Source organism: Sphingomonas sp. Ant20 (genome assembly GCF_000783375.1).
GTDB lineage: Bacteria > Pseudomonadota > Alphaproteobacteria > Sphingomonadales > Sphingomonadaceae > Sphingomonas > Sphingomonas aerolata.
This window is the reverse complement of record NZ_JRVI01000008.1, coordinates 57,672-115,342: the sequence shown is the minus strand read 5'-3', so window position 1 is coordinate 115,342 and position 57,671 is coordinate 57,672. Positions and strand designations below refer to the sequence as shown.

The following is a 57,671-nucleotide window of genomic DNA, read 5'->3' as shown; positions in this document are numbered from 1 at the left end:
TGTGACGAAGTCGTAGATCAGCCGGTCGATCTCGGCGGTGGTCACGCCCGGCACCATGTGCGGGACGATCATGTCGAGCGTCTCGGCGGCGAGCCGCCCGGCCTTCATCATGCCTTCGAAGGCGGCGGGGCCGTGGAGCTTGATGGCGCCGGTGCGCGCGCCGGCGCGTCGGACGTGACGGTTACATATTCGGTCATGGCAAGCGATATAGCGTGGCGGCGCAACTTTTGCGAGGCTATGCGAAGGGCCATGACACAGGAACGCATCTGGACGGCCGCACTGACGATCATCGGCGACGAGATCCTGTCGGGCCGCACGCAGGACAAGAACGTCGCGCAGATCGCGGCCTGGCTCAATGTGCAGGGCATCCGGCTGGCCGAAGTGCGCGTCGTCGCCGACCGGACCGAGGCGATCGTCGAGGCGGTGAACACCCTGCGCGCGCGCAACGACTATCTGTTCACCACGGGCGGGATCGGCCCGACGCATGACGACATTACCGTCGATTCGATCGCCGAGGCGCTGGGCGTCGCGGTCGAGCATCATCCGCGCGCGATGGCGGTGCTTGAGGCCTATTATGCGACCCGCGGCGGGCTGACCGAAGCGCGTGCGCGGATGGCGCGCGTGCCGGTCGGTGCGGACCTGATCGACAACAAGGTGTCGGGCGCGCCGGGGATCCGGATCGGCAACATCTTCATCATGGCGGGGGTGCCGCACATTACCGCCGGCATGCTCGACGCGCTCACCGGCACGCTCGAGGGCGGACGCCCGGTCGTGTCGAAGACGATCGGCTGCTGGGTGGCGGAGAGCGAAGTCGCCGATTTGCTGCGCGATGCCGAGAAGGCGCATGACGGCGTCGCGGTCGGCAGCTACCCGTTTTTCCGCGACGGCCGGACGGGCGCGAATTTCGTCGTGCGCAGTGCGGATGCCGCGCTGGTCGATCGCTGCATCGCCGATCTGGTCAGCGCGCTCGAGGCGACCGGGCGCGTGGTGACACCCGAAGGCATCTGACGCCGCGGGCGTACTCCAGGTTGGTGCACGGCCCGCTGGGCCAAGCCGCTTGCAAAGCACGGCAATACCCGTCAGCCTTCGTAAAAATACGAAGGAGAGGCTGGATGACTGCAAGCAATCTGATGCTGATGATCGTGGGCTGTATGGCGGTGTTGCCACTCGTGGCGCTCGCTTCGTGATGTGGCGGCCGGTGACCAAGCCCCTCGACTGAGGGGCTTTGCGCCGCGTGCACGTCGGTCGTGCGCGCGGCTCGCTCCGTCTGCTGGGTCCGGTGCCGAGGCCAAGCGCGATTGACAGGCGCGGTCGGAAAGCTACCCCGGTGGCATGGTTACCCGACAGACCCGCAACCCGGTGCTCGCGTCCGAACTCGACCGCTTCATCGATGCCCAGGTAAGTGCCGGCACCGGCGCGAGCGCCGATGCGGTTGCCGCTGAGACCCTGACGCTGCTGCGCGACCGGCTGGGGCGATCCGTCGCCGCCACCCCGGTGGCCTGGCCGATCGCCGGCGGGGCATGTGGCGCAGCGATACGAGCGCACGACTGGAGCGCGACGCCGCTCGGCGCGATCGACACCTGGTCCCCGCAGCTTCGCTCGACCGTCAATACGGTGGTCAACTCGCCCGTCGCCAAGGTGCTGATGTGGGGCGCCGACGGCCTTATGCTGTATAATGACGGCTATGCCAGGATCGCGGGCGGCAAGCATCCGGCCGCGATCGGTGCGCGCGCCGTCGACGTCTGGCCCGAGCAGGCGGACTTCAACCGCCACGTGCTGGGCGAGGTGATGCGCGGCGAGGTCATGCTGTTTCGCGACCAGCCGATGACGCTCCATCATGACGGCGCGGCGCACGCGGTGACGCTCGACCTCTTCTACACCCCGGTGCATGATTTCGACGGCAGCGTCGGCGGCGTGCTGGGTACGGTGATCGACAATAGCGAGCGGGTGGAAGCGGAACGGCAGCTGGCGCGGAGCGAATCGGAGCTGCGGATCGTCACCGACGCGCTGCCCGTGCTGATTTCGTATATCGATCGTGATTATATCTATCGGTTCGCCAACAGCTTTTACGAGGAATGGGTCGGGCTGACACCCGCGCAGGTCGTCGGACGGCATGTCCGCGACGTCATCGGTCAGCCCGCCTTTGCCGTACGCCAACCGATGATGAACCGGGCTCTCGCCGGCGAGACGGTGACCGCCGATGCGCGGCTGCCGCACCGCGACGGCGGCGACCGCGCGTCCGAGCTGCGCTATATCCCGCGGATCGAACCCGATGGGGCGATCAACGGCTTCTACGTGCTGGTCTTCGACGTCGAGGAGCGCGTCAATCGTACCCTGCAGCTCGAACGACAGATCAGCCACCGCGAACGCGCCGAACGCCAGCTGCGCGTTCTCAACGAGACGCTCGAGGCGCGCGTCATCCGCGAGATCGAGGAGCGTCGGCTTGCCGAAGCGGGGCTCGCCCAGGCGCAGAAGATGGAGACGATCGGCAAGCTGACCGGCGGTGTCGCGCACGACTTCAACAACCTCCTCCAGGTCGTCTCGGGCAATCTGCAGTTGCTCGGCAAGGACATTGCCGGGAATGCGCGTGCCGAGCGCCGGGTCAGCAACGCGATGGCGGGGATCGAACGCGGCGCCAAGCTCGCCGCGCAGCTGCTCGCCTTCGGCCGACGTCAGGCGCTTGAACCCAAGGTGGTCAACGTCACGCGGTTCGTGCGCGGGATGGACGACATGCTGCGGCGTGCGATCGGCGAGGCGATCGAGGTGGAGACGGTCGTCGGCGGTGGGCTGTGGAACACGTTCATCGACCCGACGCAGATCGAGAACGCGCTGCTCAACCTCGCGATCACGCGCGCGACGCGATGGAGGGGCGCGGCAAGCTGACGATCGAGCTCGGCAATGCCAGCCTCGACGACGCCTATGCACGCGGCCATTTGGAGGTCGCGGCGGGGCAATATGTCATGCTGGCGGTCACCGACACGGGCAGCGGCATGGCGCCCGACATCATCGACAAGGTGTTCGAGCCGTTCTTCTCGACCAAGAGCGAGGGCAAGGGATCCGGGCTCGGGCTGTCGATGGTCTATGGCTTCGTCAAGCAATCGGGCGGCCATGTGAAGATCTACAGCGAGGTCGGCGAAGGCACGACGATCAAGCTCTATCTGCCGCGCGCGATGGGCCCCGAAGACGTCGAGGTCGCGACCAGCGGTGGGCCGATCATCGGCGGGACCGAGACCGTGCTGGTGGTCGAGGATGATGACGAGGTCCGTGCGACCGTCGTCGAGATGCTCGGCGACCTTGGCTATGGCGTGCTGAAAGCGGTCGACGCGGGCAGTGCGCTGAACGTCATCGAAAGCGGCGTGCCGATCGACATGCTGTTCACCGACGTGGTGATGCCGGGGACGCTGAAGAGCCCCGAACTTGCCCGTCGTGCGCGCGAGCGGATCCCCGATCTCGCGGTGCTGTTCACGTCGGGCTATACGGAGAACTCGATCGTGCATGGCGGCCGGCTCGACGTCGGCGTCGAGCTGTTGTCCAAGCCCTATACACGCGAGGCGCTCGCGCGGAAGTTCGAACAGGTTCTCGCCGGCCAGCGCGCGCGGCGGCGTGCGGCGGAGGGTCACGAGGATGCGCCGCGGTCGGACGGAGACGTCCCGATCCGCGTCCTGCTCGTCGAGGATGACGCGGCGATCCGTGCGGGCGCGGCCGAGATGCTGCGCGATCTGGGCATGGCGGTGATCGAGGCGGCCAGCGCCGAAGCGGCGCTGGCGGCGCTGCAGGCGAGCCCGGTCGATGTGCTGGTCAGCGACGTCAACCTGCCGGGGCTGTCGGGCCCGGAGCTTGCCGAAGCGGTCCGCATGCGTCGGCCGGGCATCGGGGTCGTGTTCGCAACCGGCGACAGCGAGGTCGCGCTCGTGCCGTGGGATCCCGAGGCGATCCTGCTGCCGAAGCCCTATGGCGTCGAGGCACTGCGCTCGGCTGTCGTCAGGGCGGCGTCGAGGGCGGCGATCGACAGGCCAGCGCCGGCTGATACTGCGGCCGAAGGACCTGTGCTGATGCAGATCGCGTCAGACGGACGTAACAGAGGGTAATCCTGACCGGCAGCGACCGTGCCGGGGGGGAGGGGAGCGCGCGATCGAGGCGTGCGTGCCCCGGCGCCTAGCGCGTCGGCCAGACCATCATGCAGGTGTCGACGAGCTGATTGAGCTCGCCACAGGTGGCGCCCGATCCGCCCTGGATCGCCAGCCCCTGCATGACCGCGAACAGATAGCGCGCGAGAGCGGGCGACTCGAGACCGTCGGGGAACTCGCCCGCAGCCTTGGCTTCGTCGAACCGGCGGATCAGCGCAGCCTGCGACGACTCGCGGCGTTTGGCGACCTCGGCCTTGATCGGTTCGGCCTCGACACCGCAGGCGACGCTGCTGATGATGCTCAGGCATCCTTTGGGATCGCAGGTGCTCGTCTGCATCTGGAGCGCCCCGCGCAGCAGCCGCTCGGCCACGGCCTTGGCGGTCGGCGCATCCAGCGCGGAGGTCATATAAGCGAGCTTTTCGCGCTCATAGAGGTCGAGCGCCTTGTGAAACAACGCTTCCTTGTTGCCGAACGCGGCATAGAGGCTCGGCTTGGTAATCTTCATCTCGGCCGTGAGTTCGGCCATCGACGCCGCCTCATACCCGTTTCGCCAGAAAACGCGCAGCGCGGCCGCAAGCGCCTCCTCGAGATCGAACTCGCGGGGGCGGCCCTTAGGGGCGGTGAGCGTGCACAAGCTATTCATACCAGTCGGTATATAGGCACAAGTGGAAAAACGTCCAGTATCCCGGACGTTCCGGGATCCAGCGACCGGATCGCGCACGTCGAACATCCGCGCCGCCCGCGCGTTGGGCGGGGCAGCACCGGCGGGTAATCCTGCTGCGGTCGGACAAGGGATTATAATCATGAGAATCGGGTTTATCGGTCTGGGCCAGATGGGGCATGCGATGGCCACCGATCTGGTCGAGGCGGGTCATGAGGTGACGGTGTGGAACCGCTCGCCGGACAAGGCCGATGCGCTGGTCGAACGTGGCGCGACCCGGGCCGCGACGCCCGCCGAGGCGGCGCAGGGCGACGTGGTGATGACGATGCTGGCGGACGATGCCGCGCTGGAGGCGGTGGTCTACGGCAATGACGGGATCCTCGGTGCGCCGGCGGTCCATGTATCGCACAGCACGATCAGCGTCGCGCTGGCGGAGCGGCTGACCGCGGATCAGGACGGGGCGGGCGGCTATGTCGCGGCCCCCGTCTTCGGTCGTCCGCCCGCGGCGGCGGCGGCGATGCTGTTCGTCGTTGCGGCGGGACGCGACGATCTGATCGCCCGGTGCGAGCCCGCACTGGACGCGATCAGCCAGCGTGTGTTCCGTGTCGGCGAGACGCCGTCCGCCGCCAATCTGGTGAAGCTCAGCGGCAATTTTATGATCATGGCGGCGGTCGAGGCGATGGCGGAGGCGATGACGCTGGCGGAAAAGGGCGGGGTCGAACCGGCGCTGCTGCTCGAGGTGCTGACGGGTACGCTATTCAATGCGCCGGTCTACAAGACGTACGGCGAGATGCTGGTCGAACAGCGGTTTACACCCGCCGGTTTTGCCGCACCGCTGGGGCTGAAGGACATGAACCTCGTCGACACCGTAGCGGGACGACTGCGTACGCCGATGCCGCTGCTCGGCGTGGTGCGCGATCATCTGCGCGCCGCGATCGCGCAGGAGGGTGAAGACGTCGACTGGTCGGCGGTGGGCGCCGCCGTCCGGCGCAGCGCCGGGCTTTAACGCCGCCGTTCGCCCGCCTGTCGGCCGCGCAGTGCGGCCTGCAGGCGGGGTCGCACTACGAGGAAGCCGAGATAGGCACGCTCGAGCAGGCGGAGCGCCGTGCCGTTACGCGCGAGCAGGCCGAGTGGCCGCAGGACCGGGATTGCGCGCCACATCGCGGCGAACGCCGCCGCGCCCGACAGCATCGTCCCGTCTTCACGCGCATGAAACCGCGCGAGCAGGTCCCGGCGGTCGATCGGGCAACTCGATCGGGATCCGTGGCATCGACAAACGTGATCGCACCGCGCCGGTCGAGCCGCCGCATGAGCGCGATCTCGCGCCGGCATAACGGGCAGTCGCCGTCATGCCAGACGACCAGATCGGTCACCGGGCGTCCGCCGCGTCGGAGTCGGGATTGCGCGCGCTGATGCGCGTGGCGAGCAATGTCGCAAAGCCGAGCCAGCCCACGAACGGCACGCCCAGCAGTGCCGCGGGACGATCGACCTTCGCCGCCGCCGCGACATACGCACCGCCGGTTGCGACCATCGTGCCTGCGACGACCGCGCCGGATCGCAGCGCCCGCTTGTGAAAGAAGATTTCGGTCCAGCCGCCGACCATCGCAGTGTTGAGCAGCCACAGCCCGACCGCACTCGTGCGACGTGGCCCTGAGGGTTGGCGGAGCAGACGATATCCACCGACGGCAAGCCCGGTCTCGAGCACCGGCCACACCGCGCCGAACACGGCATCGGGCGGGGTATAGCTGGGCTTGTCGAGCCGCTTGTACCAGCGGCGGGTCCGCGGATGGGAGGGGTCGGGCGCATTGCGGCGACCGATTGCGGCGCTGACGCCGAGGACCGACACGACGATCAGCGCGGCAGCGGTCCGCGACAGTGCTGGCGGTGGCGGTGGCGGTGGCACAAGCGGCGGAACGGGCGACGCGACCGGATGGTGATCAGGATGGGCCATCGGTCAACGCTCCGCCAGATAGCGTTCGAGGTCGTCGCAGCCACCGATCGTCTCGCCATCGATGACGATCAACGGAGTCGTTGCAATGCCGTGCTCGGTCTTGAACGCCTCGACCGTGTCCCGATCGCGCAGAATCTGGTCGTCGACGTCATAGCCTTCGGCCTGAAGCAGCTGCTCGGCGCGGACGCCGAACGGGCAGGTGTGATCGGGCAGCACCATCCGGTGCAGCGTCGCGGTACGGGTCTGGGTCATCATCGTCCTCGGATCTGCGGCCTCTCGATACGCCGATCGATGCCAGATCCTATAGCGCGGGATGGCCCCAGACGTTCCCTCCGGACGTCGCGGGCTAGCGGCGCACGGCGCGACGCACGGCCGTCCAGCTGACGAACTTGAAGTTCTGCGTGTCGGGTGCGTTGTCGCCGTCCTGCGCGACGAACAGGCCGCCCGGATAGGCCGGGCCGAAATCGCCGAGCATCAGGTCGATGCCGTCGGTATCGCTGGTCCCGTCGATCGCCCCGCCGCCGATCCGGAACCGCCCCGCATAGGTGACGCCGGGCAGGCGGTAGAGCGTATAGGCGTTGTCGCCCTGGCTCGAGACAACCAGATAGCCGCCGCGGCGGCCCGAGGGCGCGAGCGCGAGACCTTCCGCATCGGCGACGAGCGTTCTGCCGTCGACCCGCGCGATCGGCGTTGCGGTCGCCGGTGCCGCCGGATCCGCGTCGAACCGCCAGAGCCCGACATCTTCTTCCGCGACGTAGAGCAGCCCGGTCCGGTCGTCGACGACGCAGCCCTCGGCCTGGCTCGCCAGCTTCATCGAGCGGACGGTCGTGACCTTGGGGACGCCGCCCGATACGTCGATCGCGACCTGATCGATCCGCCCGTCCTTCAGCACGACGAAGCCGAACAGCGCGTGATCGCGCGCGCGTGTCCACAGGCACATGCCGTAAGCCTCGCCCGGGCCGACCGGGAACCGGCCGAGCGGCACGAGCCTCGCCGCCGCGGTGTCGAGCGTGAACAGCGAGACGTGTGCGGCGTCGACATCGGCGCGGTCGCTCGCCGCCGCGATCACGCGCGTGCCGACGGTGCGAAGGTCGACATTGTTCAGCCGGTCGGCGGGCGTGAAGCTCAGCCGCTTGCCGGCCAGGCTGTAGACGTGGATGCCCGCCTTCTTGTCCGTCCCGATGACCAGGCTCTTCGCCGGGTCGGCGGGGTTGCGCCAGATCGTGGGATCGTCCGCCGCATCCGCCGCGGTATCGACCGGATCGGTTTCCGCGGTCGCCGCGACCAGCGGCGCGGTGGCCGTCTGGGGCACGCTTGTGGTCGCGCACCCGGCGAGGATCAGCGCGACGAGCGGCAGTCCGCGCATCAGAAGGTCACCCGCACGCCGCCGGTATAGCGCCGCCCGAACGTCTCATGCTCGATCGTATAGGCGGACGAGCCGGCATAGCGGCGGCCCGGGCCGTTCAGCAGATTGGCAAAGTCGCCGTAGATCTCGACATTGTTGTTGATCGCGTACCGCACACTGGCGTCGAGCTCATTGTCCTTCGCCCAGTAGAAGTCGCCGCCGTCGATCCCGCGGACGACGCCGCCGATCGTGTCGGTGCCGCCGATCGCATCGAGCCATGCCGAGCGGTTTTGATAGGACACCCGCGCCGAAAAGCCGTATTTCTCGTAATAGGCGATCAGATTGTAGATCGCGTCCGACGCACCGGGCAGCGGCACCTTGCGCGAGGGCAGGGCCGCGGTCCCCGGCGTCTCGGCGCGGCTCTTATTGATCGTCGCGTTGAGCTGGACGCCGAAGCCACCCATCCATTCGGGCAGCCCGAGATCGGCGGTGAAGGGCTCGAGCTGCTGCTGGATCGCACCCTCGATGCCCATGATATAGCCGCTGCCGCCGTTGACGATCGTCGAATAGAGATAGCCCGATCGGTCGACGCCGCCGGTGTTCAGCGTCGTCCGCCCGAACGTCTGCGTCGAATCGAACAGGACGTCGGTGACGTCCTTGTAATAGGCGCCGATCGACAGGAAGCCGCGCGGCATCGTGTAATATTCGACGTAGAGATCGACGCCCTTCGCCTTTTCGGGCTTCGCATCGGGATTGCCGCCGGAGATGGTGGCGTTCGCGTCGTTATAGCTGAGATTGGGGCGCAGCTGATCATAATCGGGACGCGCGGCGCCGGTGTTGAACGACAGCCGTGCCTTCATCCGGTCGTCGACGTCCCAGTTGAGGTGGAGGCTGGGATAGACCAGCGTCTGGCTCGCCTTCACGTCGATCAACCCGACCGAGGAGAAGGCCTGCGCGTCGTTGCGGATATGCTCGACGCGGGCGCCGCCGATGATGCTGCCCCAGTGGGTCGTCGCAGTTGCCATCGCATAGGCCGAATAGACCTTCTCGCCGACATCGTAGAAATTGGCGTCGCTGCGCACATAGCTGCCGACCGCCTTGGCTTGGTCGACCAGCCCGAGAACCTTGTCGCGGTCGAAATACTGGAAGGTGTAGCCGAGCGGGATCTCGCCCTGGAACCCGCCGGGCTTGGCGATCGCCGAATAGTTCGTCGCGATACCCGCCGCGGCGAACTGCGCGGGCGTCGACAGGTCGAGCAGATATTCGTTCGACGTCTTGGTGCGGTCGTCATAGCGCACGCCGGCGGCGAGGATCGTCGAGGCGCCGAACACCGACGCCTCGCGGCTGATGTCGAGCTTGGCGGTATAGGCCTCGGTCACGTCCTGCGCCTTGAGCGAGCGCAGCGCGACAGGGTGCGCGGAAAATCCTCGATCGCCGTGACCCGGTCGCCGCGTGAGAAGCTGCCATCGGCGTTGCGGATCGTCCGGTACAGCTGCACCTTGGCGAGCTGCGGATCGGTCAGGTCATAGCCGACGGTCAGGCGGTTGGCGGCATTCGCACCGTTGGTGCCGAACGAGGGGCTGTCATAGTTGAGCTGCGCAGGCTGCGACCGGTCGTCGATCGACCGGGTGTAGTTGCCGCGCCACGCGACCTTCCAGTCGCCGAGTTCGTGATCGCCGCCCAGCGTGTTGGTGAACACCGACTGCTTGTACTTGCGCACCGTGAAGTTCGAATTGAGATCGATCCCGTACACCGTGCCGAGCAGGGGGGTGTTGCCCGTGCAGACATCCGCATAGCCCGTGGTGCCCGAGGCCGGGCGCGCATTGACCGCGCAAGCTGCGGTGCCGTTCGGGGTGCGCGACGGCTTTGTTGCACAAAGGGCGTTGGGATTCCCTGTGAGGGTCAGGAAGCGTAGGTGGGATGGATGCCAAAACCGACCATGCCGAAGTACCGCACGACGAACTGGAGCGAGTATAACGCAGCGCTGAAGCGCCGCGGGTCGCTGGAGGTCTGGTTTGACCCGGGCATGGATTGGCTGGCAGCCCCGATTGGTCGTCGAGGTCGGCCGATGCGGTTTTCGGACAGCGCGATCAGGGTTTGCCTGACGCTGAAGATAGTGTTCGGACTGCCGCTACGGCAGGTGACGGGACTGGTTGCCAGCCTGCTGAAGCTGGCAAAGCTGGATTGGCCGGTGCCGGATTACACGACGCTATGCCGTCGGCAGAAGACATTGGCGGTGTCACTTGATGGTCGCGCCAGTACGGGTGGTCTGCATTTGCTGGTCGACAGTACCGGGATCAAGATGATGGGCGAAGGCGAATGGAAGACGCGCAAGCACGGCGCTTCCTACCGTCGCCAGTGGCGTAAGGTTCACCTTGGGATCGACGCCGAAACCCTGGAGATCCGGGCCATCGAGGTCACAACCAATGCGATTGGCGACGCCGCGACACTGCCGGATCTGCTGGCGCAAATCCCGACGGACGAACGGATTACGATCGTCGGGGGTGATGGCGCCTACGACACCAGAAAGTGTCGGGCCGCGATCGCAGCCCGGGGCGCAGACGCGGTCATTCCCGTACGCCGGGGCGGCCAGCCATGGAAGAAGCCGGCGGCCGGCGCCGATGCTCGCAACGAAACGCTACGCGCGATGAAAAGGCTCGGTCGAACAATCTGGAAGAAGTGGAGCGGCTACCATCGCCGCAGCCTGGTCGAGACGAAGATGCACTGCTTCAAGCTGCTCGGCGAGCGCGTCGCATCGCGCACCTTTGATCGTCAGATTACCGAGCTCAAACTCCGTGCCGCAGTTCTCAATCGATTTTCACAAATAGGAACACCGACCACCATCCGCGTTGCATAGATCTCGTCAGTAAAACCATATTTGTGCTTAATTATCTTTGTGCAACAAAGCCACCGGGACACCTTTGGTGCTGCGCCGCCCGCAGATGTTTGGCCCGATCCCTGCGAACGATTCTCGGGAAATTTCCAGCGGATCGACCGGACCAGAAAGATGCTTCTGGGCGCGGAAGAGGCGACGTTGGTCGGGTTCATTTGCGCCGGCCTGGTCGTCCTGATCGTTCAAGATATGGTGGCGCTGGTTGCCGTTTTCCTCCTTGCCGTCGCGATCGTCACATGGATCCAGGGTGCGCGACTAAAGGCCGGCAGAACTGGTCGTCGTTTCGATCTGAACTTCGACGGTGGCGCTTGCGGGTTGGACGGATGCGGTAGCGGCGATGGCGGGTGCGGCGGGGGGTGCTCATGACCCACCCCGTCTTGCAACGGGCGACGAGGAGGGGCGCACCGCCGCCAAGCGAGACATGCGCGTCGACGGCGGTGCACGCCAGCACCAACCCGAATACTGTAAAGCTGTTCGCACTACCTTTGCTCCGGAGTGGGGCCCGCGGGATTTGCCGCCACGCGCACTGCGTCCTGATATTCGCTCACGAGCGGCAGAGGTGAACGGACGTCCGCTTTCGGCCTGCTCAAAGACACTGCTGCACGAGTGGTTCTGGGTCTTTGCCATCCCGTCTTTCGAGCGGCCGTGAGCCGCAAGTTTTAAGCTGTGCAAGCGCTGAGGGGGTGCTCGGATGTGCGCAGGTGAGGCGACTGGCCTCCTTCCGAAATGGGATCTCTAGCTTTGGGTGTCGGCTAAGCTACGCTGACCGTCATGGATCTGGTCTTTGGCTGGCGCACGGCTGTCCTCACGGTGGCAGCGGCAATTCTGCTTCCGCTGGCGGTCGGCTTGTCGGCGTCGTTCCACAACCGGCTGGCGGCGCGCGCGCTCGCCGCGCTGCTGATCGTCATGACCGGCGTCTTCGTGCCCTGGCTGATCGGGTTTGCCGGCTTTTACGATCGCTGGTGGTGGCTGACCTTCGCGCCTTTCTCGAACGCGCTGCTGGTCCCGCCGCTCCTCTATCTTCACGCTTATGCTCTCGTCACCGGCCGCTGGTCGCCCGCGGCATGGCGACACCTGCTGCCGGGCGCGATCCAGTTCGCCTATCAGGCTGCCGCCTTCCTCCTGCCGACGCCGCTGAAGCATTACTGGGCGGATCTTGCTTTCACGACCGGCAATGCGATCGTCGCATCGCTGCTCGCGATCAGCTTCGTCGTCTATGGCGCGTGGACGATCCGGCTGTTGCACGGCTACCGCGACGCTCTGTCGCAAAAGCGCAGCGACGACGCGCGGTTCGCGACGGCGTGGCTCAGCCGCACCGCCGTCGCCTATCCGTTGCTGGCGATCGTCTGGGCGGGCTGGCTGCTGGTCGATGCGGTGAAGCCGCTCGGCTATAGGGGGCTGATGCCGCTCTACGCCGCGATCGCGGGGTTCGCATTGTATCTCGGGATCGCAGGATGGCGGTATCTCGCGTTGCCGTTTCCGGCGCTCGACACACTGGAGCATCCGGAGGTGCGATCACCCGCCGTTCGAAACTGGCAGGCGCAAGGGGAGGAATGGGCGACGCGGATCCGCGATAACGGGTGGTATCGCGACGACGCGCCGACGCTGCGGCGGCTGGCGAGCCTGCTCGCGACCAACGAGACCTATGTGTCGCGCGCACTCAATGAGGGGCTGGGCGTCGGCTTTTCGGACTTCGTCAACGGTCTTCGCTGCGAGGACGTGGCCGCGGCACTGGCGGCGGATGATTCCCGGCCAGTCTTGGCGATCGCGCTCGACGCCGGGTTCTCGTCGAAGGCAAGCTTCAACCGCGCCTTCCAGCGGCGCTATGGTCGCTCACCGAGTGCGTATCGGGCGTCTCACAAACGATAAATCGCATGGCATGGGCGATGATGAGGCGACGCGTACGCGCTCGGCCATGCTTGAAGGGGGTATCCATAACGTCGGAGCCGACATGACCGCATCGCCACCGTCCCGCCGCACCGTGCTCGGCGGCCTCGGCGCCACCTTTGCAGCCTCGCCGCTGCTCGCCCGGACCTCATCCAGTCCGACGCTCCTCCGCGCCGCGGCGATGCGCGAGGACGTCGCGTTACTGCGCAGGGCATATGCCGAGCTCCACCCCGGCATCCACCGTTACAATACGCCCCGGGAGATCGATGCCCGCTTCACAGCGCTGGACCAGGCGGCGGCCATCCCCATGACGCTACGGGCGTTCTACCTCACGCTGTCGCGCTTTCTCGCGACCGTGCGCTGCGGCCATAGCTATGCCAATTTCTACAACCAGCGACGCGAGATCGCCGTCGCGTTGTTCGGAGCAGCGGATCGGTTGCCGTTCGACTTCCTCTGGATCGGCGACGCGATGGTCGTCACGGCCGATCCATTCGCCACGGGGATCTCGCCGGGAAGCCGCATCCTGGCGGTCAACGGCCGATCCGCGAGCGCCATTCTCGCCGCGCTCATGCCGCTCGCGCGTGCGGATGGGCACAACGATGCCAAGCGTCGCCGCCTTCTCTCGGTCCAAGGAGACGACCGCTACGAAACCTTCGACATCTTCTTCTCGATGCTGTTCGGGCAGGACCGCTATCAGCTGACGGTGGAAGACCCCTCCGGACGGCGACGTACCGCGACCGTTGCCGGCGTCTCGCTGGCGCAGCGCCGTACCACCGCGCACGCCGGCGTCGATGCGAGCGGCGACACGCCGGTCTGGACGATCGAGCGGCGCGGCGACGCCGCGCTTCTGTCGATGCCGAGCTGGGGTCTCTACGACAGCAAGTGGGATTGGCGCGGCTGGCTCGATCAGGCGGTCGACCGGCTGGTCGCCGAGCGGGTGCCGCGATTGGTCGTCGATCTGCGCGCGAACGAGGGGGGGCTCGACTGCGGTAACGCGCTTGCCGAACGGCTGGTGAACCGCGAGACGCCGTTCGAGGAGGTCCAGAGGCTCGTCCGCTACCGCACCGTGCCCGAGGACCTGCGGCCTGTGCTCGACACGTGGGACCGCAGTTTCGACCATCTGGGAGAGAATGCGACCAGGATCAGCGACCGGTTCCTCCGGTTCGATGCGCAAGGCGACCGGGTGGACCCGATCAGACCGCGCGGTACACGCTATGAGGGCGACGTGCGCGTTCTGATCGGCCCGCAAAACAGTTCGGCGACGTTCCAGTTCGCCGATTTCGTCCGCCGTAATCGCCTTGCAACGCTGATCGGTGAGACGACCGGCGGCAACCGGCGCGGGATCAACGGTGGCTGCTTCTACTTCGTGCGACTGCCTGCGACCGGGCTGGAAGCCGACCTGCCGCTGATCGGCCGGTTTCCGACGACCCCGCAACCCGACCGGGGTGTGAAGCCGGACATAGCAATCCCGATCACGCGGGCAGACATCGCGAAGGGCACGGATGGCCAGTTGATCCGCGCACTTGCGTGACGAATGGCCGCGGCTCCGAGCGCTTGCGTTCGGGATGAACGAACGACCGGAGCTGGTAAGCGGGAACCACTGCGAATGTCCGGGTCTGGCGCACCGCTGCCGTAGTCGTCGGGAGGTCGACCAAGATAGAGGTCTTAACTACCTTCATCAGCATGATTGCGAGATCCGATCAGACCCCCCGATCTCTGCCTCGACGAGGACGGGGCCGAACTCATCGCCTAGGCGCTGGATGACGCCGCGCTTACCTACCTTGAGGGTGCCTTGGCTGCGCTTCTGACGGACGGGCCAGGCGTTCCGATCGGGAGAGACGCAAGCTTAAGCCGTTTCTAGAAGTCGCAGGACCGATCGGTGGGAGAGCCGCCACCGCGTTCGGACCCGACGCGCGTCCTAACCATGACGCTGAGAACTCGCTCAAGGCTGAAATGGTCAGCCGGGTCGACCTGATCTTCGTTATGAGGAAGGCGCATCGGAGCAAGCTCCAGCTTCAAAGCTGGGTGGCTCTGGCAGACAAGCGCGCGATTTGTTTGACGTAATGAACAGTTTTGCATTTATGCAGCCGGAACTGGTCCGGCTGCTCGCGACGACGGTGAGCAGGCACCTACCAGCATGCGCCATGAAAACCGAGAAGCGGTCAAACTTGGAACATGAATTAGCAGCGATTGTGGGAAGCGGGTAGGCTGATCTGAGTGTCATCTATTGGAGGTGGGTTCAACGGGTCGCCGCAACACGCTCGGCGAACATTTCAGCCGGTGTCTGATACATCAAGGTCTTTCTGGGGCGCTCGTTGAGCTGGCGAGCGATGGCGCTGAGTTTGGCCTGGCTGTGGAGCGACAGATCCGTTCCCTTGGGCAGATATTGGCGCAGCAGGCGATTGGTGTTCTCGTTGGTACCGCGCTGCCACGGGCTTTGCGGATCGCAAAAATAGACGTCGACCTCGGTCGCCAGGGTGAAGCGCTTGTGATCGGCAAGTTCCTTGCCGCGATCCCAGGTCAGCGACTGATAGAGCTCGCGAGGCAGTTTGCGCGCCTGCTTGATCAGGGCCGAGACGACGCTGGCGGTCTCCTTGTTCGCCACCTTGGCCAGGATCACATAGCGTGACTGGCGTTCGACCAGCGTCACGATATGGCTGTTTCGCGTGCCCGAGATGAGATCGCCCTCCCAATGTCCGGGCACGGCGCGGTCCTCGACTGACGCCGGCCGTTCGCTGATCGATATCGCATCTTTGATCTGGCCAAGCCCGTCACGCTTCAGGCTGGCGTGGCGCGAGCGGCGGATCGTGCGCTTCGCCCGGAGATGCTCGAGCAGCTCCTTCTTCAGGACGCCACGCGCTGGATGAACAGGCTTTTGTAGATCGTCTCGTGTGACACGCGGTGCTGCTCTTCGTCCGGAAAGCTGCGCTTGAGCCAGCCAGCGATCTGCTCGGGCGACCAGCTGCGGCGCAGCTTGCGTGATACTGTTCGGCGTAAGTCGGGATGGCAAGCCAGCTTGCACGGCTTGGGGCGCAGCGCGCGATCCCACGCTGCCTGATCCGAGACGGTCCCGCGATACCGATCCCGACCGCCACCCCGGCCGACCTCGCGGCTGATCGTCGAAGGCGCCCGACCAAGCTGGGCTGCGATCGCTCTGAGCGAGCGGCCGACGATAAGACCTCTCGATATCTCCTCGCGCTCGCTCAGGCTGAGGGATCGGCCCGACCGCCTGCGCTCCGCCGGACGAATGCCGCCAGACGGCGACAGCACCGAGAAAATCGACGACGACTGCCGATCAAACCGCCGGCCGATCGAACTCATCGACTCCCCGCGCTGCCACCGGTCCCAAATCTCGGATCGCTGTGCCGCCGAGTAATAAATCCGCTGACGCTGCTTCATCCCCACACTCCTTCTCCTCAAAGAATGAAGTGTTGCGACCACCCGTTGAACCCACCCCTCTTTCCCGACAGGGCGGCTCCGGATCGCTACAAGCTTTATGCGGGGGTAGTGACGCCAGCTTGGACGGATCGTCTATTGGCTCTTCGCTGACTTGCGTCTGGTGGCTGGGGGGGCAGTCCCGCAACTTAGGTACGACTGCGTAGTTTCCGAGGCTGATCCGAACGGCGGCAAACGTCTAACTTAACGTCTCCTTGCAGCATGCGCCCAGCGTTCGGCAGAATGCTCTGCTCGGACATTCCGCGCAGCGCCGCTGCGCAGAAGATCGGGTCTTACGATGAGCATACAGGAACAGGTCGTCGCCCGCGATGGGAGGCACGCGGTGATTGTCTGCCATCCCGACCCTGACAGCTTCAACCATGCGATCGCTGCCCGCTACTGCGACGAAGTACGCGCGGCCGGGCAGACCGTTGTCGTGCGCGACCTCTATGCCATGCACTTCGATCCCATCCTGAAGGCGGACGAGCGACCGACGCTCGCCGATCCGGTCCGATCACACGATGTGATGACCGAGCACGAGATCCTGTTGGGGTGCGACGTATTCGTCCTGATCTATCCGATCTGGTTCGGGTCAGCGCCTGCCATGATGAAGGGTTATGTCGAACGGGTGTTCGGCGCCGGCGTATCGCCTGACGACGTTCGTCATCAGGCACGTGGCGACCTGCTCGGCAACAAGCGGCTATTGAGTTTCACCACCTCGGCGATGTCGGAACCCTGGCTTGCCCAGGAAGGGCAGGAGATGGGTCTGGGCGCGGTCTTCGACGACTATATCGTCCACGCCTTCGGCATGCACTCGCGCGAGCACAAACGGTTCGCGCTGATTACCGACAAGACGGGTCAGCAATCCGCCGCCAGCTATCTCTGGGAGGTGGCACAGCAGGCACATCGGACCTGCGCACAGGTCGCTTTCGGCGACGAAGCGCTAATGCACGATTCCCAGCTTGCGCGGCGATTTTCACGATGACGGCCCCCACGACTGCCGCATCGCCCATCATATCAAAGGAAGTCTCTATGCCGCACATGATGCAGGCTGCCGTCGTCGAGGCCTTCGGCGAACCGCTGACCCTTCGAGAGTTTCCAATCCCAACCGCCGGACCAGGGCAGATCTTGGTCAAAACCGAGGCGTGCGGGGTGTGTCACACCGATCTGCACGCCGCGCGCGGCGACTGGCCGGTCAAGCCGACCCCACCCTTCATCCCGGGCCATGAAGGCATCGGCATCGTCGTCGAGGTCGGTGCCGGCGTCGAGGTTGTGAAGCTCGGCGACCGGGTCGGCGTGCCGTGGATGTACTCGGCGTGCGGACACTGCGAATATTGCCTGTCGGCCTGGGAGACCGTTTGTCCCGACATCCAGTTCAGCGGCTACACCCGCAATGGCGGATTCGCCGAATACATCCTCGCCGACCCGAACTATGTCGCGCGCATCCCGGATGGATTGTCTGCGGTCGAGGCCGCGCCGATCATCTGCGCCGGCATCACGACCTATAAGGGCCTGAAGGAAACCGGCGCAAAGCCCGGCGAATGGGTCGCAATCTCGGGCGTCGGCGGGCTTGGCCATCTTGCCGTCCAATATGCCATCGCAATGGGGCTGCGGGTCTGCGCAATCGACGTCGATGATGGCAAGCTGGCGCACGCCAAAGCGCTTGGTGCGGAAGTGCTGGTCAATGCGCGTAGCACCGACCCGATCGGCGAGCTGAAGGCCGCGACCGGCGGGGGCGCGCACGGCGTGCTCATCACCGCGCCGTCGCTCGCCGCCTTTAACCAGGGCGTGGCGATGACGCGCCGGCACGGCACCTGCGTGCTCGTCGGCCTGCCACCCGGCGAGTTTCCACTGCCACTGTTCGATGTGGTGGCGAACTGCATCACTGTCCGCGGCTCATTCGTCGGTACCCGAAAGGACATGGCCGAGGCGCTGGCGTTCGCCGCGACCGGCAAGGTGAAGGCGGATATCGAGCTGCAACCGCTATCGGCGATCAACGCCGTCTTCGACCGCCTCGAACATGGCCAGGTGCCCTCGCGCGTCGTCCTCGATTTCGGAAACCAGTCATGAACGCGATCGAGACTCTACCGCACAGCCGTCGCGCCGAGCGGCATGCTCATACGCATCCGCTGACGCCGGACATGCTGCGGCGAATGGACGCTTATTGGCGTGCCGCCAACTATCTGTCGGTCGGCCAGATCTACCTGCGCAATAACGCGATGCTTGAGCGGCCGCTTACGATCACCGACGTGAAGCCGCGGTTGCTCGGCCATTGGGGCACGACGCCGGGGCTAAACTTCCTCTACGTCCACCTCAACCGGCTCATCGTCGAGCATGATCTGGACATGATAAACATTATCGGTCCGGGGCATGGCGGCCCCGGGTTGGTCGCGCACACCTATCTAGAAGGCTCGTACACCGAGCGGTATCCGGCGATCGAGCGTAGTCGTTCGGGCATGCACCGACTGTTCCGCCAGTTCTCCTGGCCGGGCGGTATCCCCAGCCACGTCGCCCCAGAGACGCCGGGGTCGATCCATGAGGGTGGCGAGCTGGGCTATTCGCTGGCGCATGCCTACGGCGCAGCGTTCGACAATCCCGATCTGCTCGTCGCGTGCGTGATTGGCGACGGTGAGGCGGAAACCGGCGCGCTGGCGGCAAGCTGGCATTCCAACAAGTTCGTGAACCCCGCACGGGACGGGGCGGTGCTGCCGATCCTGCATCTCAACGGGTTCAAGATCGCCAACCCGACAATCCTCGCACGCATCGACGCCCACGAGCTCGATGCGTTGCTGCGGGGCTATGGGCATGAGCCGATCTTCGTCGAAGGCAGCGATCCTGAGGTGGTTCACCAGCAGCTGGCGGTCGCGCTCGATCACGCGCTGGCGCGGATCAAGGCGATCCAGGCCGCGGCCCGCGTCGAAGGCACAATCCCGGAGCGCCCGCGCTGGCCGATGATCGTGTTCCGCACGCCCAAGGGCTGGACGGGGCCGAAGGTTGTCGATGGTAAGCCGGTCGAGGGAACGTGGCGCTCGCACCAAGTGCCGATCGCCGACTTCAAGGATCCCGAGCACCTGCGGCAGCTCGAGGCGTGGATGCGCAGCTATCGGCCGGAAGAGCTGTTCGACGCAAACGGCAAGTTTCTCAACGAGTACGCATCGTTGGCGCCGACCGGACATCGGCGGATGGGATCGAACCCGCATGCCAATGGCGGCGAGCTGCTAGCGCCGCTGTCGCTGCCGGACTTCCGCAGCTACGCAGTGCCGGTCACAGCGCCCGGGCAGGTCGATGCACCCGCCACGCGCGTGCTTGGCAAGTACCTGCGCGACGTGATGAAGCTCAACATGGCCACGGTGAACTTCCGCCTGTTCGGCCCCGACGAGACCGCCTCCAACCGGCTCGCCGATGTATACGACGTGTCGGGCAAGGTCTGGATGGCTGATATCGAACCCGTCGACGAGAACCTGACGACCGATGGCCGGGTAATGGAGGTGCTTAGCGAGCATCTCTGCCAGGGCTGGCTCGAGGGCTATCTGCTGACCGGCCGCCACGGGCTGTTCTCGTGCTACGAGGCGTTTGTCCATATTGTCGATTCGATGGTCAACCAGCACGCCAAATGGCTGAAGGTCACCAAGGGCATCCCGTGGCGCCGACCGATCGCCTCGCTCAACTACCTGCTGACCTCGCATGTCTGGCGCCAGGACCATAACGGCCTGTCGCACCAGGATCCCGGCTTCCTCGATCACGTCGCCAACAAGACCGCGGATGTGGCGCGGCTCTACCTGCCGCCCGATGCGAACACCCTGCTGTCGGTCGCCGACCATTGCCTGCGTAGCCGCGGCTATGTGAACGTCATCGTCGCGGGCAAGCAACCTGAAGCGCAATGGCTCAGCATGGACGCGGCGGTCCGGCACTGTACGGCCGGCGCCGGCATTTGGGACTGGGCAGGGGACGACGCTGATCCCGAGGTCGTCATGGCCTGCGCCGGCGACGTGCCGACGCTCGAGGCGCTAGCCGCAGTAACGCTGCTGCGCGAGTATGTGCCCGACATTCGCATCCGGGTGGTGAACGTCGTCGACCTGATGGTCCTGCAACCCCGCACGCGGCATCCGCACGGCCTCGACGAGCGCGAGTTCGACGCAATGTTCACGCGCGACAAGCCGGTGATCTTCGCGTTCCACGGTTATCCCGCGCTGATCCACAAGCTGACTTATGCCCGCGCGAACCACGCCAACATTCACGTGCGCGGCTATCAGGAGCGGGGGACAACAACGACACCGTTCGACATGGTCGTATTGAACGATCTCGATCGCTATCGCCTGGCGCTCGACGCGATCGAGCACATCCCGCGCTTGCGTGACCGCGTGCCGGCGGAAACGGCGCGCTACTGGACGACGATGGAGCGTCACAAGCTCTACATCGCCGAGAACGGCGACGACATGCCGGAGGTGCGTGACTGGCGCTGGCCGGCATGATCCAGCGCAGGATTGCGCTGGTGCTTAACAGCGGATCGTCGTCGCTGAAGTTCGCGGCGTTCGACTTGGCCGCGCCCGACCTGCCGGCGATCGTGACGGGACAGGTCGATCCGGCCGATGGCGACGCCGCATTCGCGGCGATCGACGCGGCGCTGGCGAAGGCCGGTGCGCCTTCGCCGATCGCGGTCGGGCATCGCATCGTGCATGGCGGACCGCAGCTGCTGCGGCATTGCCAGATCGATGCTGAGGTGATCGCCAAGCTGGAACAGGCTGAGCCGTTCGCACCGCTCCACGTGCCCGCGGCGCTGGCACTGTTGGCGACCGCGACCGCGCGCTACCCGGGACGTGCGCAGATCGCCTGTTTCGATACCGTGTTCCACGCCGGCATGCCCGACATCGCGCGGACGCTCCCGATCCCGCGGTCGCAGCGCGCAGCGGGGCTGCACCGGTATGGCTTCCACGGCCTGTCATGCGAGTCCGTCGTGCATCAGCTCGGGCCGAACCTGCCGACGCGGCTGGTAATCGCGCATCTCGGCAACGGCGCCAGCATCACTGCGGTGCGTGAAGGTCGGTCGATCGATACGAGCATGGGCCTGACGCCATCGGGCGGCGTCATCATGGGTACGCGGACCGGCGACATCGATCCTGGCGTGTTGATCCACCTGATGCGCGCGGGCAGCTATGGTCCGGCCGAGATGGAGCAGCTGATCGACAAGGAGGCCGGGATGCTCGGCATCTCCGGCCGGTCGGGCGATATGCGCGTCCTGCATGATGCCTCGCCCGATGCCGACGCAGATCTGGCCGTCGCCATGTTCTGCCGGTCGGTCGGCAAGCAGATCGCGGCGATGATGACTGCGCTGGGGGGCGCCGACATGATCGTGTTCACGGGCGGGATCGGCGAGCATGACGCGCCCGTGCGGGAGATGATCTGCGCAGATCTCGCTTGGGCGGGCGTAACGCTGGCAACGTCGGACGGGTTGACGCCCAAAGGGGTTTGCATTGCTCTCGCGCGCCCCTCACGCGAAGAAGCCGTCATTGTGCGCCATATGCGGGCGATAATCCCCGAGGCTGAGGTGGGCGAGTACCGTTTCCGGTCCCGCGACGCCCAGACTGCGCCTCTATGTATATTCCGATCGTCGAAGGTCGGGCAGCGAGGGGCTACTAGATTGGACAGCCATTCGAGGAACGATCATCGCGATCGCATGGCGCACCGATCAGGAGATCGTCGATGTACACGAACCCGGACGAAGCCGCATATTGCATCAACCGGATCGCGCGCTCTGAGGCCTTGGCTGCGGCATCGACCGACAGCTGCGCGCGTGCATCGCATGTCGGCATCGCCGAGGCCTATGGCGATCGGCTTACGTCGCTAACTAGGTCACGTGGACAAAGGTTGACGCGCGTCTGATCGCTTGATTCAAGGCTGCCTTTTGGAGGCGACGTTGGGCGAGCGGATTGGGGTTTCGGATGAGGAGTGGGCTCTGATCGGGCCCCTGCTGCCGTCGGAGCGAGGGCGTGGCTGCGACCCGCTGGCGACAACCGGCCCTATTTCGAAGGCATGGTGTGGATGGCGCGGACAGGCGCGCAATGGCGTCATTTGCCGGATGAATACGGCAAGTGGAACAGCGTGTTCCGGCGGTATCGTCGCTGGGTCGTGACGGGCGTGTTCGAAGCCATGCTGGAGACCCTCGCCGCTGCCGTCGAGCGGGATACCAGTGCCGACATGATCGACAGCACCGTAGTCCGGGCGCACCACTGCGCCGTCGGGCTAAAAAAAGGGATCAGGAATTCGAAGGGCTCGGCCGTTCGCGAGGAGGCTTCACGACCAAGCTGCACGCACGCTGCGATGGCCAGGGAAGGCCGCTATGTTTCGTCCTGACACCGGGGCAGGCCCACGACGTAAAGGGGTTCGGGCCCTTGTTCGGGATGCTGGCTGACCGGATCGAGGCGCTGCTTGCCGATAAGGGCTATGACGCCGATGCTATCCGACAGGAACTGGCCAAGGCGGATGTCGAGGCGGTCATTCCAACCAAGAGCAACCGTCGTATACCGATCTCGCACGATCGCGAGAAATACCGTTGGCGTAATCTCGTCGAGCGCCTGTTCAGCAAACTCAAGAACTGGCGCCGTGTCGCAACGCGTTATGACAAGACCGCAGAGTCATATCTCGGCTTCGTGGCGCTAGCTTCAGTTACGCTGTGGCTGCCCTTTGTCCACGTGGCCTAGGTCGCTGATACATCCTCGCCGCGCCGGAGCGACATTGGTCGAAACCACGGTCGATGCTTGAGGCCGCATCGCAGCCCCCCCGTCGCCGTCTTTCGGGCGAGCGCGCTCGCGCGCTGGGATAACGAAGGTGGGGCATTGTCGCATCCAGCGCCGGTCAAGCCGCCCCCGGTGGATATTGATAATCACCTATCTGATCAGAACATGGTCTGCCTGCGCAGCCGCGTTATCGCGCTGGAGAACATTGTTGTTGCAATGCTCGCTGGCGGATCACACGATCAGCGCGCCATCGTCCACGACATGGCAATGTTCGTCCGCCCACCGCTTGATGCAGTTCAGGACCGGCTGACGATGCATGCGGCCGACCTGATGGATCATCTCACCGATCGGGCGACGCGCTTCGCGCGTGTTCTGGCCTGAGCTTGAACACATCGCCCGACACTACCCCTGATGCAAACGTCGGGGCGGTGCGTTGGCAAATTTCAAAGGCGGTTTTTAAGATTGGCGAGACTGACGGCAGGCGACAGCTTGCCGTCAGTCTCGCTGCATTCGCGTTCCAAATCTGAGCGCACCTTTTCGATCTCGCGATCGGTGAGGTGCTCGATACCGATGAATTGCGATCGCGCTGCATCGACCGCCCGGATCAGCTCATCGAGCTTGGCCTGCATGGCGGCTGCGTCTCGGTTCTGCGAGTTCTGGATCAGAAAGACCATCAGGAACGTGACGATCGTGGTCGCCGTATTCACGACCAGTTGCCACGTATCCGAATAGCCGAACAGCGGCCCTGTTACCGACTAGAGGACGATGATGCCGACCGCAGTCACGAAGGCACCGGGTTGGCCGGCAAAGCCGGCTATGCGGGTCGCCGTGGCAGTGAACATGCGATCGAGCATGTTCAGCATGCCACGGCAGGCAGCGGTGATCCCGCGCCAGGCTTCGTCAATCGATCAGACTGCATCGAGCACCCGTTCGGGCGGCCGATCGCCAAGGTCATGCAAGGCGACAAACGCTTGGAACAGTACCCGCGGGTCGTAGGCACCCTTGTAGACGGGCGGCGGGGTGCGCTGAAGCCCGAGCAGCTCCGCCACTGCTGCCTGCGCTGATCGAATGGAGTATTCGACCGTAAAGACGACATCATCGGCCAGCTCACAGAACTGTCCGATGAAGCCGAAATTGACCGACTGTGTCGGCACTACCTGGGGACGGTCGCCATGCTTGCGCGGCAGGAATTGGCTTGTGATGAAGGGCATCATACACGGGATGCAATTCGAGGCTGTGAGGATAGCGTCAGCCTCCTCGACAATGCCGAGATGCCCCAGGATCTCGACCATGATCTCACGCCCAGTACAAGCGGACATCGGCTTCTTCACGAAGTCGCCGATCGCATCGACGGACAGGCCGTACCCCCAGAAAACGGTCACGTCCTCGGGCTGGCCGATGAAATGCGGCTGATGAGGTATAACGATCGACGCCAGCCAGCTCGACTGTGGGAAGGTGACGAGCCCGCCCTCGCCGGGCACGTTGCCGGTTGCATCACGGACCAGATCGAGGAATGTCGGATCGCTTAGCGTCGTCGTGAACGACACCCATTTGGACTGGTCGATGTGATCGGCGAACACCGACGGCCGGCCAAAATCCCCGCGGCCTGCCGCGATTTTTTCCCACAGCAACCAAGCCCCGCCGTCGGTCTTGCCCTTCAGTGCCGGCACCGTGTCCATGCCGCCAAGGGTCGATGCCTCGGTCATCGACCCCAGCGTGACGAGAACATAATCATCAATGCCGACCTCGATGCTATCCTCCACGCCGGCCTTGTCGATGATAATCGCCTCGACGCGTCGCCGCCTCCCCGATGGGTGAACTCAAGGTTGACGACGCGCGTGCCCGTCTCGAACCGCACACCGCGATCGTCGAGCCATTTGCGGAATGGCAGCACCATCGAGTCATACTGATTGTAGACGGTCCGCATGATGCCGGTCAGTCGGTTGAATCCGCCGACCATGTGCGCGAAACGGACGAGATAGCGCTTGAACTCGATCGCACTGTGCCACGGCTGAAATGCGAACGTCGTGCACCACATGTACCAAAAATTGGTCTCGAAGAACGCAGGGTCGAACTGATCCGCGATCGTCGACCGGCCCAGCATCGCCTCTGGTTCAAGGCCGAGGCGCTCGATCGTCAGAATATGGCCCTCGGTGAGACCGAACGCTGGCGCCGTTCGCCGCTCGCCATCTATGAAAAGCCGCGACTTCGACGACGTCTGCATCGTCTTGTTCCAGTCAAGGATCTCCTGGGTGACCGTGCCGGTGCCGTCGAGCGTCGGGATCGATGCGAACAGATCGAACGTGCAAAGATACTTGCTCTCGATCATCCGTCCGCCACGCAGGACGTAGCCTGTCTCGGGGGTGCCTGATCCGTCAAGGCTACCGCCGATGATGTCGGATTCCTCGATGATTGTGATGTCCGACCCCAGCATGTCGCCATCTCGGATCATGAACGCCGCTGCGGACAGCGAGGCGATGCCGCCCCCGACTAGCCACGCCTTGGCACCTGCCTGGGGGGCGGGGCGCTTGAATAGCAACAGCTCGGCGCCTTCTTGGCTGACGATCATGGCGAAATCTCCGTGCCGCTGCTGCTGGACCTGGGATAGGTCGTTGGGTCGGGCTGGGTGAGCCTTGTCAGTACCGCCCACGACGTGGTTCGGCCCAGCGTCGGGAACTACATACGCTCAGCCCTCGGCGTTCCAGCCGGCCCAACCGTGATCGATCGATGCCTCAATCGCGGTCAGCAGCGTCCGATCGCCGATATTGCGTGAAAGCACCGTGTCGCCGTGGCGCTTGGCCTCGATCAACATCGGACTGCCGGGATCGAGACCATCGAGGAGAATCGCCTTGCCGCGCCAGCCACTGGCCCGCATTTCGCGCAGGAGGGCGGGGCCGTCGATGTCCTCCATCTCGAGGTCGAGGATGATGCACGGATAATCGCGCGACCTCGGATCGGCGAGCAGGGCTGCACAGGTCGCATAGGACCGGACGCATAGTCTTCCGAGCGCAGCATCAGCTGTCGCGCGTGCCGAATAGCGGAATCGCCATCGACGAGGGAAACGCCGATCATCTGCCGTGACGATGGCCTGGTAGCGTTTTGCATGCGGATATCCTTGGGTTTCTCCAAGGATCGCATGGCAGAAGGCCCCACGTCTGTACGTAGAAGGCGAGGGGGAGGGGGCCGGCAGTTAGCCGGGATGTGCTTCGCCAAGCCCTGCCGCGAACGCGATCCGCAGGACATCGGACAGACTGCGCGCGGCCAGCTTCTCCATCAGGTTGGCACGGTGAACCTCAACCGTCCGCGTCGCGATACTGAGGTCGAAGGCAATCAGCTTGTTGGGCCGTCCCAAGACCATGCCGTCGAGTACGTCACGCTCGCGCATCGTTAGCGCCGCGAGGCGGACCGAGGCTTCCGCTGCCGCGAGCTGGCCGCGATCGTTTCGACCGGCTTGGCTTAACGCTTCGTCGATCGCCGCCAGCAACGCGGTCCGCTCGAACGGCTTCTCTAGGAACTCGATCGCCCCGGCCTTTACCGCGCGCACCGCGAGCGTCACGTCGCCGTGGCCGGTCAGCATGATGACCGGGAGCATGATACCCTGTTCGGCAAGCCGCGCCTGCACCTCCAGCCCGTCGATCTCGGGCATCCGGACGTCGAGCAGCACGCAACCGTGCATCTCGCGCGTGGCGGTTTTCAGGAACTGCACGCCTGACGCATAGGTTTCGACGCTATGGCCGGCCTTGCGGAGCATGAAGCCTACCGATTGCCGGATCGCCTCGTCATCGTCGACGATGTGGACGGTGCGTGTGGATTCAGACATCTTCGGCTCCTGCCAAGGGCACGCAGAAATGGAAGGCCGTCCCCGATGTGGCGCCGGCCTCTGCCCAAATCCGGCCGCCATGCGCCTCGACGATCGTGCGGCAGATCGAAAGGCCAAGGCCCATGCCGTCCTCCTTTGTAGTTGCGAACGCTTCGAACAGGCGATCGCGAATGTCCGGGGACAGGCCTGTGCCGGTATCGGCGACGGTGACGCGCACCCAGCCATCGCGATCGGGCGCGGTCACGATCGTCAGCTCCTTGCAAGGCGAAGACGCCATCGACTGGATCGCGTTGCGGATGAGATTGACCAGCACCTGCTGGATCTGGACGCGGTCGACCAGCACCGTCTCGAGCCCCGCGGCGATGGTCATCGTTACGCTGACCCCCGCCTCATGCGCGCCGAGTAGGCCAAGGCTGGTGGCTTCCTCGACAATCGTGTCGAGCCGTTCGGCCTTGAAACCGGTGTCGCCACCATCGACGAACGCGCGCAGCCGTCGCACGATCGTGCCAGCGCGGAGCGATTGGGCAGCCGCAAGCTCCAGAGCCTCTGCAATCTCGCCAAGCAGACCGTCCTCGGTCTCTCCGATCATAGCGCGGGTAGTCTCGAGATAGGCAGCGATCGCGGTCAAGGGCTGGTTGATCTCGTGCGCGAGCGTGGAGGCCATCGTTCCCATTGCGCTGACGCGGGAAACATGAACCAGCTCGGATTGGAGCTCCTTCATCCGACGCGCCGTTTGATGCCGGTTAGTCAAATCGCGCACGAAGCCGGTGAAAATCCTTTCCCCACCGATCGAAGCCTCGCCGACGGCCAGCTCGATCGGGAAGGTTTCGCCGTTGGCCCGCTGCGCGGTCGCAACGCGGACATTGCCGATATTGTTGGGAACGCCGGTCTGCAGATAGGCCCGTAAGTTGCCATCATGCCCGTCCCGGTCGGCGGGCGGCATTAGCATGCTGACATTCTGGCCGATGACATCTGCCTTCGCGTAGCCGAACAATTGCTCGGCAGTGGTGCTGAACGACGATACGATACCGCATTCGTCCATCACGATCATCGCGTCGGGTACAGTCGCGAGAATTGACCGCAGGTGATGCTCACGCCGGACAAGTGCGGCTTCTGACGCCTTCTGGTCGGTGACGTCACGGATGACCTTGCCGAAGCCGCGCAGTTCGCCGGCGTCATCGCGCAGGGCGGTAAGCGTTACGCCAGCGAGAAACTCCGAGCCGTCTTTGCGCAGACGCCAGCTATCTTCCTCGATGCGGCCGAGAGCGGCCGCGCGTGCGAGATCATCGGCCGGTTTGCCGGCCGCAACGTCGTCCGGTGTGTAGAAGATAGCGAGATCGGCACCGATGACTTCCGCCTCGGTCCAACCTTTCATCCGTTCGGCACCGCGGTTCCAGATGGTCACGCGACCCTCGGCGTCCAGCATATAGATCGCGTAGCCCGTCGCCCCGTCGATCAGCAGACTAAGCTCTTCGGCCACGACCGCATTCCTGCGCGCGACGGCATCAGCGTCCGACCGATCGCCACGGAATAGCCCCTCGTTCACGAAGGCGGTGCAGATTGTCTGTGGGTAAGAAAATCGATCATCTGACAGTTTGCCTCCGGCCGGGTAAAATCCCGAACAGTCGGCAACCCATGCCGGGTCAACGCTTCGCAAGCCAGTATGACGCAAGATCAGGTCAATGGCCTGAGAAGCGTCATTGCAATCTCGCCGGCGACCAGCAGTGAAAGAACACCGCCTCCGATTGAAACACGCGGATTCATAGTGATGATCGGCTTGAAGAACGTCTGGATTGCCGTGTGCATGATCGTCATCCCTAGTTGTTCAAGGGAGTGTTGGGCGATTGCTCGGCATGGCGATATTGTGGTTTCACACATCGCCGGTCGACCGGCGCTATACCCGTCAGGCCTATCCGGCCAGCTGATAGGTGGCATGCCCGACCGCCTCAAACGACGATAGATTGGCCATCGTCGTCTCGGCGATCGCGGACAGCGCTTCGTGCGTGAAGAAGCCTTGGTGACCGGTGACGAGCACGTTCGAGAACATCAGCAACCGCTCGAAGGCATCGTCCTGAATGACCTCGCTCGACAAATCCTCGAAGAACAGCTCTTCTTCTTCCTCATAAACGTCCAGACCGAGATGGCCGATCTTGCCGCTCTTCAGACCTTGAATCACCGCTGCGGTATCGATCATGCCGCCCCGGCTCGTGTTAATGAGCATCACGCCATGCTTCATGCGATCGATCGCGGCCGCATCGATGAGATGGCGCGTCGCATCGGTGAGGGGACAGTGCAGCGAGACGATGTCCGCTTCCGCTAGGAGGGTATCAAGCGTGGTGTAGGTGACACCGAGAGCGGCGCAGGCGACATTCGGCACGACGTCATAAGCGATGACCTTGCACCCGAACCCGAGCATGATCCGCGCGACGCCCGCGCCCACACGCCCGGTCCCGACGATGCCGACCGTTCGGCCGTGAAGGTTGAAACCTAGTAGTCCCTCAAGCGCGAAATTGCCCTCCCGCACCCGAGCATAGGCGCGGTGGATGTTACGATCGAGCGACAGGATAAGCGCAACCGCATGCTCCGAAACCGCCTCCGGCGAATAGGCCGGCACACGGGCGATGGCGATGCCCAGACGCTTGGCCGCGGTCATGTCGACATTGTTGAACCCTGCCGATCGGAGCGCGACCATTTCGACGCCAATATCCCTAAAGACCTGGAGGACGGCAGCGTCGACCTGATCGTTGACGAAGGCACACACCGCCGTTGAGCCCTGCGCCAGTGCCGCGGTCGCGGCCGTCAGCCGGTCCTCCATGAACCTCAGGGTGTGAAGGGAGCCTGCGGCCTCTTCCATGAAGGTGCGATCATAGGATTTGGTACTGAAGACGGTGACGATCATTGAGCATGCTTTCGGGTGAGTGCGAATACCGAGGCTTGGACGCCGGAAGGCGGTTCAGGTCACGGCGAGTGTCGGGGAAGGCGGAGTGGCGCGTGATGGGCGATCTGCGACGCGCGCATGGCCCGTCTCCTTCAGGAACAGGCTGAGGCCGATCGCTACGACGCGCCCGCGACCAGCGGCAGGAACCCGTTCTGAAACTCTGGCAGCGTGAGCGGCTTGCCCTGCGGGACCATCAGCCGGGAGATGAAGGGGGAGACGATGCCGCTGGTCAGGAAGACGAGGAAGTTCATCACACCGGCAGCGGTGCCCTTGACTGCAGATGGGTTGGTCTCCTTCATCATCGAGAAGGGGATCATCGCAGCCCCCGATGCGATGCCGAGCACAAGCGCAACGCTGTAGGGCGGAAGCAGGCCGTGCGGCACGTAGATCGCGGTCAGACCGGCCGCCAGCATCACCACTGCACCGGTGATCAGCACGGGTTTGCGACGGCCGAGCCGGTCGGCTACGAAGCCGAGCAACGGACATCCGATCACCCAGCCGATCGGCACCATCGAGGCTTCCGTGGCGGCAGCGGCCATCGACAGATCCTTTCCGCCGTTGAGGAACGACGTCGCCCAAACCAGCGCGCCGATCGTGGTAGGCAGGAAGAGCAACCCTCCGATTACCCCGGCAAGCCAGCTTTGCGGGTTGGCGAGGACCGTCTTGAAGGGTTGGACAAGGCTGGCGGCGGAAAGCGGGCCGTGATGGGACGCACTGTCACCGCTGTCGCGCGGCATGACGATCCAGGTGGCGACAGCCAGCACGAAGCCGACGACGGCGAAGCCGATCCAGACATACTGCCACGACAGATGAAGGCTTCCGGCCGGATCGATTAGCATGTGGACCGGTTTCGACCCGAACGCGGCACCGGCCATGCCGAGGCACTGCGTCAGACCGATAAACAACGCGAGCATCCGTGACGGCAGATACCGGGCCGCCACGTAGGATGCCCCGATAAAGGCGAAAATCGCACCCATAGCCTGGAGGACGAAACCAGCCATGCCGGCCGCTTCGCTGCCCTGGGCGAACACGAGGCACCCCAGACCGACGACGGCGATGCCGTAAGGTATCGTGCGTTGCGGCCCGTATCGATCGAGAAGGACGCCGGCAATCAGCGCCATCAGCGCGTAGGCGACGTAATAGGCCGAGATCATCCCGCCGATGTGATTGCCGCCCCATGCAGCCGAGAGTTCGTGCTGCATGACACCCGGCGCCGAACGGACGGCATATTGGAAGAAGTAGAAGACCGCGCACAGCGCCCAAGCCAGCAGGATCAGCGGCTTGAGCTGGACAGGCGGTGCGTCGGCGACCGCTGCTTGCGTCGGCACGCCAATGCGGGCTCCTACGGGGTCGTGGCTCGGCATGGATGGATCCTCGGCGAAATGACCCATGAGCGGGCGCGCGAGACGCATGACAGCGGCGAAAATGACCTTGCTGTCGGAAGCATCGTTGGCCTCGTTGGGTAGCGCGTCGAGCATTCCGGTCGCTACGCTCGGAAACTACGCAGTCGCCCGTACCTGCCGGCCAGGTCAGATCGCCCGCTCGGCGAGATCGCTGAACCCGCATGATATCTGCGTAATTTCCGATGGTGATGCGCGACCGGCCAGGCCGGTAGGCCTTTCTTACCCCCCGCCTTCTGCGAGGTGGGTGGAGCGGCAACGGCCGCAGGAATCGGACCCAACAGCCATGACGATCAACCGCACTTCGGACGGCCCCGCCGCGGTCCCGTGCCGCCCCATTCTACACCTTGCCGACGGCGCTGCGCGGTCGAATGCCCGTGCCTTCGATCCACTCCAGGTTCGCCGCCCCCGGCGCTTTGTGAAAGGCGCTGGCCTTACGTCCAGGCTGGCCGTGGCGGTCGACCTGACGTGACGGGCAAAATGTTGATGGCGATCGCGGTTGCGCTGGCGGTGCCGGTTTCGGTAGCTGCGCAAACGCAACCGATCCCCGCCGCAGACGGCAGGATCGAGGCGCTAAAACCGGGCGAATATCTGTGGGCGCCCGGGATCGCACCCGAGGGACCGGTCACGATCATCGTCAGCCTCAAGGCCCAGAAGGCCTATGCCTATCGCAACGGCGTCGCGATCGGAGTTTCGACGGTATCGACAGGTACGAAGGGCTTCGCGACGCCGACGGGGGTGTTCACCGTCCTCCAGAAGGATGAGGACCATGTGTCCAACCTCTACAAGGACGCCCCCATGCCGTTCATGCAGCGGCTGACCTGGGGCGGGATTGCCATGCACGCCGGCAACCTGCCGGGCTACCCCGCCTCGCATGGCTGTATCCGGATGCCGCTGGCCTTCGCCAAGCTGCTGTTCGGCATCACGAAGATGGGCATCACTGTGGTCATCACGCAGGACGCCCTGGTTCCGGTAGTGGTCACGACCCCCGGCGTTCTGAAGCGCAACGCGCGTGCTACCAGCGGCGATACCGCTTTTGCCTGGAACCCGGCGCGCGCTCCTACCGGTCCGGTATCGATCGTCGTCAGCGGTCGCGACCGCCGGGTGGTCGTCCTGCGCAACGGCGTCGAGATCGGATCGAGCGCCATCGACCTCGAGGCACCGGTCGAAGAGACCGCGGCGTTCACGCTTCAGGCGATCGACGGCGGGGGAGAGCATTGGCTGCGATTGCCGCTGCCTGGGCAAACCCGAACCGGGGAGCTGAGCGACGCGGACCGGGCGAAGGGGCGTCTTCCCGATGGCTTTCGTGCAGCGCTGGCGACGGTGCTCACGCCGGGCACAACGCTGCTTGTCACGCGTGAGACGCTGGCGAGCGCGGGCACCGGCAAGGCGGTGACGGTGATCGAGGCGGACCGCCCATGATCGCCGACCGCACCCGAGAGGAAACCGCCCCGGTCATCGCATGGCATGCGATGTCGAGCACGGACATCGCGGCCCGGCTCGGCACGTCCGACCAAGGTCTCGGACCTGACGAGGCGGCTGCGCGCCTCGTTCGGGACGGCCTGAACGAATTGGCGCCCCCGCCGACGCTCGGTCATCCGGCTGTTCGTGCGGCAGTTCAACAGCCCGCTGATCTGGTTGCTCGTCGCCGCAGCGGCCGTATCGCTCGGCCTGGGGCACACGACCGACGCCGGCTTCATCGGCGTAGTGCTGATCGTCAACGCACTCATCGGGACGTTCCAGGAAGGCAAGGCCGCGGGGAGCCTCGCGGCCTTGCGCGACATGATCGGCCATACCGCCCCGGTCCGTCGCGGGGGATCCGTATCGGTGATCGACACACGCGACATCGTGGTCGGCGATGTCGTCGAGCTGGAAAGCGGCATGGCGGTCCCCGCCGATATCCGGCTGTCGTCGAGCGCGGCCCTGCGGGTCGACCAATCGACCTTCACCGGAGAATCCGTCGCGGTCCTGAAGGACGAGGCCGCGCCACTCAACGAGCGTACGCCGCCCGGTGACCGTACGACGATGCTGCTCGCGGGCACAATGATCGACGAGGGCCGGGGCGCCGGCGTCGTCGTGGCGACCGGTGCCGACACGGCGCTTGGGGCGATCGACGCATCGCTGCGCGATACCGAGGCAACGCCCCCGCCGCTCGTCGTGCGCCTCAACCGGCTGGCACGGCAGATCAGCATTGCCAGCATTGCGTTGATCGTCCCCTTCGCGATCGTCCTGCTCGTCCAAGGCCGCCCAGGCGACCAGATCCTGATCCTGGCCGTCGCGCTGGCCGTCGCGGCGATCCCCGAAGGGCTGTCGATCGCCGTCACCGTCGCGCTCGCGGCGGGGACGCGCCGCATGGCGGCGCGCAAGGTCATCGTCCGCTCGCTGCCGGCAGTCGAGGGGCTTGGCGCCTGCACCATCATCGCCAGCGACAAAACGGGCACGCTCACCCGTAACGTGCTCTCGGTCGAGCGCATCCTGCTGGCTGACGGCCGGGCGTTCGATCGTGCGGAATGGACGGAGAATGCAGACGCGCTGGTCGCCATCGCCCGCGCCGCCGCGCTCTGCAACGAAGCGTCGCTCGGTGCTGATGGCATTCCGGTGGGCGACACCGTCGACGTGGCCCTCCTGGGATTCGCCCGGGACAATGGCGCTGATCTGGCGGCAATCCAGTCGATCGGTCGGATCGCAGGGCTGCCCTACGAGCCAGCCCGCAAATTCTCGACCGTGGCGGTCAACGAAGGGCAGGGCGTCCGCGTGTTCGCCAAGGGCGCGCCGGAAGTCGTTCGGCCGATGTGCCGCCCGGTCGACGCCACCACGATCGCCAAGGCCAATGCGATGGCAGCCGAGGGATACCGGATCATCGCCGTTGCCACGTCGGACGGATCGGCGACGGTCGACCCCGTATCACCGACCGGCCTCGTCTTCCTGGGCTGGTTCGGACTGATCGACCCGGTCCGCCCGGAGGTGCCCGCGGCGATCGCACGCTGCGCCGAAGCCGGGATCGGCGTTCGCATGGTGACGGGAGATCATCCCGGCACGGCGCTGACGATCGCGCGCGGGCTCGGACTCGAGGTCCGCGAGGATCAGGTGGTGACAGGCACGCAGATGGGCACCTTGGCGGACGAGCCGGCCAAGCTGTCGGCCTTGGTGCTGCAAGGGCGCGTGTTCGCGCGGATCGAGCCGGTGCAGAAGCTCGAGATCGTCCAGATCTTGGCTGCCAGCGGCGAGCTGGTCGCGGTAACCGGAGACGGCGTCAACGACGCGCCCGCGCTCCAGGCGGCGCATATCGGCGTCGCGATGGGTATCGCCGGCACCGACGTCGCCCGCGGTGCAGCCGATCTGGTGCTGGCGGACGACAATTTCGCCTCGATCGTGGCGGGTGTCGAAGAGGGTCGCGTCACCTATGCCAATGTCCGGCGGATCGTCATCATCCTGCTGGCGACCGGCATGGCCGAGATCGGCATGTTCCTTGGCGCGGTGGCATTCGGCCTGCCGATGCCACTGACCGCAGTCCAGCTCCTGTGGCTCAACCTCGTCACCAATGGCGCGCAGGACGTATGCTGGGGTTTGGCCGCGGGGAGGGTGATGAGCTGCGCCAGCCTCCGCGGCGACCGAGCGAACCGCTGCTTGATCGCAGCGCGATCGCGCTGATGATCCCGCCTGCCTGGTGATGACGGGCTTTGCGCTCTTCCTGGTCTATGCCCTCAGACGTGACGGGCACCCCTTGGGTGAGATCCAGAACGCGGTACTGCTGATGACCGTGCTGTTCCAGAACGTCTATGTGCTGTGCATGCGCAGCGAGCGCCGCTCGATCTTCCGCGAACCGCTGTTCTCCAACCCCTGGCTGTTGCTGGGTATCGGTATCGCGGTCGCGCTGCAGCTGGTGGCCATGTTCTGGCCCCCGTTGGGTGGCGTCCTCGGCACCTCCCCCGGTCACGACGCGGACGCTCTGGTTCTGTCTCGGCGCGACGGTGTCGACGGTCGTCGTGACCGAAGCGACCAAGCAGATTGTGGCGCGCTGGCAGCGCCACACCCGACATGGCTGATCGAACGCCAGGCACCGTCCTCCCCAAGATCGTGACGACGATGCGCGAGGGCTATAGCCTTTCACGGTTGCGGGCGGATGCAGTTGCCGGAGCAACCGTGGCTGTCGTTGCGCTCCCCTTGGCGATGGCGCTGGGGATCGCAAGTGGCGCATCCCCCGACAAGGGTCTGATTACCGCCATCGTTGCCGGGTTCCTCGTCTCCGCGCTTGGCGGCTCACGCGTGCAGATCGGTGGGCCGACCGGCGCGTTCGTGGTGGTCGTCTTCAACGTCATTGCGCAGCACGGCTATGACGGACTGATCCTCGCGACCTTACTCGCCGGGATCATCCTGATCGTTGCGGGGTACACCCGTCTTGGTGATCTGATCCGCTTCATCCCCTACACCGTCGTCACCGGTTTCACTGCCGGCATCGCGGTCATCATCGCTTCTAGTCAAGTGCGCGACTTCCTCGGGCTGCGCCTGGCCAACGTCCCAGCAGATTTCCTGTCGAAATGGGCCGCCTATTTCGGTGCGTTAGGAACAGTGGATCTTGCAACGATGGCGATCGGGATTGGCGCGCTCGCGACGATCGTCATCCTGCGCCGGTTGTCTCCCAAGATACCGGGGTTCCTAGTCGCGGTCCTGTTGGCATCCATATTCGTGGTTGCAACCGGCCTGTCCGTCGAGACGATCGGCTCGCGCTTCCCTGACATGGCCAGTGGCATTGCGATTCCGGCGCTGCCGCTATGGACGCTGGCCAAGGTGCAGGCTGTCCTGCCGTCGGCCTTCACGATCGCCTTCCTCGCAGGCGTGGAGGCATTGCTGTCCGCCGTGGTGGCTGATGGCATGATCGGATCGCGACACCGATCGAACCAAGAGCTGGTCGGGCAGGGCTTTGCCAACATCGCATCCGCCCTGTTCGGTGGCCTTCCGGCAACGGGCGCGATCGCGCGGACCGCAACCGCCATAAAGGCAGGCGCGCAGACGCCGGTCGCCGGCATGCTGCACGCCGTTTTCATCCTCGTGTTCCTGATTTTCGGTGCCGACCTGATGGGGTTCGTACCCATGGCCGCGCTTGCCGCGATCCTGTTCGTCGTGGCCTGGGGCATGAGCGAGCACGATCGCTTCCTTGAGGTGCTGCGCATGCCAAACAGCGACCGGGCCATCCTGCTCCTGACCTTCACGTTGACGGTGCTCGTCGATCTGACGGTCGCGATCGGGGTCGGAGTGACGCTGGCATCGCTCCTGTTCGTGGCGCGGATGAGCGAAACGGTCAGCATCGACAGCGGCGACGCAACAGGCAAAGACGAGGTCGACCAGCGCCTGGCGTTGCCCGCAGACGTCGAGGTATTCCGGATCGACGGCCCGTTCTTCTTCGGCGTGGCCGCAGGGTTGATGGATGCCTATCGCAAGTTAGGGAGGATTCCGCGCGTGCTGATCGTCCGCCTGGAGAATGTGCCGGTGCTCGACGCGAGCGGCGCAGCGGCGATCGGCGAACTGGTCAGCCGTGCAGGAACAGCGGGCACGCGCGTGATCGTCTGCACCCCGCGACCCGATGTGATCGCCATGCTCGCACGCGCGCGCATCGACGACCGTCATGGCCTGCTGGCGCGAACGGCGACCTATGCCGACGCCCTTGCCAGAGCGCGGATGGCTTAGCGTGCGACCGCTACGGCTGGATCGTGCGGAAGTGGACCGCACGATCGACGAGCGATGTCATGTGACGGCCCGCCTCGATCGTCAGCGGGTGATGCGTGAAGCGTGGTCGCGGTGCGATGTACTCGGCCATTTCCCGTGCGACGGCGAGTTGGCGATCGGATCCCTCGGCCAACACCGCAATCAGCATGTTCTCCAGCGCGATCGTCCGGATGCGCAGCTGGATCAGTTCGGCCGAGGTAAGCGCCGCGATCGTGGGATGCGGATCAGGCGCTGCGGCAACCGAGCCGCCTTCATTATCCCAGCGGGACAAGGTACGGAAACGCAACTCGGCCGCGCTCGGATTCTGGTCTGTATCGGGCATCGGGACATCCTTTGGGGAGAGCAGTTCGTGGGTGCGCGTCATCGGTAGCCGATGCCTTTGACGTAGTTGACGAGTTGCGCTTCCTCATACTCGGCGTCGCCCAGCAAAACGCGCAGCACGGAACGGGCCGTGAGCATCCCGATCGGCCGACCTTCGGCATCGATCACAGGAATGTTCTTTAGGTGATGGCGCTTCATGCGGTCGGCCACGTCCTGCAGGGGGTCCGACGCGGTGCAGCTGGTGACAGCCGTGGTCATCACAGTGGTGACCGCGCAGCGGCAGCTTGTACCGTCGCACACGGCCATCTGACGGACGACGTCGGTCTTGGTGACTATCCCGAGCAGCATTCCGGCCGATCCGACGACGGCAAGAATGTCGGTCCCGGCGCCGAGCTGCCCCGCTGCTTTGATCAACGGCTGTTCGCTGTCGATCGTCGCCAGCGTCGTGCGCCCGCTTTGGAGCATTCCTTCTACAAACATCGCTCGCGTCCTATCTGAGGTTGAGACGGCCTCGGCGGAGCCGGTATTGATCGTGGCACCATGCTCATCGCATCGCTGTGAGCAGGCGATCGACCGGCATCGTCGCGAATGTCGTGAAGCTGTCGGCGACCGCGTAGGGCAGGATCAGCGTGCGATCATGAAGGAGCGCGCCACAGCTATAGGTGACGTTCGGGACGTAGCCCTTACGCTCAGTCGCATCGGCGCGGACGAGGGGATAGGTCATACGCCCCAGCAGCTTTGACGGGTCGTTGCGATCAAGCAGGCAGGCGCCGAGCGCATAGTTGCGCATCGGCCCGACTCCGTGGGTCAGGACCAGCCATCCCTCGGCAATCTCGATCGGCGAGCCGCAATTGCCGATCTGGACAAACTCCCACGGCCATCGCGGTTCGATGATCGTCGCACCCGTGGACCATTCGTAAAGGTCGTCCGAATAGGCGAGCGAGATCGTTTCGTTGTCGGCGCGACCGAGCATGGCATAGCGACCGGCAATCCGCCGCGGAAACAGCGCCATGCCCTTGCCGGCGCCTGCCGATCCGTGAATCGTATCTAGGGCGAACGAGCAGAAGTCTGCAGTGCGCAGCAACTCCTGACGAATCCCCTGGCCGCTATAGGCCGTGTAGGTGCCCAGCCACGAGACCGTTCCGTCATAGTCGGCAAAGCGAACGAGGCGAAGATCCTCAATCCCGTTGCGTTGCGCCGGGGTCGATGGGAAAATCACGATCTCGGAAAGGCTGTAGCCAGCCTCGCACTGCATTCGGACGCCCGCGGGTCGCGAGCCGCCCAAGGCCGCATCCGCGAGTTGCGGTACGATCGCCCGCGCGCCTTGGGGCTCTAGGACGATTCCGCCGGATGCGTCGCACAGGCCCGTCCTGAATGCGATCGAGGAGACATGACCTTCACCGACCGCGCGTAACGACAGAACGAAACGTACCGAGCCTGCGGGAACCTCTGACTGGTCCGGATGGGGCACGATGCTGGGGTTGAAGAGAGCAGCTGCCTCGTAGCCATATTCCTGGCAAAAATAGGCACCGATCAGCAACGCACGCGCATCGTCCACCGGGTAATCGTGACCGATAACCCCTTTGACCTCGGCATATCGCCGCCGGAACACAGCCTCGACCTGCGCATGATGCCCGGCAAAGTCGCGGGTCAGGTCGCGCAGCTCGTCCACGACGGTTGCATCGTCAAGCTCCATGACGCGCGACGCGATCCGTCCTGCACGCGCATGATCCCCGTCGGCGCCGGGGACATATGGTCGGATCACCACCCGCGAAGGATCAGGGCGCAGCTCTAGGGTCAGACGATCGACGAATGCAGCATTGGACAACCGGCAGTTCCTCTTGTGGATCGGTCCGCATCGAGAGCGCTAGTGCGCCAGCAGCAGGGGGATGCGGCTGTTAGAAAGCACCGCCTGGGTAGCTCCGCCCAGCAGAAACTCGGCGGTGCGTGAGTAACCATAGGCGCCCATGACCAGCAGGCTGGCACCCACTTCCTCGGCTACTTTCAGGATGGCACCACCGGCGTCACCGCTGTCCGCGGCGCGCCGGACGACCGCGGCTTTGATTCCATGCCGTGAGAGGTAATGCGCGCCTTGCTCGCTGCGGGTCCGCACGGTGCGGTCCTCAATCTCGATGAGATGGACCGATGCGGCCTTGCGCAGCAGCGGCAGCGACGCACGCAGCGCCACCGAAGACTCCGCAGAGCCATCCCATGCGATGGCCACGATACCGGCAGGATCGAACGGCCTGTCGGATGGCGGTACCGCCAACACCGGCGCGCGCGCCGTCGCTGCGACCTTCGCAGCGAGCGACTGCGCCTTCCGGTCCGATCCAAGGCTTAAAACAACAACATCGGCAATTGGTGCTCTGCGCAGAAGCGCGAGGTGCGCTTCGTCATCGACGTGGGTCCATTCCCACTCGGCAATTGAATTTCGCAGGCGCTCCTCGACCTTCAACCGCAGATCCAGAGCGAGCTGCTCCATCTTTGACGAAAAAGTCGACGGGCAGCATCATCGCGGTGAAAGGATCGTTGGTCAGATAAACGCCATAAGGCGTCGTGTGCAGGCAACTGATGTACCCATCGAATGCATGGGCAAGGATCACCGCCGCGTCGATACGGCCGTCGAGATCATCGTCGTCCTGAATATGGAGAAGGATGGACTGCATGGGTCTTCCAATCTGATCTAACGACGCCTGGACGGGTTTAGGACGGCGGTCAGCCACCGACGGCAAGCTGGGTCGCGTGAAGCGGGTAGGGGGCGATGGTGCTCGGATCGGCCGGTTTGCCGCCCAGCGTGCTAGCAAAGCCGTGATTGACGTCGCGGTGATGCGCCTCGTCGGCCCGGACGACGAGCACAACGTCGCGCAGCGTCGCATCGTCCGCCATCTGCCAATAGTGCTTGGCGATCGCCGGCGCCGGGACATTGGGCGACCGGCCTTCGTCGATCTCCTGGAGGTAGAGGGTGTAGCTGGTGACAGCCTCCTCCTCGAAGTAGCCGACGACCCGGTGCGCGGTGCGCGACGAGACCAGATACAGAATGGAGAAGCCGACAAGGAACACGCCCTGAACGCCGAGGATCACCATCCGCTCGAACCATGTCGGCTTGGCGATCTCGATGAACGTCATCAGATGCATGCGCTCGTTCTCGGCCTCCTCCATCAAGGTGCGGATCCAGCCTTCGTCGTCACGCATCCGCCGCAAGCAAGTCAGGTGGGTGAACATCGCACCGACCATGCCCGGCACGGCCGCGACCGTCTCGAGCACGATGGCACGATGGCCGTAGCGTTTGGCGAAGAAGGTATCGGCGCTGAAGCGCAGCAGCTTGGTGAAGCCGAGCGCGAACCGGTCTGAAAACCCCTTGGGGACGTGATGCACGACCGGCTCAGCTGCGCGTTCGTCGACCAGCGCGCGCGCATCGGGGGTAAGGATTGAATTGACCATCATGATGTTCCTGCGTTCAGGCGTGGGCTGGTAGGCGAAGTCGGACGGCAGCGATCGGGCGTGCACAGTATCGCTGCCCGATCAGGCCGCCTGGGGTTCGAGGGCCATGCGCAGCACGATGAGCGATGAATCGCCGGGACAGGGTGAGGCGGACCAACCCATCTCGCGCTCCAGCTTGATCGCCTGATGATTGTCGCGGCTCTCGACCGATTCCAGCGTCTTGATGCCCTTGGACCGGGCGAACCGCACGACATGCTCGACAAGCGTCCAGCTGATCCCGCCGCGCTTGAAGTCCGACCGGATCGCGACCGCGACCTCGGCATTGGTCAACGTCTCGTCAGCAGCGAGCATGGCGGTTGCGATGACCAGACCGGTGCCGCTCTCGATGGCCAGGAAGTTTTCGGTGCGCGTATGATCGACCGTTACCAACGCCTTCAGCTGATCGTGCCCGACCTTCTGGACCGCGCTCAGAAAGCGGAACCGCAGATCCTCCTTATCAACATGGGTGAAGAACTCGGCGAGGGCCGCTTCGTCCGCCGGCGCCGCAGGGCGCACGTGGAAATGGTAGCCGGCGCGCGAGATCAGGTCAGCGCTCCAGTCCGCGTCGTGCAGCGGTAGCGCCGGTGCCCCGGGGCTGTCCGGGCGAGTGGTGACGAGTTCGATCACGGTGGATCCCTTGCGATGAGTGCGGGTGGGCGATCGGCATTACGACCAGCCCCTGTCGACTCTTCTAGACCGTCGCAGACGGCCGTCGCAGGCTCGGGAAACACGTAAGCGCCCCCGCATTATCCGAGTGCCAACACTCCTCACGGTGCGCGATCCCATCGGCCGCGCACGTATTTCCCGATCCTAGGCCGTCAGCCGCCCGGCGCTACATCAAGCCTGAAGGTGAAGCCGGTTCAACAGTTTCGCCCATCCTTACAAGAGACCATGATGCCCCACGATCGCGCGCTTCAGGAGGCTGTTCTTGCCGAGCTGGCATGGGAGCCAAGCATCGATGCCGCACATATCGGCGTTACCGCCGATGCCGACGTGGTCGCATGACGGTGGGCGCCGTGCAGGACGCGCGTCACACGCATCGCCGCCAGCGGCCCAACCTGACGCTGGCGCATTTGGCGCTCGGCGTTGTCGCCGTTGCCGTGACCGTTGTGTTCCTATGGTCGGTGTGGGCGTTCCTCAGTGCGATCCTCTGGAGCGTGGTCGCCGCGATCATGTTCTGGCCTTTGAACAACCGTATTCTCTCGCGTTTTCCCCAAGCGCCGAAATCTCGCCGCCATCCTCACGCTGCTCGTGGTCGTCGCAATGGGCGTAGTGCCGGGTGTCGCGCTGTCGATGTTCCTGCTCGACCAGGCAGGCACGATCTATACGCAGATCCAGTCTGGTCAGCTCGACATTGCCGCGACCTTCGAACGTATCCAAGCGACCCTGCCGGGCTGGATGGCAGGGTTGATGCGGCGGACCGGTATCACCGACCTCGATTCCCTTCGTGAACAACTGTCGATCGGTATCACGGCGCGGCTGCAAATCTTGGCGTCGCACGCGCTGACCATCGGCCAAAGTGCGGCGAGCTTCCTCCTGTCGCTTGCCGCGATGCTCTACCTGACCTTCTTCCTGCTCCGCGACGGGCGGTCGATGACGACCAGCATTGGCAACGTCGTGCCGCTCAAACCGGACGATCGTCGATTGCTCGCTGATCGTTTCGTGACCGTAGTACGCGCCACGGTTAAAGGTGGCGAACTAGGCGGGGCGGCACAGGGCTCGGTCGGCGGTGCCATCATGGCCCTACTCGGCGTGCCCAACGCTCTTTTGTGGGCGGTCGTCATGGCGCTCTCGTCCCTGCTGCCTGCCGTGGGGACAGGTATTGTCTGGGTGCCGGTGGCGATCTATCTCTTTGCGACTGCTGACATGTGGCACGGGCTGATTATGACCGCGTCTGGCCTTCTCGTGATCGGGTCGGTGGACAATGTGCTTCGTCCGATCTTGATCGGCCGGGAGACAAACATCCCGGACTTCGTAGTTCTGGTCACAACCCTTGGTGGGTTGGCGGCGTTCGGGTTTAACGGCCTGCTGATCGGACCCGTTGCCGCAGCGATCTTCATCACGGTGTGGAGTCTAATCGGGTCTGCGAATAGCCCCTCCTATCAATGAGCACAGTACCATCGCGTCGCCTGAGATTGTCGGCGCCAGTGGGCTACCGACGGACGCGTAGTTACCTGTCTGAAAACACACGATAGTCGCCAACCGGAATTGGCGACGGCGTTTTGCAACGATCGAGCGGCTGCCGTCCGAAAACACCTGTTTGTCGCACAGTCGTGATTGCGACTAGGTTTTCATATAACTGACCGCTGAATAGAAATAATGAGAGAGAAGCGGCCGTCCGCTATTGAGGGGGCTGATGGCGTTAGCGGCCGTCGCCTGACGCTGATGACTGCGGTAGTGGCCGTCGGCTATGAAGCTGCTAATTCTCGGCCCACTAAATGAGCTTGCTTGTTAAAGTGAATGAAGCTCTGAAGCGAGCATGGACCAATTAATTGCCAAGCTGCAGAGGGCTATCGCCCTATCAGATGATGACCGATCAAGCCTGCTCGCGATCTTCAGCAATACGCGTTATTTTAAAAGAGGCCGAGACATTCTACGTGAAGGTGAACAACCCGAACACGTGCATGTCATAATCGACGGGTGGGCAGCTCACCGCGTGACCCTAGTAGACGGATCGCGGCAAACCACCGCCTTCCTAATGCCCGGTGACTTTTGCAACGGCGAAACAACGCTTCTAAAGCGCTTGGATCATGGTGTAGTCGCGCTCACGCCGGTGACAATCGGCACTGCAACACGCGAACGCCTGACAGCCCTGCTGCTCGATCGCCCCAATGTGGCGCAAGCGTTCTGGCAGACGACCCTTGTCGATGCGGCAGTGCTGCGGACGTGGTTAGTCAATATCGCTCACCGGAAGGCGTATCAGCGCATCGCACACCTGATGTGCGAGTTGCATACCCGTCTCTCATGTCTTGGCCTCGTAAGTGGCTCGACCTGCGCTGTGCCGCTCACACAGGAACAACTCGGCAATGCGCTTGGCCTCACATCGATCCATGTCAACCGGATGCTCAGAAGGCTTCGTAATGAAGGGTTGATGGAATTTCAGAAGCGTACCCTGACGTTGCGCAACATCGAGGAATTACATGCGGTAGCTGGCTTCAATCCCAGCTATCTCCACGCGAAGCCAAGTCATTAATAATATATCAAGTAAGTCGACTAAACACTTCCAATATAACCCAGTATTAATAAATACCCATCTTATCTTATCGATAATAAACAAGGGGCATTGGCTCGGCCTGACCGAAACTGGTTATTTTAAGAATGATGTCACATGCTAAGCGTTCAAGGGGGGCAGCTTGGATTGGGCACCGCTCTATCGACAGTGTTGCATTGGAGCTATATCCGGCTCGGAACACCGCTTGATTTGAATATATCGCTGATATGATAGTTACTGCTTATCGGAGACTCAGCCGTGATTCAGTCAGATACATCTGAGCTGCCCCCTTCTGAGCGGTCCAACGACTATGAGAGTCTGGATCAAGGAAGGGACGACGAATGCCTGCGAAAAAGCATAAGCCGGAAGAGATCATCGGGAAGCTGCGTGAAGTTGAAATCGTCCTGGGCCAGGGCGGGACGACCGCCGAGGCGTGTCGGCGGATCGCGGTCAGCGAGCAAACCTATTACCGCTGGCGCAAGGAATATGGTGGCCTGAAGACGGATCAGGCTCGTCGGATGAAGGATTTGGAGAAGGAGAACCTGCGGCTGCGGCGTGCGATCTCCGACCTGACACTGGACAAGCTGATCCTGCAGGAGGCGGCACGGGGAAACTTCTAAGCCCCGCGCGCGCCGACGCTGCATTGACCAAGTGAAAGAGGTGCTGGACGTATCCGAGCGACGGGTGTGTCGCGTGCTCGGGCAGCATCGGTCGACGCAGCGCAAAGTGCCGTGTGGGGCAGATGACGAACAGGCACTGACTGAGGACATCGTTGCGCTGGCCGGGCAGTATGGACGCTACGGTTACCGCCGGGTGACCGCACTGCTGCATGCCGCGGGGTGGTCGGTGAATCATAAGCGTGTCGAACGCATCTGGCGGCGTGAGGGGCTGAAGGTGCCACAGAAGCAACCCAAGCGTGGCCGGCTGTGGTTGAACGACGGCTCGTGCATCCGGCTGCGGCCGGAGTATCCGGGGCATGTCTGGGCATACGACTTTGTCGAAGCGCGAACGCACGACGGGCGCAAGTTCCGGATCCTCACGATCATCGACGAGGCCAGCAGGGAATGCCTGGCGCTGATCGTCGCACGTCAGTTGAAACACGAAGACGTGCTGGCGGCGCTTGCCGAGCTGTTCATCGCCCGGGGGCCGCCCGCGCATATCAGGTCGGACAATGGCAGCGAGTTCATCGCTACCGCGGTCCAGAAATGGCTCGGCCAGATCGGCGTGAAGACGCTGTACATCGCGCCGGGCTCGCCATGGGAAAACGGCTATAACGAGAGCTTCAACGGTTCGCTTCGCGACGAGCTGCTCAACGGCGAGATCTTCTACAGCCTCGCCGAGGCAAGGGTGCTGATCGAGGCGTGGCGGCGTCACTATAACACTGTCCGACCACACAGCAGCCTGGGCTATCGACCTCCAGCGCCAGCAGCAGCGACCCCGCCATTGCCAGCCTTCGGTTCCGCTTCGCTCCACCTACGCCCGGCAATGGCGGCGGAGGCGACAATGCACTAACTATCTACCCGGACCACCCGGTGGGGGCTGCTCAGTCGAGCGGTCGATGTCCAACTTGGGCCGCCATCATCTCGGACTGCCGATAAAGCGGCAGGTGATGTTCGAACTTCGAGACGACGACATGCGCTAGCGTTGCGAATGTCGCCTTTCCGCGTGCGACTGCCTTCACCGGGGCAGCTGCCTGGACGATCTTCTCACACGTCCGGCAGCTATATTTCGGTCGGACGTTCCGCACCACGCGCCAGTGCACCGGCAGGACGTCGAGCATTTCATGGGCGTCCTGCCCGAGACGGCGTAGCGCACCGCCGCAGTCCGGGCATGTGCAGGCGCCGGAGGCGGGTTCGTGGACGACTTCCGCGCGTGGCAGGTGGTCGGGCAACGCGCGGCTGGTGCTGGCCGCACGGGCGTGTCTGACAAGGTCGCGCCGATCTCCGGGACTGCGCTCTCGGTTTCCAGTTCCTCTAGCGCGAGTTCGAGTTGGGCGATCTCGCGCGTTAGCTTCTCGGAGGATGCGCCGAACTGCATCCGCCGCAGACGGGCGATCTGTCCACGCAGTGTCTCGATGAGCAGGTCGCGGGCGGCAAGTGCCGCATTGGCCCGGGCGAGCGAGGCCTCCAGCACGGCAATCCGCGCCTCGGCATCAGATGGGGAAAGAGACTTGCGACACCTCGTTTCCATAGCAGTTCGCGCATCCTCACACGAGCAAAAATGGCGGAAAAGCTCTGTTTTTAACCTGCCAATGTTAGTTACCAAGTCCCTCGGGACGACGCCAATCTATGCCCTCCGGAAGCATCGACACCTGCGCCGATGTCAGCGCCACTGTGCCGGTCGCGGTCACCGGCCAGACGAACGCCCGCGGTCCATCCGCTTCGAAAACAGGCAGAGTCCCTGACCGTCGGACCACAGCAATTTGATCAGGTCGCCGCGCTTGCCGCGGAACGCTAACAGCGCACCGGAATGTGGTTTCTCCCGAAGAACCTGCTGCACCAATACCGCCAAGCCATCGAAGCCCTTGCGCATGTCGGTGACGCCGCATGCCAGGAATATCCGCGTCGATGTCGGCTGCGGGATCATCGCGCCAGCACGCCGATCACGCGCGACAGCGCCTCGGCGTCGACAGCGCCGTCGACGGTCAGTCGTACACCCGAAGGCAGCTCGATGCCGATCTGCCCCGCGGTCCGGGCGTCCGCTGCCGCCTCGACGGGCGGCGCCGGCAGCATCACGGGCGGCTCGCTGATCCGGACTTCGGCAAATGCGGTCTGAGGCCGGGCCGGCACTCCGCTCAGTGCACCCGACATAGCTTGACGCCGCCAGGTGTAGATCGCGCCGCTGCCGACCTCGTGACGCTCGACCGCCGCCCGGACCGACCCATCCGGGCCAAACGCATCGCGTGGGATCGCCAGCTTCTGCTCGACCGTCCAGCGGCGTCGACCCGACACCCGACCGACAATCTCGATACGACCGCTCATATCACCAGTCGTATGACTACTCGTTAAATCTGCGACTGGTTCGATAGTCTCGTCTGACATCACGGCCCCGTTCAAAGAGCCGCTATCAACCCGTCGAGCGCTCGCCTTGCAAGGCGGCCTTCAGACCGCGCTTACCAAGAAGAGATAAACATCGCCCCCGAAGCATGGTTCAACATACGGCTTGTCTCTGAATGAATTTGAATTTCGGGAGATTGTCCACTGCCTGCGAAAGTGCGCGACTGACCGAGTTCTCGCCGAGGAGGCTGGAATCGATGTGGAGGAGGTTCATACACAATGCCCTTGATGGATGTCGATGTCGCCGCGTTGTTCGAACTGCTAGATGATTGGCGCCATTGGTGGCAAGGAGATGCGGCACGGATGGCGCGCTTGAGCATCGTGAGCCACGCCTCATCTCATATCGGGCAGCCGGCCGCCGCGGCTGGATCGGGAGCGCCTACATTCGATCTGCCTACTATGGGATGAACATCGATGATCCAGCTTCACTATCTCGAACGCTCGCGAGCGATCCGCATCCTCTGGCTGCTGGACGAACTCTGCACGGACTTCGAACTGATACAGTATCAACGCGACGCGAACCACCGCGCGCCCGCGTCACTCAAGGCGGTGCACCCGCTCGGGAAGTCGCCGGTGATCGTCGATGGTGATCTCGTGCTGGCGGAATCGAGTGCCATCCTGCGTTATATCGACGCCCGTTACGGCGGGAACCGCTTCTCGCCGCCGAGCGACAGCGATGCCGCTGCGGTCCACGACGAGTGGCTGGACTATGTCGAAGGGTCGGCTGCGTTCCCGATCATGCTGACGCTGATCGGCGGCATGACGGGCGGCCTTTCGGAGAAGATGGATGCCTTTGTCGCACCGGGGCGGGACGCGACGCTGCGGTATATCGCAGCCGGAGTGGGTAAGGGCCCCTTCCTCATGGGCGAGCAGCTGACATTGGCCGACATGCAGATGTTCTATCTGCTGCAGGTCGCGGATCGTGCCAAGCTCCTTGCCGACTATCCAGCGCTGACGACTTACCTGGCGCGGCTGACGGAGCAGCCTGGCCTCAAGCGGGCGATAGAACGCGCAGGGGAAACTGGGGCCTGAGCGTAGGTTCGCGTTTTTACTTTTCTCCGCAAAGTCACTGCAATTGCGTTCGCAAACAAACACGGCGCTATCGTCGATGGTGGCTGACCAGACCTCCAGATCTGGTAACCGACGATCAGTGCCGACATCGCATTGTGCAATCTCGTTGACGGGCCAGCCCGATAGTCGAAGGATCAGAGCGTGTTCATCGAACTTGTACTGGCGACGTTGATGGTATCGCTGACAGTGGCGATCCACGGCGCGGGGCTGCACGTCCTTGCCAAGCTGCTCCGGATAGAGGCCCGCGAGGAGGCACAGGAGCGCATAAGTGCCCTGTCATTGCGCGGCTTCACGATCACATTATTAGCCATCCTGGGCCTTTTTGCACTGCACGGGGTAGAAATCTGGACATATGCTTTCCTCTATATTTGGCTCGGAGCGTCGAAGGATTGCGCGAGGCCGTCTACTTCTCGACCATTACATACGGAGCGATCGGGTACAGCGATGCCGTCATGGCGGAACGGTGGCGGCTGGTGTCGGCGATCGAGGGAATAAACGGTATCATCTTGCTCGGCTGGTCGACCGCCTTCTTCATCACCGTAGTTACCCGGTTGCGGCGAATCTGAGTGAGCCTGGCGACAGTGCGGCCTCACTTCAGCGGTAGTTTGGCGCCGCTGGCTATCAAGCCAATGACGCCTCGTGCGATGGCGGCGCTTCCTGCGAGGCAAGGATTCTTACGGCAACATATCCCCTTCCCGGCGCGGTTTCATTGGGCCGTACCGTCGCCCAACCGAGGTCGTCGCAAATCGCTCCACGAACCGCGATGTCATGCTCGCCTATGCCGCCGGTGAAGACGATCATGTCCGCGCCGCCGAGCGAGGCCATCATCGCCGCGATCTGCTTGCTGACGGAGCGGCAGAAGATGCGGATGGCGAGGTGCGCGTCGGGGTTGGTCGGGGCGGCGGCGTGGAGTTTTCGCAGGTCGCCGGACAGGTCCGAGATGCCGAGCAACCCTGATTGCCGATCGACCAGATCTTCGAGTTGGCCCGCATCCATGCCGCGCTCGCGCAGCAGATAGAGCAGCAGCCCTGGATCGAGGTCGCCGGCGCGCGATGCCATGACGATGCCGCCGGACGGGGTTAGGCCCATGCTGGTGTCGACCGATCTGCCGCTGCGCACCGCTGTCACACTGGCGCCGCTGCCGAGATGGGCGATGATCAGCCGTTCGGGTAGCGGGGTGTCGAGTTGATGCAGGATCGACTGGCACGACAGTCCGTGAAAGCCGTAGCGACGGACACCGTCCGCGCGCAACGCCTTGGGAACCGGCAAGATCGCTGCGACGTCGGGCAAGCCGGCGTGGAAGCCGGTATCGAAGCAGGCGATCTGCGGGATATCGGGGTAGCGGGCTTGCGCCGCGTGGATGAGCAACAGCGCGGCTGGAGCATGCAGCGGCGCGAACGCCGTTGCCCGTTCCAGCCGCGCGATCACGTCGGCGTCGATCAAGACCGGATCGCACAGGTCGGGGCCGCCGTGGACGATCCGGTGTCCGATCGCGTCGGGTCGTGCCGCCCCACCTGACACGGCCTCAGCCAGTACGGCGTCGATCCGGTCGAACATGTCGGCGGGGACGGTACCCTCCACCTCCCCGGACGCGATCTCTTCGACCGCGCCCGCGTTCTCGCCTCCGCTCCCGCCGTACAAGCCGAACTTGAGCGACGACGACCCTTCGTTGAGCGTGAGGACGCGGAGCGGCGTACCGCTCACCGGCGCCACTGCCAGTCGCGCACCTCCGGCAGATCGTCGCCCTGTTCATAGACGTACAGCTTGTGCCGCTCGATCAAGCTCCAGTAGCGGGCGGTTTCCGCCGCGACCCTGTCGGCGAGCCTCGGGATGCGCTGGATCGCATCGAGCGCCAGCCGGTACCGATCGAGATCGTTCAGCACGACCATGTCGAACGGCGTCGTCGTCGTCCCCTCGTCCTTGTAGCCGCGGACGTGGATGTTCTGATGGTTGGTGCGGCGGTAGGTGAGCTTGTGGATCAACGCGGGATAGCCGTGAAACGCGAAGATCACCGGCTTGTCTGTCGTGAACAGCGCATCGAACGCGCGCTCGTCAAGCCCGTGCGGATGCTCCGACTGCGGCTGTAGCACCATGAGGTCGACGACGTTGACCACCCGGATGCGGATATCGGGGACGTATTCGCGCAGCAGCATCACCGCCGCCATCGTCTCCAGCGTCGGCACGTCGCCTGCACACGCCATCACGACATCGGGTTCGCTCCCACCCTCATCCTCGGCGTCGCTCGCCCATTGCCAGATTCCCGCGCCCGCGGTGCAGTGGCGCACCGCTTCGTCGATATCCAGCCACTGCGCCTCGGGCTGCTTGCCGGCGACGATCACGTTCACGTAATTGCGGCTGCGCAGGCAGTGATCGGCCACCGACAACAGGCAGTTCGCGTCGGGCGGCAGGTAGATCCGCACCACGTCCGCCTTCTTGCTGGCGACATGATCGAGGAAGCCGGGATCCTGGTGCGACAGGCCGTTATGGTCTTGCCGCCAGACATGCGAGGTCAGCAGATAGTTGAGTGACGCGATCGGCCTGCGCCACGGGATCGCGCGCGTCACCTTCAGCCATTTCGCATGCTGGTTGAACATCGAATCGACGATGTGGACGAACGCTTCGTAGCACGAGAACAGCCCGTGGCGGCCGGTGAGCAGGTACCCCTCGAGCCAGCCTGGCACAGATGCTCGCTCAGCACCTCCATGACGCGACCGTCGCGGCTGAGGTCGGTGTCGTTCGGCTCGGTCTCGGCCATCCACGCCTTGCCCGTCACCTCATACACCGCCTGGAGGCGGTTCGACGCGGTCTCGTCGGGGCCGAACAGGCGGAAATTGGCGGTGTCGGCGTTGAACGCCATCACGTCGCGCAGATAGCCGCCCAGCACCGCGGTCGCCGCTGCCTTCACTTCGCCCGGACCGGACTGCGCGACGGCATGGTTGTGGAAATCTGGCAGCGACAGCGGCGTCATCAGTTCGCCGCCGTTGGCGTGCGGGTTCGATCCCATTCGCCGGTGGCCGGTCGGTGCGAGCGAAGCATAATCGTCGCGGAACTTGCCGTTTTCGTCGAACAGTTCGGCCGGGCGATAGCTCAGCATCCATTGTTCGAGCTGGCGCAGATGCTCGGGATCCTTGAAGTCCGCGATCGGCACCTGGTGTGCGCGCCATGTCCCCTCGACCGGCTTGCCGTCGACGAATTTGGGACCGGTCCAGCCCTTCGGCGTCTTCATCACGATCATCGGCCAGCGCGGACGCGGGGCCCCGTTCTCGTCGCCGTCGTTGCCGGATCTTGCTTCGACCTGAATCGCCTTGATCCTGTCGAGCACTGTATCGAGCGTCGCGGCAAGCAGTTGATGCACTTCGGCCGGATCATCGCCTTCGACGAAATGCGGCTCATAGCCATAGCCGTGCATGAGGTCGGTCAGCTCGCTCCGGCCGATCCGCGCCAGCACGGTCGGGTTGGCGATCTTGAAGCCGTTGAGATGCAGGATCGGCAGAACTGCGCCGTCGCGTGCCGGGTTCACGAACTTGTTGCTGTGCCAACTCGCCGCCAGCGCACCGGTCTCAGCCTCGCCGTCGCCGACCACGCACGCGACGATCAGGTCGGGATTGTCGAACGCCGCGCCATACGCATGAGCGAGCGAATAGCCGAGCTCGCCGCCCTCGTGGATCGACCCGGGCGTTTCGGGCGCAACGTGGCTGGGGATGCCGCCGGGCCAGGAGAATTGCCGGAAGAGCCGGTCCATCCCGCCGCGGCTGCGCTCTACGCCGGGGTAACGCTCCGTATAGGAGCCCTCCAGATACGTGTTCGCGACCAGCCCGGGTCCGCCATGCCCAGGACCGATGATCGCGATCATATCGAGATCATGTGCGACGATCAGCCGATTGAGGTGGACGTAGAGCAGGTTGAGGCCGGGCGTGGTGCCCCAATGACCGAGCAGCCGGGACTTGACGTGCCCGATTGTGAGCGGCTCCTCGAGCAGCGGGTTGGCGCGGAGATAGATCTGCCCGACCGAGAGATAGTTGGCCGCCCGCCAATAGCCGTCCATCCGGCGCAGCATGTCCGCCGACAGGGGACCTTCGCCGGGCGTGGTCGTAACAGTCGGTTCGGCGCGCCTTTTCACAGCATCCGTCATGTCGAGGTAACTCCGAGATTGTCCAAGCGCCATGGCCGGCCTGGCTCCAATTTATAGCAGAAAATGCAGGCCGGTTGCGCCGTCTGACCTGCGCTCATCCTTTCAGAACGCCGCTTCGCCGACTTTATCCATCGGGTTCCACCGTTAAGGCGCGTCGTGCTCGCGAGAGACCTTGTCCAAGGCTGGTGGCGGTGCCTGCGCGCGTGGTTCGGTATGGAGGACAGCGCACCAGCTACGCCATCGCACCGAGAGTTGCACGGAAGCGCCCGAGCGCGACGGTGAAGAAGATCGCGCCAATCACGCCGATCTCGAGAAACTGCGGCCACACCACGTCGAGGCCGGCGCCGCGGTAGAGGATTGCCTGCGACATCTTCACGAAATGTGTGGTGGGCGCCGCCTGCATCACGATCCGCACGAACTCGGGCATGCTCTCCTGCGGGGTCATGCCGCCGGACAGCATCTGGAGCGGCAGCAGCACCAGCATCAGCAGCAGCCCGAACTGCGGCATCGAGCGTGCGATCGTGCCCATGAAGATGCCCATAGACGTGGTCGCAAACAGGTGAAGGGCCGCGCCCGCCAGGAACAGGCCGATCGAGCCCTCGATGGGGACCTTGAGCACGCCCTGCACCACTACCGACAGCGCGAATGCGCAAGCGACGAGCACGACCAGGCCCATCGACCAGACCTTGCTCGCCATGATCTCGAACGGGGTGACGGGCATCACCAGCAGATGCTCGATCGTGCCATGCTCGCGCTCACGGATCAGCGCGGCGCCAGTCAGCACGATCGACAGCATAGTGACGTTGTTGATGATCTCCATCACCGCGCCGAACCAGCTTTGCGCGAGCGTCGGGTTGAAACGCGCGCGCACATCGAGGTCGACCGGCGCCACGCTCGCCTTGCGGACATGGGCGACGAACTCGTTCACCTCGCCGTTTACGATCTGCTGGATATAACCTCCGCCGGTGAACGCCTGACTCATCCGCGTTGCGTCGATGTTGAGCTGGATAGTGGGCGTGCGGCCGGCGAGCAGATCACGCTGGAGATTCGGGGGGATATCGAGCGCGAAGGTATCTTGCCCATTGTCCATGCGCCGGTCGACCTCGGCTGAAGTCACGAGGCTCGGGCGCGTGAAGTGCGGCGGATAAAAAGCACTCGTGATGCGGTTCGAAAGCGGCGACTGGTCCTCGTCAACGATGGCGATCGGTGCCTTGTAAAGGGTCTCGGGCATGCCGGTCGCCGCGGTGTAGATGCCAAGCGAGAAGGCGTAGAGGATCAGCACCAGCATCATCGGATCGCGCAACAGGCTGCGCAGTTCCTTCACGCCGAGCCGGAAGACGTTGGACCCGCGCATCCTCAGCCCTCCTGTTTCTTGAGGAAGGTGGCAGAGATGGCGATCACCACCGGAAAGCTGATTGCCAGTGCGATCAGATCCGCTTGCAGATCGAAAAAGCCCAGCCCCTTTGAAAAGACGCCGCGGCTGATGGTCACGAAGTAGGTGGCGGGGAAGATGTGCCCAATCAACGCGCCAACACCCTCTAGCGAGGAGACCGGGTTGATAAGTCCTGAGAATTGCACGGCTGGCAGGATGGTGCCGATGGCCGTCGCGAAGAGGGCGGCGATCTGGCTGCGCATGAACACCGAGAAGAGCAGTCCGATCGCGTCGAGCAGAGAGTATAGAACAGCGCTGCCAGCACGAAGGTCGGGAAACTGCCGGTCATCGGCACGCGGAACACGAACAACGCGAGCAGGGTCAGCGTCACGAAGTTGAACATGGCAAGCACGGCATAGGGAAGCTGTTTGCCGAGCAGGAACTCGATTCGCGTGACCGGCGTCACATACAGGTTCAGGATCGAACCCAGTTCCTTCTCGCGCACGACGCTCAGCGCCGTCAGCATTGCCGGAATCAGCAGCAGCAGGATCGGGATCACGGCGGGCGCGATCGCCACTAAGCTTTTCACGTCGGGATTGTAGCGGTAGCGCGTCTCGATGTTGACCAGGCCGGTCGCAGCGCGGGTCCCGAGTTCCTGCGCCGCCATCTCGATCAGCCACTGGGCATGCATCCCCTGAACATAGCCCTGCACAGTCTCTGCCCGGCTCGGCATGGCGCCGTCGATCCACATGCCAACCGACACGGCATCGCCCCGCCGGATATCGCGCGCGAAGCCCGGCGGGATCTCGATCGCGACGCTCAGCTCACCGCTGCGCATCCGCCGGTCCATGTCGGCATAGTCGGTGATCGACGGCCGTTCGGTGAAGTAGCGCGAGCCCGCAAGGTTCAGGACGTAGTTCTGGCTGGTGGTGCTGTTGTCCCGGTCGAGGACCGCGAACGGCAGATTCTCGACATCCATGCTGATGCCGTACCCCATGATGAACATCAGGATGACGCTGCCGAGCAGTGCCATTACCAGCCGGATCGAGTCGCGCCTGAGCTCCAGCGCTTCGCGCCGGCTGTAGCTTAACATGCGTCGCGGGCTGAAGACGCGCAGACGCGCTGCGGCACGCCCCGACGGTCCTGTGGCATCGCCGACGCCAGCCTGCGTCGCGGGAGTTGAAGAACGCTCGCCAGCAGGCCGATCCTCGCCGGAGGCTTCCTCCAGATAGGCGATAAAGGCCTCCTCGAGGCTTGCTGCACCGCGGGTCTCGACGATGGCCTTAGGCGTGTCGCTCACCAGCACCCGCCCGGCATGCATCAGCGAGATGCGGTCGCATCGGGCAGCCTCGTTCATGAAGTGGGTGGAGATGAAGATCGTTACCTGGTCCTTGCGCGAGAGGTCGATCATCATCTGCCAGAAATTGTCGCGCGCGATCGGATCGACGCCGGAGGTCGGCTCGTCGAGGATCAGCATTTCGGGCTTGTGGATCATCGCCACAGCGAGGCTCAGCCGCTGCCGTTGTCCCAGCGGCACGCTGTCCGGCAGCGCGTCCATGATCTCGGCCAGACCGAAGCGTTGGCTCATCTCCTGGACGCGAGACGGGATCTCGGCCGCGGACACGTGAAAGAGCTGGGCATGCAGCACGAGGTTCTGCCGCACCGTCAGCTCGGAATAGAGCGAGAATGCCTGGCTCATATAGCCGACGCGTCGGCGGGTATCGATATCGTCTGCTTCCACGGGGCGGCCGAACAGCCACGCCTCGCCCTCAGTCGCTGGAAGCAGCCCGGTCAGCATCTTCATCGTTGTCGATTTGCCGCAGCCGTTCGACCCCAGAAACCCGAAGATCTCGCCGCGCTCGATGCGAAAATCGAACATGGTCGACGGCCGTAAAGTCGCCAAAGCGGCGGGTTAGGCCCTTAGCCTCGATCGCGACATTGTCCCCTGTGTCGACGCGTGGCGGGATCTCTACCGGCTTGTGCCCGGCGCGCGCGGCTTCCGGCAACAGCGCAATGAACGCCTCCTCCAGCGTGAGCGTACCAGTGCGCCGGTAGAGTTCCTCGGCAGTGCCGGTCGCGAGAATCTTGCCGGCGTTCATCGCCACCAGCCAGTCGAACCGTGCCGCCTCGTCCATGTAGGCGGTCGCGACCAACACACTCATCGCCGGCCGGTCGGCGCGGATGCGGTCGATCAAGTCCCAAAACTGCGCCCGGGATAGCGGATCAACGCCGGTGGTGGGTTCATCAAGCAGCAACAGGTCGGGATCGTGGATTAGCGCGCAGCACAGGCCGAGCTTTTGCTTCATGCCGCCCGACAACTTGCCCGCCGGCCGATCCCGGAAAGACGCCAGCCCGGTGCTTTCGGTGAGGTCGGTGATCCGCCGCTGGCGCTCGGCGGCATCCTGGCCGAACAGCCTGCCGAAGAAATCGAGATTTTCGAACACCGAAAGGGTGGGATAAAGATTCTTGCCCAGGCCTTGCGGCATATAGGCGATCCGGGGACAGACCGCCTCACGGTGCCGCCGGTCGGCCATGTCGCCGCCCAGTACCTCGATCGTGCCGGCCTGGATCCGGTGTGCGCCCGCGACCAGCGAGAACAGGCTCGACTTGCCGACGCCGTCCGGCCCGATCAGCCCCGTCATCCGGCCGACCGGGAGCTCGAGGCTTACGCCGTCGAGCGCCAGCGTCTTGCCATAGCGGAGCACGACGTCAGCTACCCGCGCGGCCGGTCCGCCAGGCACGAGCGGGGCGGTACTCATTGTGTGACCTTGACCTTGAGATTGTCTGGCCACGGTGCGTTCGCGTCGATCCGGATATATGCCAGGCCGGGGAGCCCGGTCTTCACCTGCCTGATGTGCCGCTGGAGCAGGGCGGGGTCGATCCTGGCTTTCACCCGGAACATCAGCTTCTGGCGCTCGCTCTCGGTTTCCACCGTCTTGGGCGTGAACTGCGCGACGTCCGCCACGAACGAGACCTTGGCCGGGATCACGAAATTCGACGCAGCGTCGAGGACGATACGGACATCCGATCCAAGGCCAACGCGGCCCGCTACCGTCTCGGGCAAGAAGAAGGTCATTGAGACATCGGACAGGTTCACGAGGTTCAGCACCTTGCCGCCACCCGCCACGACCTCACCGGGCTGGACGACGCGGTACTGGACGCGGCCCGCCACCGGCGCACGCAACGAGTTGTCGGCAAGATCGGCATCCAGCCGCTGGATCGTGGCGCGCACCGCGTCGACGTTGGCGCGGGCGCCGATCACCTGGCTGCGAGCGGTTTTCACCGCCGTGCTGGCGGCGGCAAGCTGCGCGCGCGCGGCGCCAACCGTCGCACGGGCACTCTCCACCTGCGCCTCGTCGTCGTCGCGCTCCTGCACCGGGGTCGCGCCCTCGCGCGCAGCGTTTCGGACCGCTGGAGGCGTTTGTGTGCTGCGTTAAGTTCGGCCAGCCGCTGCTGGACGACCGCCGCGGCCGCGGCGCGGTCGCTTTCGCGTTGCGCAATGGTGTTACTGGCGATGTCGATGCCGTTGGCGGCTTGGGCGAGTTGGGCCACTGCCTGCGCGCGCTCGGCACGGAGCGGTGCGACGTCCATATGGGCAACGACCTGACCCGCCTTCACGAAATCGCCCTCCCCCACCAGGATGTCCGCAATCCGTCCCGGCGACTTGGCCGATACGTCCACCTCCACGGCCTCGATGCGGCCATTGCCGCTGACGATGCCCTCGGGAAGGCCCTTCGGCTTCAGCAAGCGCCAGCCAATAAAGGCTACGACCGCGATCGCCACGATCACCGCAATGCGGACTAGCCATTTCTTCGTCATGTCGGTCATCGTGCCTGTCCGCCCCCGGGCTCGGGAGTCACATCCTGGGGAAAACCACCGCCGAGCGCGGCGTAGAGGCTGATGCCGCTCGCGATATAGCCCCGTCTGAGCATTACTAATGCCTGTTGAGTCGCGAACAGGTCGCGCTGCGCGTCAAGCACCTCGAGATAGGCCGACCGGCCACTGGTGTAGCGCAGGTCTGCGAGCCTTGCCCGCTCGGTCAATGCGGCCAGCGTGTGGCTGGTTGTCGCGATCTGAGCCTTCTGCCAACGACGCTGGGCAAGCGCATCGCCA

At 64.3% G+C, this 57,671-nt stretch carries 48 protein-coding genes and 12 pseudogenes (2 of these 60 cut by a window edge); 23 read left to right on the top strand and 37 right to left on the bottom strand.

The window, feature by feature from the left end:
* Positions 1-197, bottom strand: a pseudogene (gene map / locus NI18_RS02440) (type I methionyl aminopeptidase) (it extends 630 nt beyond the left edge of the window).
* A gap of 52 nt (positions 198-249) precedes the next feature.
* Between map and NI18_RS02435 the strand changes: the two are divergent.
* The 3 genes from NI18_RS02435 to NI18_RS26305 all read left to right on the top strand — a co-directional run bounded on the left by NI18_RS02435 (position 250) and on the right by NI18_RS26305 (position 4,088).
* Complete coding sequence (locus tag NI18_RS02435; RefSeq protein ID WP_037527778.1) at positions 250-1,008, top strand: molybdopterin-binding protein; 759 nt, start codon at positions 250-252, stop codon at positions 1,006-1,008.
* A 324-nt stretch (positions 1,009-1,332) separates the two neighbouring features.
* A complete protein-coding gene (locus NI18_RS26310) occupies positions 1,333-2,883 on the top strand; it encodes a PAS domain-containing protein (RefSeq protein ID WP_306286193.1) in 1,551 nt (516 codons plus the stop codon).
* Positions 2,862-4,088, top strand: a complete 1,227-nt coding sequence (locus tag NI18_RS26305; protein ID WP_306286192.1) for a response regulator — start codon at positions 2,862-2,864, stop codon at positions 4,086-4,088. The genes NI18_RS26310 and NI18_RS26305 overlap by 22 nt, the downstream gene beginning before the upstream one ends.
* A gap of 67 nt (positions 4,089-4,155) precedes the next feature.
* Here NI18_RS26305 and NI18_RS02425 read toward each other — a convergent pair whose 3' ends face one another.
* On the bottom strand, positions 4,156-4,770 hold the full coding sequence (locus NI18_RS02425) for a TetR/AcrR family transcriptional regulator (RefSeq protein ID WP_031441750.1): 615 nt from the start codon (positions 4,768-4,770) through the stop codon (positions 4,156-4,158).
* A 160-nt stretch (positions 4,771-4,930) separates the two neighbouring features.
* Between NI18_RS02425 and NI18_RS02420 the strand changes: the two genes are divergently transcribed.
* Positions 4,931-5,794, top strand: coding sequence for an NAD(P)-dependent oxidoreductase (locus tag NI18_RS02420; RefSeq protein ID WP_037527775.1), 864 nt, complete (start codon positions 4,931-4,933; stop codon positions 5,792-5,794).
* Here NI18_RS02420 and NI18_RS02415 read toward each other — a convergent pair.
* The 6 genes and pseudogenes from NI18_RS02415 to NI18_RS21980 form a co-directional block, all read right to left on the bottom strand.
* Positions 5,791-6,098: pseudogene (locus NI18_RS02415) on the bottom strand (DCC1-like thiol-disulfide oxidoreductase family protein). The gene NI18_RS02420 and the pseudogene NI18_RS02415 overlap by 4 nt on opposite strands.
* Before the next feature lie 59 nt (positions 6,099-6,157).
* On the bottom strand, positions 6,158-6,739 hold the full coding sequence (locus tag NI18_RS02410) for a TspO/MBR family protein (RefSeq protein ID WP_084214969.1): 582 nt from the start codon (positions 6,737-6,739) through the stop codon (positions 6,158-6,160).
* A 3-nt stretch (positions 6,740-6,742) separates the two neighbouring features.
* Positions 6,743-6,991 (bottom strand): glutaredoxin domain-containing protein, encoded by a 249-nt coding sequence (locus tag NI18_RS02405; RefSeq protein ID WP_037527878.1) that lies wholly within the window; start codon positions 6,989-6,991, stop codon positions 6,743-6,745.
* 94 nt (positions 6,992-7,085) lie between these two features.
* Positions 7,086-8,105 (bottom strand): phytase, encoded by a 1,020-nt coding sequence (locus NI18_RS02400; protein WP_037527772.1) that lies wholly within the window; start codon positions 8,103-8,105, stop codon positions 7,086-7,088.
* The gene (locus NI18_RS02395; RefSeq protein ID WP_052148936.1) at positions 8,105-9,463 is read right to left on the bottom strand and encodes a TonB-dependent receptor; all 1,359 of its coding nucleotides are present in this window, start codon (positions 9,461-9,463) and stop codon (positions 8,105-8,107) included. The genes NI18_RS02400 and NI18_RS02395 overlap by 1 nt, the downstream gene beginning before the upstream one ends.
* The gene (locus NI18_RS21980; RefSeq protein WP_052148935.1) at positions 9,460-9,837 is read right to left on the bottom strand and encodes a hypothetical protein; all 378 of its coding nucleotides are present in this window, start codon (positions 9,835-9,837) and stop codon (positions 9,460-9,462) included. The genes NI18_RS02395 and NI18_RS21980 overlap by 4 nt, the downstream gene beginning before the upstream one ends.
* 171 nt (positions 9,838-10,008) lie before the next feature.
* Between NI18_RS21980 and NI18_RS02390 the strand changes: the two genes are divergently transcribed.
* From NI18_RS02390 to NI18_RS02375, 4 genes are all read left to right on the top strand, one after another.
* The gene (locus NI18_RS02390; RefSeq protein WP_037527770.1) at positions 10,009-10,941 is read left to right on the top strand and encodes an IS5 family transposase; all 933 of its coding nucleotides are present in this window, start codon (positions 10,009-10,011) and stop codon (positions 10,939-10,941) included.
* A gap of 39 nt (positions 10,942-10,980) precedes the next feature.
* Complete coding sequence (locus NI18_RS25455; RefSeq protein ID WP_128082039.1) at positions 10,981-11,343, top strand: hypothetical protein; 363 nt, start codon at positions 10,981-10,983, stop codon at positions 11,341-11,343.
* A gap of 405 nt (positions 11,344-11,748) precedes the next feature.
* Positions 11,749-12,846 (top strand): AraC family transcriptional regulator, encoded by a 1,098-nt coding sequence (locus NI18_RS02380; protein WP_198526924.1) that lies wholly within the window; start codon positions 11,749-11,751, stop codon positions 12,844-12,846.
* 82 nt (positions 12,847-12,928) lie between these two features.
* The gene (locus tag NI18_RS02375; RefSeq protein ID WP_037527874.1) at positions 12,929-14,395 is read left to right on the top strand and encodes a S41 family peptidase; all 1,467 of its coding nucleotides are present in this window, start codon (positions 12,929-12,931) and stop codon (positions 14,393-14,395) included.
* Positions 14,396-15,103: 708 nt separating this feature from the next.
* Here NI18_RS02375 and NI18_RS02370 read toward each other — a convergent pair.
* Positions 15,104-16,263: pseudogene (locus NI18_RS02370) on the bottom strand (IS30 family transposase).
* A gap of 334 nt (positions 16,264-16,597) precedes the next feature.
* Between NI18_RS02370 and NI18_RS02365 the strand changes: the two are divergent.
* From NI18_RS02365 to NI18_RS02335, 6 genes and pseudogenes are all read left to right on the top strand, one after another.
* Positions 16,598-17,284, top strand: coding sequence for an NAD(P)H-dependent oxidoreductase (locus NI18_RS02365; protein ID WP_128082037.1), 687 nt, complete (start codon positions 16,598-16,600; stop codon positions 17,282-17,284).
* 47 nt (positions 17,285-17,331) lie between these two features.
* Positions 17,332-18,369, top strand: coding sequence for an alcohol dehydrogenase AdhP (gene adhP, locus NI18_RS02360; RefSeq protein WP_037527766.1), 1,038 nt, complete (start codon positions 17,332-17,334; stop codon positions 18,367-18,369).
* On the top strand, positions 18,366-20,771 hold the full coding sequence (locus NI18_RS02355) for a phosphoketolase family protein (RefSeq protein WP_084214966.1): 2,406 nt from the start codon (positions 18,366-18,368) through the stop codon (positions 20,769-20,771). Before adhP ends, NI18_RS02355 begins: the two co-directional genes overlap by 4 nt.
* On the top strand, positions 20,768-22,144 hold the full coding sequence (locus NI18_RS02350; protein ID WP_084214964.1) for a hypothetical protein: 1,377 nt from the start codon (positions 20,768-20,770) through the stop codon (positions 22,142-22,144). The genes NI18_RS02355 and NI18_RS02350 overlap by 4 nt, the downstream gene beginning before the upstream one ends.
* Positions 22,145-22,225: 81 nt before the next feature.
* Positions 22,226-22,997: pseudogene (locus tag NI18_RS24060) on the top strand (IS5 family transposase).
* Between the two features lie 135 nt (positions 22,998-23,132).
* Entirely contained in the window at positions 23,133-23,414 is a 282-nt protein-coding gene (locus NI18_RS02335; protein ID WP_128082036.1) for a hypothetical protein, read from the top strand.
* A 62-nt stretch (positions 23,415-23,476) separates the two neighbouring features.
* Here NI18_RS02335 and NI18_RS02330 read toward each other — a convergent pair.
* The 8 genes and pseudogenes from NI18_RS02330 to NI18_RS02300 all read right to left on the bottom strand — a co-directional run bounded on the left by NI18_RS02330 (position 23,477) and on the right by NI18_RS02300 (position 31,269).
* Positions 23,477-23,887: pseudogene (locus tag NI18_RS02330) on the bottom strand (low affinity iron permease family protein).
* A 54-nt stretch (positions 23,888-23,941) separates the two neighbouring features.
* Positions 23,942-25,485, bottom strand: a pseudogene (locus NI18_RS27750) (oleate hydratase).
* A 234-nt stretch (positions 25,486-25,719) separates the two neighbouring features.
* Positions 25,720-25,944, bottom strand: coding sequence for a hypothetical protein (locus NI18_RS24900; protein WP_037527764.1), 225 nt, complete (start codon positions 25,942-25,944; stop codon positions 25,720-25,722).
* 279 nt (positions 25,945-26,223) lie between these two features.
* The gene (locus tag NI18_RS02315; protein ID WP_037527762.1) at positions 26,224-26,853 is read right to left on the bottom strand and encodes a response regulator; all 630 of its coding nucleotides are present in this window, start codon (positions 26,851-26,853) and stop codon (positions 26,224-26,226) included.
* On the bottom strand, positions 26,846-28,333 hold the full coding sequence (locus NI18_RS02310; protein WP_037527862.1) for a PAS domain S-box protein: 1,488 nt from the start codon (positions 28,331-28,333) through the stop codon (positions 26,846-26,848). Before NI18_RS02310 ends, NI18_RS02315 begins: the two co-directional genes overlap by 8 nt.
* 194 nt (positions 28,334-28,527) lie before the next feature.
* The gene (locus tag NI18_RS26290; protein WP_306286189.1) at positions 28,528-28,659 is read right to left on the bottom strand and encodes a hypothetical protein; all 132 of its coding nucleotides are present in this window, start codon (positions 28,657-28,659) and stop codon (positions 28,528-28,530) included.
* Between the two features lie 103 nt (positions 28,660-28,762).
* Positions 28,763-29,752, bottom strand: a complete 990-nt coding sequence (locus NI18_RS02305) for a 2-hydroxyacid dehydrogenase (protein WP_037527759.1) — start codon at positions 29,750-29,752, stop codon at positions 28,763-28,765.
* Positions 29,753-29,907: 155 nt separating this feature from the next.
* A complete protein-coding gene (locus NI18_RS02300; RefSeq protein ID WP_306286188.1) occupies positions 29,908-31,269 on the bottom strand; it encodes an MFS transporter in 1,362 nt (453 codons plus the stop codon).
* Positions 31,270-31,677: 408 nt separating this feature from the next.
* On the opposite strand from NI18_RS02300, the gene NI18_RS02295 reads away from it, so the two are divergent.
* From NI18_RS02295 to NI18_RS02285, 5 genes and pseudogenes are all read left to right on the top strand, one after another.
* Positions 31,678-32,613: a L,D-transpeptidase gene (locus NI18_RS02295; protein ID WP_037527860.1), complete on the top strand. Its 936-nt coding sequence runs from the start codon at positions 31,678-31,680 to the stop codon at positions 32,611-32,613.
* A gap of 168 nt (positions 32,614-32,781) precedes the next feature.
* Positions 32,782-32,844: pseudogene (locus NI18_RS26285) on the top strand (hypothetical protein); the annotation flags it as partial.
* A 129-nt stretch (positions 32,845-32,973) separates the two neighbouring features.
* Positions 32,974-34,842 (top strand): HAD-IC family P-type ATPase, encoded by a 1,869-nt coding sequence (locus NI18_RS02290; RefSeq protein ID WP_306286200.1) that lies wholly within the window; start codon positions 32,974-32,976, stop codon positions 34,840-34,842.
* A 19-nt stretch (positions 34,843-34,861) separates the two neighbouring features.
* Positions 34,862-35,272: a cation-translocating P-type ATPase C-terminal domain-containing protein gene (locus NI18_RS21975; protein WP_052148932.1), complete on the top strand. Its 411-nt coding sequence runs from the start codon at positions 34,862-34,864 to the stop codon at positions 35,270-35,272.
* Positions 35,230-36,876, top strand: a complete 1,647-nt coding sequence (locus NI18_RS02285; RefSeq protein ID WP_037527757.1) for a SulP family inorganic anion transporter — start codon at positions 35,230-35,232, stop codon at positions 36,874-36,876. The genes NI18_RS21975 and NI18_RS02285 overlap by 43 nt, the downstream gene beginning before the upstream one ends.
* A gap of 10 nt (positions 36,877-36,886) precedes the next feature.
* On the opposite strand, the gene NI18_RS02280 is transcribed toward NI18_RS02285, so the two are convergent.
* The 7 genes from NI18_RS02280 to NI18_RS02255 form a co-directional block, all read right to left on the bottom strand.
* The gene (locus NI18_RS02280) at positions 36,887-37,237 is read right to left on the bottom strand and encodes a hypothetical protein (protein WP_037527858.1); all 351 of its coding nucleotides are present in this window, start codon (positions 37,235-37,237) and stop codon (positions 36,887-36,889) included.
* 38 nt (positions 37,238-37,275) lie between these two features.
* Entirely contained in the window at positions 37,276-37,701 is a 426-nt protein-coding gene (locus tag NI18_RS02275; RefSeq protein ID WP_052148931.1) for a CBS domain-containing protein, read from the bottom strand.
* 79 nt (positions 37,702-37,780) lie between these two features.
* Positions 37,781-39,064, bottom strand: coding sequence for a glycoside hydrolase family 130 protein (locus NI18_RS02270; protein WP_198526923.1), 1,284 nt, complete (start codon positions 39,062-39,064; stop codon positions 37,781-37,783).
* Between the two features lie 39 nt (positions 39,065-39,103).
* Entirely contained in the window at positions 39,104-39,691 is a 588-nt protein-coding gene (locus NI18_RS02265) for a universal stress protein (RefSeq protein ID WP_157840471.1), read from the bottom strand.
* Complete coding sequence (locus NI18_RS24895) at positions 39,630-39,902, bottom strand: hypothetical protein (RefSeq protein WP_157840470.1); 273 nt, start codon at positions 39,900-39,902, stop codon at positions 39,630-39,632. Before NI18_RS24895 ends, NI18_RS02265 begins: the two co-directional genes overlap by 62 nt.
* Positions 39,903-39,951: 49 nt before the next feature.
* Positions 39,952-40,677 (bottom strand): alternative oxidase, encoded by a 726-nt coding sequence (locus tag NI18_RS02260; RefSeq protein ID WP_084214983.1) that lies wholly within the window; start codon positions 40,675-40,677, stop codon positions 39,952-39,954.
* An 81-nt stretch (positions 40,678-40,758) separates the two neighbouring features.
* Positions 40,759-41,343: a GNAT family N-acetyltransferase gene (locus NI18_RS02255; RefSeq protein ID WP_306286187.1), complete on the bottom strand. Its 585-nt coding sequence runs from the start codon at positions 41,341-41,343 to the stop codon at positions 40,759-40,761.
* Between the two features lie 603 nt (positions 41,344-41,946).
* On the opposite strand from NI18_RS02255, the pseudogene NI18_RS02250 reads away from it, so the two are divergent.
* The 3 genes and pseudogenes from NI18_RS02250 to NI18_RS02235 form a co-directional block, all read left to right on the top strand.
* Positions 41,947-42,825, top strand: a pseudogene (locus NI18_RS02250) (AI-2E family transporter); the annotation flags it as partial.
* Positions 42,826-43,195: 370 nt separating this feature from the next.
* Entirely contained in the window at positions 43,196-43,909 is a 714-nt protein-coding gene (locus NI18_RS02245; protein ID WP_037527752.1) for a Crp/Fnr family transcriptional regulator, read from the top strand.
* A gap of 359 nt (positions 43,910-44,268) precedes the next feature.
* Positions 44,269-45,439, top strand: a protein-coding gene (locus NI18_RS02235; RefSeq protein ID WP_128082031.1) for an IS3 family transposase whose coding sequence is annotated in 2 segments (ribosomal slippage) — positions 44,269-44,546 and positions 44,545-45,439 — 1,173 coding nt in all. Because the reading frame shifts where the segments join, the coding sequence is not laid out codon by codon here.
* Between the two features lie 55 nt (positions 45,440-45,494).
* On the opposite strand, the pseudogene NI18_RS02230 reads toward NI18_RS02235, so the two are convergent.
* The 3 genes and pseudogenes from NI18_RS02230 to NI18_RS02220 form a co-directional block, all read right to left on the bottom strand.
* Positions 45,495-46,117, bottom strand: a pseudogene (locus NI18_RS02230) (IS66 family transposase zinc-finger binding domain-containing protein); the annotation flags it as partial.
* A 64-nt stretch (positions 46,118-46,181) separates the two neighbouring features.
* Positions 46,182-46,513: pseudogene (tnpB, locus tag NI18_RS02225) on the bottom strand (IS66 family insertion sequence element accessory protein TnpB).
* Positions 46,510-46,908, bottom strand: a complete 399-nt coding sequence (locus NI18_RS02220; RefSeq protein ID WP_037527750.1) for a transposase — start codon at positions 46,906-46,908, stop codon at positions 46,510-46,512. Before NI18_RS02220 ends, tnpB begins: the two are co-directional and overlap by 4 nt.
* A gap of 489 nt (positions 46,909-47,397) precedes the next feature.
* On the opposite strand from NI18_RS02220, the gene NI18_RS02215 reads away from it, so the two are divergent.
* Positions 47,398-48,015, top strand: a complete 618-nt coding sequence (locus NI18_RS02215; protein WP_037527748.1) for a glutathione S-transferase family protein — start codon at positions 47,398-47,400, stop codon at positions 48,013-48,015.
* Between the two features lie 442 nt (positions 48,016-48,457).
* Here the strand turns inward: NI18_RS02215 and NI18_RS26280 are convergent, their stop codons facing one another.
* From NI18_RS26280 to NI18_RS02180, 10 genes and pseudogenes are all read right to left on the bottom strand, one after another.
* Positions 48,458-48,589 (bottom strand): hypothetical protein, encoded by a 132-nt coding sequence (locus NI18_RS26280; protein WP_306286186.1) that lies wholly within the window; start codon positions 48,587-48,589, stop codon positions 48,458-48,460.
* Between the two features lie 86 nt (positions 48,590-48,675).
* A complete protein-coding gene (locus tag NI18_RS02205) occupies positions 48,676-49,767 on the bottom strand; it encodes an acetate kinase (RefSeq protein WP_306286185.1) in 1,092 nt (363 codons plus the stop codon).
* Positions 49,755-50,339, bottom strand: coding sequence for a hypothetical protein (locus NI18_RS26275; RefSeq protein ID WP_306286199.1), 585 nt, complete (start codon positions 50,337-50,339; stop codon positions 49,755-49,757). The genes NI18_RS02205 and NI18_RS26275 overlap by 13 nt, the downstream gene beginning before the upstream one ends.
* Before the next feature lie 129 nt (positions 50,340-50,468).
* Positions 50,469-52,099: pseudogene (locus NI18_RS02200) on the bottom strand (phosphoketolase family protein); the annotation flags it as partial.
* Between the two features lie 319 nt (positions 52,100-52,418).
* Positions 52,419-53,540 (bottom strand): ABC transporter permease, encoded by a 1,122-nt coding sequence (locus tag NI18_RS02195; protein WP_037527747.1) that lies wholly within the window; start codon positions 53,538-53,540, stop codon positions 52,419-52,421.
* A gap of 2 nt (positions 53,541-53,542) precedes the next feature.
* The gene (locus NI18_RS26270) at positions 53,543-53,710 is read right to left on the bottom strand and encodes a hypothetical protein (protein ID WP_306286204.1); all 168 of its coding nucleotides are present in this window, start codon (positions 53,708-53,710) and stop codon (positions 53,543-53,545) included.
* A 39-nt stretch (positions 53,711-53,749) separates the two neighbouring features.
* Positions 53,750-56,317 (bottom strand): annotated as a pseudogene (gene rbbA / locus NI18_RS02190) (ribosome-associated ATPase/putative transporter RbbA); the annotation flags it as partial.
* Entirely contained in the window at positions 56,314-56,934 is a 621-nt protein-coding gene (locus NI18_RS27745) for an HlyD family efflux transporter periplasmic adaptor subunit (protein ID WP_347574789.1), read from the bottom strand. The pseudogene rbbA and the gene NI18_RS27745, both read right to left, overlap by 4 nt.
* Complete coding sequence (locus tag NI18_RS27740; RefSeq protein ID WP_347574788.1) at positions 56,838-57,386, bottom strand: biotin/lipoyl-binding protein; 549 nt, start codon at positions 57,384-57,386, stop codon at positions 56,838-56,840. The genes NI18_RS27745 and NI18_RS27740 overlap by 97 nt, the downstream gene beginning before the upstream one ends.
* Positions 57,383-57,671, bottom strand: the 3' portion of a protein-coding gene (locus NI18_RS02180; protein WP_306286184.1) for an efflux transporter outer membrane subunit. 1,121 nt of this gene lie beyond the right edge of the window; 289 of the gene's 1,410 nt are visible here — the last part of the coding sequence; its start codon lies off the right edge, out of view — the gene reads right to left on this strand; its stop codon occupies positions 57,383-57,385. Before NI18_RS02180 ends, NI18_RS27740 begins: the two co-directional genes overlap by 4 nt.

What these genes read in the sequence shown, in the direction of transcription:
- NI18_RS24900 (WP_037527764.1), bottom strand. Translation starts at nt 25,944, where the DNA reads ATGGAGGACATCGACGGCCCCGCCCTCCTGCGCGAAATGCGGGCCAGT.
- NI18_RS02380 (WP_198526924.1), top strand. Translation starts at nt 11,749, where the DNA reads ATGGATCTGGTCTTTGGCTGGCGCACGGCTGTCCTCACGGTGGCAGCG.
- NI18_RS02375 (WP_037527874.1), top strand. Translation starts at nt 12,929, where the DNA reads ATGACCGCATCGCCACCGTCCCGCCGCACCGTGCTCGGCGGCCTCGGC.
- adhP (WP_037527766.1), top strand. Translation starts at nt 17,332, where the DNA reads ATGCCGCACATGATGCAGGCTGCCGTCGTCGAGGCCTTCGGCGAACCG.
- NI18_RS02400 (WP_037527772.1), bottom strand. Translation starts at nt 8,105, where the DNA reads ATGCGCGGACTGCCGCTCGTCGCGCTGATCCTCGCCGGGTGCGCGACC.
- NI18_RS02215 (WP_037527748.1), top strand. Translation starts at nt 47,398, where the DNA reads ATGATCCAGCTTCACTATCTCGAACGCTCGCGAGCGATCCGCATCCTC.
- NI18_RS02420 (WP_037527775.1), top strand. Translation starts at nt 4,931, where the DNA reads ATGAGAATCGGGTTTATCGGTCTGGGCCAGATGGGGCATGCGATGGCC.
- NI18_RS26290 (WP_306286189.1), bottom strand. Translation starts at nt 28,659, where the DNA reads ATGCACACGGCAATCCAGACGTTCTTCAAGCCGATCATCACTATGAAT.
- NI18_RS02365 (WP_128082037.1), top strand. Translation starts at nt 16,598, where the DNA reads ATGAGCATACAGGAACAGGTCGTCGCCCGCGATGGGAGGCACGCGGTG.
- NI18_RS27740 (WP_347574788.1), bottom strand. Translation starts at nt 57,386, where the DNA reads ATGACCGACATGACGAAGAAATGGCTAGTCCGCATTGCGGTGATCGTG.
- NI18_RS02245 (WP_037527752.1), top strand. Translation starts at nt 43,196, where the DNA reads ATGGACCAATTAATTGCCAAGCTGCAGAGGGCTATCGCCCTATCAGAT.
- NI18_RS02425 (WP_031441750.1), bottom strand. Translation starts at nt 4,770, where the DNA reads ATGAATAGCTTGTGCACGCTCACCGCCCCTAAGGGCCGCCCCCGCGAG.
- NI18_RS02315 (WP_037527762.1), bottom strand. Translation starts at nt 26,853, where the DNA reads ATGTCTGAATCCACACGCACCGTCCACATCGTCGACGATGACGAGGCG.
- NI18_RS02405 (WP_037527878.1), bottom strand. Translation starts at nt 6,991, where the DNA reads ATGACCCAGACCCGTACCGCGACGCTGCACCGGATGGTGCTGCCCGAT.
- NI18_RS02290 (WP_306286200.1), top strand. Translation starts at nt 32,974, where the DNA reads ATGATCGGCCATACCGCCCCGGTCCGTCGCGGGGGATCCGTATCGGTG.
- NI18_RS24895 (WP_157840470.1), bottom strand. Translation starts at nt 39,902, where the DNA reads ATGCAGTCCATCCTTCTCCATATTCAGGACGACGATGATCTCGACGGC.
- NI18_RS02435 (WP_037527778.1), top strand. Translation starts at nt 250, where the DNA reads ATGACACAGGAACGCATCTGGACGGCCGCACTGACGATCATCGGCGAC.
- NI18_RS02300 (WP_306286188.1), bottom strand. Translation starts at nt 31,269, where the DNA reads ATGCTCGACGCGCTACCCAACGAGGCCAACGATGCTTCCGACAGCAAG.
- NI18_RS02295 (WP_037527860.1), top strand. Translation starts at nt 31,678, where the DNA reads ATGGCGATCGCGGTTGCGCTGGCGGTGCCGGTTTCGGTAGCTGCGCAA.
- NI18_RS02280 (WP_037527858.1), bottom strand. Translation starts at nt 37,237, where the DNA reads ATGCCCGATACAGACCAGAATCCGAGCGCGGCCGAGTTGCGTTTCCGT.
- NI18_RS02275 (WP_052148931.1), bottom strand. Translation starts at nt 37,701, where the DNA reads ATGCTCCAAAGCGGGCGCACGACGCTGGCGACGATCGACAGCGAACAG.
- NI18_RS26280 (WP_306286186.1), bottom strand. Translation starts at nt 48,589, where the DNA reads ATGAAGAAGGCGGTCGACCAGCCGAGCAAGATGATACCGTTTATTCCC.
- NI18_RS02285 (WP_037527757.1), top strand. Translation starts at nt 35,230, where the DNA reads ATGGCTGATCGAACGCCAGGCACCGTCCTCCCCAAGATCGTGACGACG.
- NI18_RS02305 (WP_037527759.1), bottom strand. Translation starts at nt 29,752, where the DNA reads ATGATCGTCACCGTCTTCAGTACCAAATCCTATGATCGCACCTTCATG.
- NI18_RS02220 (WP_037527750.1), bottom strand. Translation starts at nt 46,908, where the DNA reads ATGAGCGGTCGTATCGAGATTGTCGGTCGGGTGTCGGGTCGACGCCGC.
- NI18_RS02390 (WP_037527770.1), top strand. Translation starts at nt 10,009, where the DNA reads ATGCCAAAACCGACCATGCCGAAGTACCGCACGACGAACTGGAGCGAG.
- NI18_RS02350 (WP_084214964.1), top strand. Translation starts at nt 20,768, where the DNA reads ATGATCCAGCGCAGGATTGCGCTGGTGCTTAACAGCGGATCGTCGTCG.
- NI18_RS02355 (WP_084214966.1), top strand. Translation starts at nt 18,366, where the DNA reads ATGAACGCGATCGAGACTCTACCGCACAGCCGTCGCGCCGAGCGGCAT.
- NI18_RS21975 (WP_052148932.1), top strand. Translation starts at nt 34,862, where the DNA reads ATGACGGGCTTTGCGCTCTTCCTGGTCTATGCCCTCAGACGTGACGGG.
- NI18_RS26310 (WP_306286193.1), top strand. Translation starts at nt 1,333, where the DNA reads ATGGTTACCCGACAGACCCGCAACCCGGTGCTCGCGTCCGAACTCGAC.
- NI18_RS02195 (WP_037527747.1), bottom strand. Translation starts at nt 53,540, where the DNA reads ATGCGCGGGTCCAACGTCTTCCGGCTCGGCGTGAAGGAACTGCGCAGC.
- NI18_RS02410 (WP_084214969.1), bottom strand. Translation starts at nt 6,739, where the DNA reads ATGGCCCATCCTGATCACCATCCGGTCGCGTCGCCCGTTCCGCCGCTT.
- NI18_RS26305 (WP_306286192.1), top strand. Translation starts at nt 2,862, where the DNA reads ATGGAGGGGCGCGGCAAGCTGACGATCGAGCTCGGCAATGCCAGCCTC.
- NI18_RS02260 (WP_084214983.1), bottom strand. Translation starts at nt 40,677, where the DNA reads ATGGTCAATTCAATCCTTACCCCCGATGCGCGCGCGCTGGTCGACGAA.